Annotated in this window: 49 protein-coding genes (2 of these 49 only partly in view); 13 read left to right on the forward strand and 36 right to left on the reverse strand. The window is 71.9% G+C overall.

The genetic code is table 11. From position 1 onward, the window contains the following. The 5 genes from AC5L36_RS09590 to AC5L36_RS09610 form a co-directional block, all read right to left on the reverse strand. Positions 1–910, reverse strand: partial view of a DUF4082 domain-containing protein gene (locus tag AC5L36_RS09590; RefSeq protein ID WP_441214591.1) — the start only. 2,297 nt of this gene lie to the left of the window's left edge; only the first 910 of its 3,207 coding nucleotides appear in the window; it begins with the start codon at positions 908–910; its stop codon lies beyond the left edge, outside the window. 322 nt (positions 911–1,232) lie between these two features. Further along, positions 1,233–2,588 (reverse strand): GH1 family beta-glucosidase, encoded by a 1,356-nt coding sequence (locus tag AC5L36_RS09595; protein WP_441214592.1) that lies wholly within the window; start codon positions 2,586–2,588, stop codon positions 1,233–1,235. A gap of 16 nt (positions 2,589–2,604) precedes the next feature. Next, positions 2,605–3,444 carry a carbohydrate ABC transporter permease gene (locus AC5L36_RS09600; protein ID WP_441214593.1) on the reverse strand — a complete coding sequence of 280 codons (840 nt, stop codon included), beginning with the start codon at positions 3,442–3,444 and terminating at the stop codon, positions 2,605–2,607. A gap of 9 nt (positions 3,445–3,453) precedes the next feature. After that, positions 3,454–4,428 (reverse strand): carbohydrate ABC transporter permease, encoded by a 975-nt coding sequence (locus AC5L36_RS09605; protein WP_441214594.1) that lies wholly within the window; start codon positions 4,426–4,428, stop codon positions 3,454–3,456. A 66-nt stretch (positions 4,429–4,494) separates the two neighbouring features. Then, entirely contained in the window at positions 4,495–5,778 is a 1,284-nt protein-coding gene (locus AC5L36_RS09610) for an ABC transporter substrate-binding protein (RefSeq protein ID WP_441214595.1), read from the reverse strand. 181 nt (positions 5,779–5,959) lie between these two features. Here AC5L36_RS09610 and AC5L36_RS09615 point away from each other — a divergent pair, with 181 nt between their 5' ends. Next, on the forward strand, positions 5,960–7,180 hold the full coding sequence (locus AC5L36_RS09615; RefSeq protein ID WP_441214596.1) for an ROK family transcriptional regulator: 1,221 nt from the start codon (positions 5,960–5,962) through the stop codon (positions 7,178–7,180). Between the two features lie 156 nt (positions 7,181–7,336). Beyond that, positions 7,337–9,964 (forward strand): pectate lyase-like domain-containing protein, encoded by a 2,628-nt coding sequence (locus tag AC5L36_RS09620; protein ID WP_441214597.1) that lies wholly within the window; start codon positions 7,337–7,339, stop codon positions 9,962–9,964. A gap of 84 nt (positions 9,965–10,048) precedes the next feature. Here AC5L36_RS09620 and AC5L36_RS09625 read toward each other — a convergent pair whose 3' ends face one another. The 3 genes from AC5L36_RS09625 to AC5L36_RS09635 all read right to left on the reverse strand — a co-directional run bounded on the left by AC5L36_RS09625 (position 10,049) and on the right by AC5L36_RS09635 (position 12,141). Further along, positions 10,049–10,912 carry an SDR family oxidoreductase gene (locus AC5L36_RS09625; RefSeq protein WP_441214598.1) on the reverse strand — a complete coding sequence of 288 codons (864 nt, stop codon included), beginning with the start codon at positions 10,910–10,912 and terminating at the stop codon, positions 10,049–10,051. Positions 10,913–10,948: 36 nt separating this feature from the next. After that, on the reverse strand, positions 10,949–11,353 hold the full coding sequence (locus tag AC5L36_RS09630) for a YunG family protein (protein ID WP_441214599.1): 405 nt from the start codon (positions 11,351–11,353) through the stop codon (positions 10,949–10,951). A gap of 107 nt (positions 11,354–11,460) precedes the next feature. Continuing rightward, positions 11,461–12,141, reverse strand: coding sequence for a M50 family metallopeptidase (locus AC5L36_RS09635; protein ID WP_441214948.1), 681 nt, complete (start codon positions 12,139–12,141; stop codon positions 11,461–11,463). Between the two features lie 198 nt (positions 12,142–12,339). Between AC5L36_RS09635 and AC5L36_RS09640 the strand changes: the two genes are divergently transcribed. Genes AC5L36_RS09640 through AC5L36_RS09655 form a run of 4 tightly spaced genes read left to right on the forward strand, consistent with a single transcriptional unit; the run spans position 12,340 to position 16,093 of the window. After that, positions 12,340–14,292: a GTP-binding protein gene (locus AC5L36_RS09640; RefSeq protein ID WP_441214600.1), complete on the forward strand. Its 1,953-nt coding sequence runs from the start codon at positions 12,340–12,342 to the stop codon at positions 14,290–14,292. A 12-nt stretch (positions 14,293–14,304) separates the two neighbouring features. Further along, positions 14,305–15,129: a TIGR03619 family F420-dependent LLM class oxidoreductase gene (locus tag AC5L36_RS09645; protein ID WP_441214601.1), complete on the forward strand. Its 825-nt coding sequence runs from the start codon at positions 14,305–14,307 to the stop codon at positions 15,127–15,129. Between the two features lie 5 nt (positions 15,130–15,134). After that, positions 15,135–15,530 carry a VOC family protein gene (locus tag AC5L36_RS09650; protein WP_441214602.1) on the forward strand — a complete coding sequence of 132 codons (396 nt, stop codon included), beginning with the start codon at positions 15,135–15,137 and terminating at the stop codon, positions 15,528–15,530. 29 nt (positions 15,531–15,559) lie between these two features. After that, the gene (locus AC5L36_RS09655) at positions 15,560–16,093 is read left to right on the forward strand and encodes a hypothetical protein (protein WP_441214603.1); all 534 of its coding nucleotides are present in this window, start codon (positions 15,560–15,562) and stop codon (positions 16,091–16,093) included. A 127-nt stretch (positions 16,094–16,220) separates the two neighbouring features. On the opposite strand, the gene AC5L36_RS09660 is transcribed toward AC5L36_RS09655, so the two are convergent. From AC5L36_RS09660 to AC5L36_RS09715, 12 genes are all read right to left on the reverse strand, one after another. Beyond that, a complete protein-coding gene (locus AC5L36_RS09660; RefSeq protein WP_441214604.1) occupies positions 16,221–19,436 on the reverse strand; it encodes a hypothetical protein in 3,216 nt (1,071 codons plus the stop codon). A 117-nt stretch (positions 19,437–19,553) separates the two neighbouring features. Next, the gene (locus AC5L36_RS09665; RefSeq protein WP_441214605.1) at positions 19,554–21,254 is read right to left on the reverse strand and encodes a cholesterol oxidase substrate-binding domain-containing protein; all 1,701 of its coding nucleotides are present in this window, start codon (positions 21,252–21,254) and stop codon (positions 19,554–19,556) included. A gap of 965 nt (positions 21,255–22,219) precedes the next feature. After that, positions 22,220–23,248, reverse strand: a complete 1,029-nt coding sequence (locus AC5L36_RS09670) for an alpha/beta hydrolase (RefSeq protein WP_441214606.1) — start codon at positions 23,246–23,248, stop codon at positions 22,220–22,222. A gap of 8 nt (positions 23,249–23,256) precedes the next feature. Continuing rightward, positions 23,257–23,934, reverse strand: a complete 678-nt coding sequence (locus AC5L36_RS09675) for an FKBP-type peptidyl-prolyl cis-trans isomerase (protein WP_441214607.1) — start codon at positions 23,932–23,934, stop codon at positions 23,257–23,259. A 68-nt stretch (positions 23,935–24,002) separates the two neighbouring features. Further along, on the reverse strand, positions 24,003–24,974 hold the full coding sequence (locus tag AC5L36_RS09680) for a glycosyltransferase family 4 protein (RefSeq protein ID WP_441214608.1): 972 nt from the start codon (positions 24,972–24,974) through the stop codon (positions 24,003–24,005). A 17-nt stretch (positions 24,975–24,991) separates the two neighbouring features. Then, positions 24,992–26,110 carry a DegT/DnrJ/EryC1/StrS family aminotransferase gene (locus AC5L36_RS09685; protein ID WP_441214609.1) on the reverse strand — a complete coding sequence of 373 codons (1,119 nt, stop codon included), beginning with the start codon at positions 26,108–26,110 and terminating at the stop codon, positions 24,992–24,994. 2 nt (positions 26,111–26,112) lie between these two features. Continuing rightward, entirely contained in the window at positions 26,113–26,754 is a 642-nt protein-coding gene (locus AC5L36_RS09690; protein ID WP_441214610.1) for an acyltransferase, read from the reverse strand. Next, entirely contained in the window at positions 26,744–27,766 is a 1,023-nt protein-coding gene (locus AC5L36_RS09695; protein ID WP_441214611.1) for a Gfo/Idh/MocA family protein, read from the reverse strand. Before AC5L36_RS09695 ends, AC5L36_RS09690 begins: the two co-directional genes overlap by 11 nt. Further along, positions 27,759–29,288, reverse strand: coding sequence for an O-antigen ligase family protein (locus AC5L36_RS09700; protein ID WP_441214612.1), 1,530 nt, complete (start codon positions 29,286–29,288; stop codon positions 27,759–27,761). Before AC5L36_RS09700 ends, AC5L36_RS09695 begins: the two co-directional genes overlap by 8 nt. 44 nt (positions 29,289–29,332) lie before the next feature. Beyond that, positions 29,333–30,754, reverse strand: coding sequence for a lipopolysaccharide biosynthesis protein (locus tag AC5L36_RS09705; protein WP_441214613.1), 1,422 nt, complete (start codon positions 30,752–30,754; stop codon positions 29,333–29,335). A 49-nt stretch (positions 30,755–30,803) separates the two neighbouring features. Next, complete coding sequence (locus AC5L36_RS09710) at positions 30,804–32,024, reverse strand: glycosyltransferase family 4 protein (protein ID WP_441214614.1); 1,221 nt, start codon at positions 32,022–32,024, stop codon at positions 30,804–30,806. Between the two features lie 74 nt (positions 32,025–32,098). Then, positions 32,099–33,646, reverse strand: coding sequence for a DHA2 family efflux MFS transporter permease subunit (locus tag AC5L36_RS09715; RefSeq protein ID WP_441214615.1), 1,548 nt, complete (start codon positions 33,644–33,646; stop codon positions 32,099–32,101). Between the two features lie 52 nt (positions 33,647–33,698). On the opposite strand from AC5L36_RS09715, the gene AC5L36_RS09720 reads away from it, so the two are divergent. Together AC5L36_RS09720 and AC5L36_RS09725 are read left to right on the forward strand one after the other, a co-directional pair. Beyond that, complete coding sequence (locus tag AC5L36_RS09720; RefSeq protein WP_441214616.1) at positions 33,699–34,157, forward strand: MarR family winged helix-turn-helix transcriptional regulator; 459 nt, start codon at positions 33,699–33,701, stop codon at positions 34,155–34,157. Positions 34,158–34,170: 13 nt separating this feature from the next. Continuing rightward, positions 34,171–35,088 (forward strand): 5'-3' exonuclease, encoded by a 918-nt coding sequence (locus tag AC5L36_RS09725; RefSeq protein WP_441214617.1) that lies wholly within the window; start codon positions 34,171–34,173, stop codon positions 35,086–35,088. Positions 35,089–35,244: 156 nt separating this feature from the next. Here AC5L36_RS09725 and AC5L36_RS09730 read toward each other — a convergent pair whose 3' ends face one another. Together AC5L36_RS09730 and AC5L36_RS09735 are read right to left on the reverse strand one after the other, a co-directional pair. Continuing rightward, positions 35,245–36,102 carry an MHYT domain-containing protein gene (locus AC5L36_RS09730; RefSeq protein ID WP_441214618.1) on the reverse strand — a complete coding sequence of 286 codons (858 nt, stop codon included), beginning with the start codon at positions 36,100–36,102 and terminating at the stop codon, positions 35,245–35,247. 131 nt (positions 36,103–36,233) lie between these two features. After that, the gene (locus AC5L36_RS09735) at positions 36,234–38,990 is read right to left on the reverse strand and encodes a DEAD/DEAH box helicase (protein ID WP_441214619.1); all 2,757 of its coding nucleotides are present in this window, start codon (positions 38,988–38,990) and stop codon (positions 36,234–36,236) included. Positions 38,991–39,134: 144 nt separating this feature from the next. On the opposite strand from AC5L36_RS09735, the gene AC5L36_RS09740 reads away from it, so the two are divergent. After that, positions 39,135–39,818, forward strand: a complete 684-nt coding sequence (locus tag AC5L36_RS09740; RefSeq protein ID WP_441214949.1) for an HAD family hydrolase — start codon at positions 39,135–39,137, stop codon at positions 39,816–39,818. 1,369 nt (positions 39,819–41,187) lie between these two features. Here AC5L36_RS09740 and AC5L36_RS09745 read toward each other — a convergent pair. The 6 genes from AC5L36_RS09745 to AC5L36_RS09770 form a co-directional block, all read right to left on the reverse strand. Further along, complete coding sequence (locus AC5L36_RS09745; protein ID WP_441214620.1) at positions 41,188–42,081, reverse strand: diacylglycerol kinase family protein; 894 nt, start codon at positions 42,079–42,081, stop codon at positions 41,188–41,190. Further along, positions 42,081–43,016: a twin-arginine translocase subunit TatC gene (gene tatC, locus AC5L36_RS09750; protein ID WP_441214621.1), complete on the reverse strand. Its 936-nt coding sequence runs from the start codon at positions 43,014–43,016 to the stop codon at positions 42,081–42,083. The genes AC5L36_RS09745 and tatC overlap by 1 nt, the downstream gene beginning before the upstream one ends. Before the next feature lie 15 nt (positions 43,017–43,031). Beyond that, on the reverse strand, positions 43,032–43,304 hold the full coding sequence (gene tatA, locus AC5L36_RS09755; RefSeq protein ID WP_441214622.1) for a Sec-independent protein translocase subunit TatA: 273 nt from the start codon (positions 43,302–43,304) through the stop codon (positions 43,032–43,034). Positions 43,305–43,374: 70 nt separating this feature from the next. After that, the gene (locus AC5L36_RS09760) at positions 43,375–43,632 is read right to left on the reverse strand and encodes a hypothetical protein (RefSeq protein ID WP_441214623.1); all 258 of its coding nucleotides are present in this window, start codon (positions 43,630–43,632) and stop codon (positions 43,375–43,377) included. Between the two features lie 79 nt (positions 43,633–43,711). Continuing rightward, entirely contained in the window at positions 43,712–44,662 is a 951-nt protein-coding gene (locus AC5L36_RS09765; protein WP_441214624.1) for a helix-turn-helix transcriptional regulator, read from the reverse strand. Beyond that, positions 44,659–45,651 (reverse strand): helix-turn-helix transcriptional regulator, encoded by a 993-nt coding sequence (locus tag AC5L36_RS09770; protein ID WP_441214625.1) that lies wholly within the window; start codon positions 45,649–45,651, stop codon positions 44,659–44,661. The genes AC5L36_RS09765 and AC5L36_RS09770 overlap by 4 nt, the downstream gene beginning before the upstream one ends. Positions 45,652–45,766: 115 nt before the next feature. On the opposite strand from AC5L36_RS09770, the gene AC5L36_RS09775 reads away from it, so the two are divergent. Together AC5L36_RS09775 and AC5L36_RS09780 are read left to right on the forward strand one after the other, a co-directional pair. After that, on the forward strand, positions 45,767–46,720 hold the full coding sequence (locus AC5L36_RS09775; RefSeq protein WP_441214950.1) for a cation diffusion facilitator family transporter: 954 nt from the start codon (positions 45,767–45,769) through the stop codon (positions 46,718–46,720). A gap of 9 nt (positions 46,721–46,729) precedes the next feature. Next, on the forward strand, positions 46,730–47,785 hold the full coding sequence (locus AC5L36_RS09780; RefSeq protein ID WP_441214626.1) for a DUF3866 family protein: 1,056 nt from the start codon (positions 46,730–46,732) through the stop codon (positions 47,783–47,785). A gap of 1 nt (position 47,786) precedes the next feature. On the opposite strand, the gene AC5L36_RS09785 is transcribed toward AC5L36_RS09780, so the two are convergent. From AC5L36_RS09785 to rfbA, 8 genes are read right to left on the reverse strand one after another with little or no spacing between them, the layout of a single operon-like run. Further along, positions 47,787–48,395: an SLATT domain-containing protein gene (locus AC5L36_RS09785; protein WP_441214627.1), complete on the reverse strand. Its 609-nt coding sequence runs from the start codon at positions 48,393–48,395 to the stop codon at positions 47,787–47,789. After that, entirely contained in the window at positions 48,392–51,529 is a 3,138-nt protein-coding gene (locus tag AC5L36_RS09790; protein WP_441214628.1) for an HD domain-containing protein, read from the reverse strand. Before AC5L36_RS09790 ends, AC5L36_RS09785 begins: the two co-directional genes overlap by 4 nt. Positions 51,530–51,580: 51 nt before the next feature. Then, positions 51,581–51,754 (reverse strand): hypothetical protein, encoded by a 174-nt coding sequence (locus AC5L36_RS09795; protein ID WP_441214629.1) that lies wholly within the window; start codon positions 51,752–51,754, stop codon positions 51,581–51,583. 11 nt (positions 51,755–51,765) lie between these two features. Next, entirely contained in the window at positions 51,766–53,124 is a 1,359-nt protein-coding gene (gene pafA, locus AC5L36_RS09800; protein WP_441214630.1) for a Pup--protein ligase, read from the reverse strand. Between the two features lie 33 nt (positions 53,125–53,157). Continuing rightward, on the reverse strand, positions 53,158–53,757 hold the full coding sequence (locus tag AC5L36_RS09805) for a dTDP-4-dehydrorhamnose 3,5-epimerase family protein (RefSeq protein ID WP_441214631.1): 600 nt from the start codon (positions 53,755–53,757) through the stop codon (positions 53,158–53,160). Continuing rightward, positions 53,754–54,353 (reverse strand): class I SAM-dependent methyltransferase, encoded by a 600-nt coding sequence (locus tag AC5L36_RS09810; RefSeq protein WP_441214632.1) that lies wholly within the window; start codon positions 54,351–54,353, stop codon positions 53,754–53,756. Before AC5L36_RS09810 ends, AC5L36_RS09805 begins: the two co-directional genes overlap by 4 nt. A 47-nt stretch (positions 54,354–54,400) precedes the next feature. After that, a complete protein-coding gene (locus tag AC5L36_RS09815; RefSeq protein ID WP_441214633.1) occupies positions 54,401–55,423 on the reverse strand; it encodes an FAD-dependent oxidoreductase in 1,023 nt (340 codons plus the stop codon). After that, a complete protein-coding gene (gene rfbA, locus AC5L36_RS09820; RefSeq protein ID WP_441214634.1) occupies positions 55,423–56,292 on the reverse strand; it encodes a glucose-1-phosphate thymidylyltransferase RfbA in 870 nt (289 codons plus the stop codon). The genes AC5L36_RS09815 and rfbA overlap by 1 nt, the downstream gene beginning before the upstream one ends. An 85-nt stretch (positions 56,293–56,377) precedes the next feature. Here rfbA and rfbB point away from each other — a divergent pair, with 85 nt between their 5' ends. Beyond that, positions 56,378–57,349, forward strand: a complete 972-nt coding sequence (gene rfbB, locus AC5L36_RS09825) for a dTDP-glucose 4,6-dehydratase (RefSeq protein ID WP_441214635.1) — start codon at positions 56,378–56,380, stop codon at positions 57,347–57,349. Further along, positions 57,346–57,671 carry the start of a dTDP-4-dehydrorhamnose reductase gene (gene rfbD, locus AC5L36_RS09830; protein WP_441214636.1) on the forward strand. It continues 538 nt past the right edge of the window, so the window shows 326 of its 864 coding nt (coding positions 1–326); it begins with the start codon at positions 57,346–57,348; its stop codon lies off the right edge, out of view. The genes rfbB and rfbD overlap by 4 nt, the downstream gene beginning before the upstream one ends.

The following is a 57,671-nucleotide window of genomic DNA, read 5'->3' on the forward strand; positions in this document are numbered from 1 at the left end:
AGAACGCGAGGTTGACGCCGGCGTCGCGGGCCGCCTCGACGTTCGCCCGCTGGGCGCCCGACCAGTACTCGTCGTGACCCACCGACAGGAACACCTTGTGGTTGCGCAGCAGCGGGCCGCGGCGGTCGGTGTCGACGCCGGCGATGTAGCTGACGTCGTAGCCGTTGGACTCCAGGAAGCGCACCATCGGGTACTCAGCGTTGAAGACGAAGTCCTCCGCGGCGTTGCCCCGGGTGCCGAACGGCCGGTTGTAGCTCACCTTGTACGCCCGCCCGACCGGCGCGCCGGCGTAGAGGCTGTTGCCGCCGTACTGGTTGTACGCCTGCCAGGTGGTGTCGGAGGTCTGGAACACCATGTCCGAGTGGCTGGCGTCGTCGCGCACCACGAAGAAGACGTGGCTGGCGCCGCTGGTGCCGTCGGTGCGCACCAGCCGCGCGAAGTAGATGCCGGACACCGCCGTGCCGGGGACCGGCCAGGAGGCGGAGACCGCCCAGTTGCCGCAGTCGACGAGGCCGGTGCTCGGCTCGGAGAGGCAGTTGGGCTGGCTCTGCGCGCCGCTGCGGGTGGCCGACCCGACCAGCCGGGCGCCGTTGCCGCCGTAAAAGCCCATCCGGTAGATGTCGAGCCGGTACGAGGTGGCGACCGTCTTCACCTTGAAGCTGACCGTCTCGCCGGCGTTGACGCTCATCTGGGTGGCGAAGCCCTGGATGGTGGCGCTGCCCGCGCCGGACACGTCCCACGTGCTCTTCGGCGTGCCGGGCTTGCTGTTCTCGCAGGCGATCGGGTTGAGCAGCGGCGCGCACGGATCGGCCGCGGCGGCCGGCTCGGCACCGAACGTCACGGCCGCGGCGGCGAGCAGCGTGGCAACGGCGACCACGGCGCGCCGCGTAGCGGATCTGCCTGTCTTCATGGCGCACTGCCTCCCGGCCGCGGGTCTCCCGGCGGCGTCGCGAGTCAATCGGGTGCCCGATTCACGGTGTCGACATAATGGGTCCACCGTTCCGGCTCCTCTGTCGGGAAGCCGACGCACGCGGCTGAGTGATCCGTTCCGCCTGGTTGATCGTGGCTGTCCGTACGGCACGGCTCGGCGTATCGGCCGGTTTCCCGTGATCCGGCCCCGTCCGCGGCGCCGTCCGGGTAGGTACGCACGCGCGCGGGGCCGGTCACCGCCGCCCAGGTGCCAACGGCGGGCGGCGGGCCGGCCCCGCGCTGTCTCCCCCGACGGGGAGGTCTCAGTTGACCGCGGTCACCTGCCGGTGCTGGGCGATCAGGTTGGCGTACGCGTGGCCGCTGGCCTTGATGGTGCGGCGCTGGCTGTCGTAGTCGACGTGCACCAGCCCGAAGCGCTTGTCGTACCCGTACGACCACTCGAAGTTGTCCAGCAGGGACCACACGTAGTAGCCGTCAATCGGCACGCCCCGACCGGCCGCCGAGGCGCAGGCGTCGATGTGCTGCTCCAGGTAGTCGGTGCGCTCCTTGTCCTGGATCTCGCCGTCCGTGGTGAGCTCGTCACGCCACGCCGAGCCGCTCTCGGTGACGACGACGCGCGCCGGCCGGTACGTCTCCGACACGCCGACCAGCAGCTGCTCGAGGCCGGACGGGTACATCTCCCAGCCCATCGCGGTCTCCATCGAGCCGGGCACCGGGATCTGCCGGGCGTACGGCGCGGGCCCCTCGGGGTCGTCGACCACGAGCTGCCGGAAGTAGTAGTTGAGGCCGAGGAACTCGGTCGGCGTCGCGATCAGCTCCAGGTCGCCGGGCTGGACGGGCGGCTCGTGGCGGTACGTCTCGACCATGTCGGCCGGGTAGCCGCGCCCGTACAGCGGGTCGAGCCACCAGCGGTTGGTGTGCCCGTCGGCGCGCCGCGCGGCGGCCACGTCCTCCGGGCGTTCGCTGCCCGGCTCGCAGGGGCTCGGGTTGAGCACGATGCCCACCGACGGCGGGCGGGCCGCCGCGGCCCGGATCGCCTGGGTGGCCAGACCGTGGCCGAGCAGCGTGTGGTGGCTGGCGCGCACGGCGAGGCCGAGGTCGCGCACGCCGGGCGCCATCCGCCCCTCCAGGTGGCCGATCCAGGAGACGCACAGCGGCTCGTTGACGGTCACCCACTCCGTGACCCGGTCGCCGAGCGCGCCGGCCACGACCGTCGCGTAGTCGGCGAGCGCCTCGGCGGTGGACCGCTCGGGCCAGCCGCCCTTGTCCTGCAACGCCTGCGGCAGGTCCCAGTGGTAGAGCGTGACCATCGGCTTGATGCCCGCCTCGAGCAGCCCGTCGACGAGGCGGTCGTAGAAGGCGAGGCCGGCCGCGTTGACCTGGCCGGTGCCGTCCGGGACGACCCGCGGCCAGGCGACCGAGAAGCGGTACGCCTGGACGCCGAGCCGGCGCATCAGCGCCACGTCCTCGGGCCACCGGTGGTAGTGGTCGCAGGCGACGTCGCCGTTGTCCGCGTTGTCGATCGCACCGGGTACCCGGCTGAAGGTGTCCCAGATGGACGGTTTCCGGCCGTCCTCGTCGACGGCACCTTCGATCTGATACGCCGCGGTGGCGACGCCCCAGGTGAAGTCGGGCGGCAGCTTGGTTAGGTCCGGCACTCGTCGACAACCCTTCTCACTTGACTGCGCCGGCGGTCAGGCCGGCCACGAAATAGCGTTGGAGCATCAGGAAACCGGCGACCACGGGGATGCTCACGACCAGCGACGCGGCCATGACCTGGTTCCAGTAGACCTGGTACTGGGTCGCGTACCCCTGAAGGCCGACGGCGAGGGTGCGGCTGTTCTCGTCGGTCATCACGGAGGCGAAGAGCACCTCGCCCCACGCGGTCATGAAGGCGTAGACCGTGACCGCCACGACGCCCGGCACGGCGGTCGGCAGGATGACCTGGAAGAGTGTCCTCATCGGACCGGCGCCGTCCACCTGCGCGGCCTCGTCGAGCCCGCGCGGGATCGAGTCGAAGTAGCCGACCAGCATCCAGATGGAGAACGGCAGCGAGAACGTCAGGTACGTGATGACGAGCCCGGTGCGGCTGGCGTACAGCTCGACGCCGGTGGCGTTGCCGAGGTTGACGTAGATGAGGAAGAGCGGGAGCAGGAAGAGGATCCCGGGAAACATCTGCGTCGACAGCACGGTCACCGAGAAGACCTGCCGGCCGCGGAAGCGGTACCGGCTGACCGCGAACGCGGCGAAGACGGCGATCGCCACCGAGACGAGCGCCGCCACGCTGGAAACCAGCAGGCTGTTCACCAGGTACCGGCCCAGCGGCACGGTGCTCCACATGTCGACGAACGCCTCGACGCTCGGGCGCGAGGGAAACCACGTGAACGCGCCCTGCACGTCCTTCAGCGGTTTGAGCGCGGAGCTGAGCATCACGTACAGCGGCGTGATCGTGAACAACGTGAGCAGGGTGAGCACGACGCGCCGCGACCAGCGCTCGGCGGTGGTCTCACGCATGGTTTCTCCTCATGCAGGGTCCCTCCTCCGGTTGGTGACCAGCAGGTACCCGGCCGTCACGAGCAGCAGGAAGAGCAGCAGCGCCACCGACATCGCGGAGCCCTGGCCGAAGTTCCAGGTGATGAACGAGCTGCGGTAGATGTGGATGGAGACGAGGTCGGCCTCTTCCGGCGCGGACCCTCCGAAGAGGACGAACGGCGTGTTGAAGTCGTTGAACGTCCACAGGAACAGCACCAGGACCAGCACCTGGTTGACCGGCCGCAGCATCGGCAGCGTCACGTCCTTGAGGCGGCGCCAGAAGCCGGCGCCGTCGATCGCGGCCGCCTCGTACATCTCCGACGGCACGTTCTGGAGGCCGGCCATGATGCACAGGAACGCGAACGGCCACGACCGCCACACCGACACGACCAGCAGCGCCCAGAAGCTGTTGCCGCCGATCAGCCAGAACGGCCGGTCGTCGGCGAGCCCGGTCGAGGTGAGCAGCTCGTTGAGCAGGCCGGTGTCCCGCTGGAAGATGAACGTCCAGGTGATGACGGCCGCGTAGACCGGCAGCGCGTACGGGGTGAGGAAGAGCGTGCGCAGCACCGCCCGACCGGGGAAGGGCCGCTGGAGGAACACGCCGGCGAAGAGCCCGAAGATCCAGGACAGGCCGACCGAGAAGGTCGTGTAGAGCACGGTCACCCAGAACGAGTGCAGCAGCTCCTTGCCGACCGGCCCGTTGACGTCCAATGTGGCCTTGTAGTTGTCCAGGCCGACGAAGGGCGCCGCCGACCAGTCGCGGATCTGAAACTGGGTCAGCTCCAGCAGGCTCATCCATACGCCGACCACCATCGGTACGACGTGGACGAGCAGCTCCAGCAGGACGGCCGGGAGCAGCAGCAGGTACGGCAGCTTGGATCGGGGCAGCCGGGTCTTCTTGCCGCGGCCGGCTTTCCCGGGGGCGGACGGCCGGACCGTCGCCGGAGCCGTCGTGGTGGTCGCCATCGCGGTCCTCTCAAGGATGGGCCGTGGAGGGGTCGGCGTTCCCCTCCACGGCCACGTCTTCGTCGCTCAGCTGCCCATCTGCTGCTGGGCGTTGCTGAGCTTCTCCTTGACCGCCTGCTCGGTGACCGCCTTGCCGCTGGCCGCGTCGGCGAACAGCTCCTTCATCGCGGTACCCACGAGGGTCTCGAACTTGCTCTCCTCCGCGACCTGGGGCAGCGGGGCCGCGCTGGTGGCGAGCACCTGGGCGAGGACCTTCTGCTCCTCGGCCTGGAACGCCGCGTCACCGGCCACCGTCGTCACCGACGGCAGTGAGCCGTAGGTCTTGTTGAGCTGGATCTGCTCGGCGTCGCTGGTCATGAACTTCACGAACTGGAGCGCGGCGTCCTTGTCCTTGGTGTGCTTGAACACCGCGATGTTGATGCCGGCCACCATACTGTTGACCTTTTTGCCACCGGCCGGAGCCGTGGCCGGGAACGGCACCGGCGCCACGCCGTACGCGTCGGCGGCCATGCCCTGCGCCTTGAACGCGGAACCGGCGGCCTGCCACAGCAGCATCGCCGCCTTGCCGTTGGCGAAGTCGGACACCGACTGGTTCTGCGCGTACTCGGCGTTGCTCGGGTTGACGATCTTGTCGACCGCCATCAGGTCGATGTACCGCTTGACGGCGGCCACGTTCTGCGGGGTGTCGAAGGTGGGCTTGCCGGACGCGTCGAACCACTCGCCGCCCCACTGCTGGCCGAACGCGAACGCGTGGTGCGAGTTCTCCGAGATGTTGGCGCCCTCGACGGCCAGGCCCCACTGGCTGCCCTTGGTCAGCTTCTTGCCGGTGGTGACGAGCTCTTCCCAGGTGGTCGGCGGGGCGGTGATGCCCGCGTCCGCGAACATCTTCTTGTTGTAGTAGAGGGCGTACGCGAGGCTGTAGAGCGGCACGGCGGTCGGCGGCTGGCCGGGCGCCCCCGCGGCGGCCAGCGCGGCCGGCACGAAGCGGTCCTTGCCGCCGACGGCACCGATGGTGGCGTCGTCGAACGGGACGAACGCGCCGGTCGCCTGGAGCGAGGCCGACCAGGTGTTGCCGATGTTGACCACGTCCGGGCCCTTGCCCGAGGTGGCCGCGGCCAGCAGCCGGTTGAGCAGGTCGGACCAGGGCACGACCTCCACGTTCACCTTGATGCCGGTCTGCTGCTCGAACTTGTCCAGCTCGGGCTGGAGGGTCTGCTTGTCGAAGTCGAGGCTGGAGCCCTGGTTGCTGGCCCAGTAGGTCAGTGTCTTGGCGCCGCCGCCGGAACCACCGTCCGAGTCGTCGCCACACGCGGTAATCGAAGCGGCCAACATCAGGGCCGCGGCAGTCATAGCCAACAGTCGTCGAGACACGATCTGCCCTTCTGGCGTGGGAGTTACATCAGGGCTTAAATTACGACGTCATTAAAGTGACTTTGCGGTTCGCCGTCAAGAGATCGCTCTCATGAGCCTGGCGGCGGGCACGAGAGCCTTACAGTTATCTGCCGGCGGGTGGGTTTGATCGAGGTGGTGGATGGCGCTGGAACGCACGACGAACCGCACGGTCCGGTTGCGTAACCGGGCGGCGCTGCTGTCGAAGCTCTTCCTGGAGGGGCCGCTGACCCGCCAGGACCTCGCCCGCGGCACCGGGCTGAGCCAGCCCGCGGTGAGCAACGTCGTGGCCGACCTGATCGCGGCCGGCCTGGTGGTGGGCGCGGGCGCGCTGGAGTCCGACGGCGGCCGTCCGAGCATGAGCCTGCGGGTGGCGCCCCGCTTCGCGCTGGTGGCCGGCGTCGACGTCGGTGAGACGCGGGTGCGGGTCGAGCTCTTCGACCTGTCCATGGCGCTGCTGGCCAGCGCCGACTACCCGATCGACGCGGCCCGGCCCGACCCGGCCACCGTCGTGCGCCACATCGTCGCCGGCCTCGCCGCGGTCACCGACCAGGCCGGTGTCCCCCGCGCCGACCTGCTCGGCGTGGGCGTCGGGGTCTCCGGCGTCGTCGTGCAGGACCGCGAGGCCGTCGTGTACGCGCAGACGCTCGGCTGGGACGGCGTGCCCCTGGAGCGCATGATCCGGGCCGAGGTCGACGTGCCCCTCCACATCGACAACGGCGCCAAGACGCAGGGCCAGGCGGAGATGTGGTTCGGCGCCGGCCGGGGTGCCCGCCACGCGGTGTTCGCGCTGGTCGGCTCGGGTGTCGGCGCCACCGTGGTGAGCAACGGCGCGACCTATCGCGGGGTGGCCAGCAGCGCCGGCGAGTGGGGGCACACCACGCTGGTGTACGGCGGCCGGGCCTGCCGGTGCGGCGCCCGCGGCTGCCTCGAGGCCTACGTCGGCGCGGAGGGCATCATCGAGCGCTACCGGGAGGCGCGGCGAGGTCGCGCGGTGCCCGGCGCCGACGAGGAGTCCCAGATCAACGCGCTGCTGGCGGCCGCCGACCGCTCCGAGACGGCGCGGCGGGTGCTCGACGAGACGGCCGCCTACCTGGGCGCCGGCGTCGCCAACCTGATCAACCTCTTCAACCCCGAGCGGGTGGTGCTCGGCGGCTGGGCCGGCCTGGCCCTGGGCTCGCGCCTGCTCCCGGAGATCCGCGCGGCGGCGGCGGCCCAGGCGCTGCGCAAGCCGTTCGAGCAGGCCAGGATCGAGTTGGGCCAGCTGGGCGTCGACGCGGTGGCGCTGGGCGCGGCGACCCTCCCGGTGGCCCAGCTCCTCGCGGCCGGCGGCGTGCGCGCCGCGACGGCGGTCCCCGCCTGAGCCGCGCCTTCCGGCATTCGGGATTTATTACGTTGTGATGGATCTATGTCTTGACGCACTCGTGACCCCGGCGTAACACTCTGCCGGGGAGCGAGAGCGCTCTCAGCGTTGCCCGGTTTCGGCGTCCGGGCCCCACCACCCACGACAGGCAGGGTCATGATTTCGCGTACCCCCTTTCGCCGGATCAGACGTCGACCACTCGTCATCGCCGTCGTCGCGGCGGCCGTCCTCGCGCTGCTCCCGCTCGGCGCGATACCGTTCGCCAACGCCGCGCCCACGCTGATCTCGCAGGGCAAGCCGGTCACCGCCTCCTCCACCGAGTCCGCCGCCTACCCGGCCACCGCGGCCGTCGACGGTAACACCGGCACCCGCTGGGCCTCCGGGTTCACCGATCCACAGTGGATACAGGTCGACCTGGGCACCACCGCCACGATCAGCCAGGTCGTGCTCCGCTGGGAGGCCGCGTACGCGTCGGCGTACCAGATACAGACCTCGACCAACGGCACCACCTGGACCAACGTCTACGCCACCACCACCTCCACCGGCGGCACGCAGACGCTCAACGTGACCGGCTCCGGCCGGTACGTGCGGATGAACGGCACCGCGCGGGCCACGGCGTGGGGGTACTCGCTGTGGGAGTTCGAGGTGATCGGCGAGTTCGGCGCCCAGCCCAACGTGTGCGGCACCGCCAACGCCGCCGCCGGCCGCCCCGCCACCGCATCCTCGACCGAGGCCGCCGCCTACCCCGCCTCGGCCGCGGTGGACGGCAACACCGGCACCCGCTGGGCCTCCGCGTTCAGCGATCCACAGTGGATCCAGGTGGACCTCGGCACCAGCCAGTCGATCTGCCAGGTGGTGCTCCAGTGGGAGGCCGCGCACGCGACGGCGTACCAGATACAGACCTCGGCCAACGGGACGAGCTGGACCACCGTCTACTCCACGACCACCTCCACCGGCGGCACGCAGACGCTCGACGTGAGCGGCACCGGCCGGTACGTGCGCATGAACGGCACCGCGCGGGCGACCGGCTTCGGCTACTCGCTGTGGGAGCTCCAGGTACGCGTCGGCGGCGGCACACCGACCACCAGCCCGCCGACCGGTGACCCGGTGGAGCCGACCGACCCGCGCAACCCCAACCTCGGGCCGAACACCTTCGTCTTCGACCCGTCCACGCCCACCTCCACCATCCAAAGTCGACTGAACACCATCTTCACCCAGCAGGAGACGGCGCAGTTCGCGCCCAACCGGTACGCGGTGCTTTTCAAGCCCGGCAACTACACCGCCGACGTCAACCTCGGCTTCTTCACCCAGGTCGCCGGGCTCGGCATGTCGCCGGACGACACCAACCTCAACGGCCACGTGCGGGCCGAGGCGTTCTGGATGGGCGGCAACGCCACGCAGAACTTCTGGCGCGCGGCCGAAAACCTCTCCGTCACGCTGCCCGCCGGCACCATCGTGGAGCGCTGGGCGGTGTCCCAGGCCGCGCCGTACCGCCGCATGCACCTGCGCGGCGCCGGCAACCAGATCCAGCTGTGGAACGGCGGCGACGGGTGGTCCAGCGGCGGCTTCATGGCCGACACCAAAGTGGACGGCCAGGTGGTCTCCGGCTCGCAGCAGCAGTGGTACTCGCGCAACAGCGAGTTCGGCAGCTGGAACGGCGGCGTGTGGAACATGGTGTTCCAGGGCGTCACCGGCGCGCCCGCGGCCAACTACCCCAACCCGCCGCACACGGTGATCGGGCAGACGCCGGTGGTCCGCGAGAAGCCGTTCCTGTACGTCGACGGCACCGGCGAGTACCGGGTGTTCGTGCCCGCGCTGCGCGCAAACTCGGCCGGCACGACGTGGTTCGGCAAGACGCCGGCCGGCTCGTCCATATCGCTGAGCCAGTTCTACCTGGTCCGCCCCGGCACCACCGCGGCCACCATCAACAACGCGCTCGCTGCCGGGCGGCATCTGCTGTTCACGCCGGGCGTGTACCAGATCGACCAGACCATCCGGATCACCCGGCCGGACACGGTGGTACTCGGCCTCGGCCTCGCCACCCTCCAGGCCAACAACGGCGTGACGGCCATGTCGGTCGCGGACGTCGACGGCGTGAAGGTCGCCGGCATCATGTTCGAGGCCGGCACCACCAACTCGCCGGTGCTGATGGAGGTCGGCCCGGCCGGGTCGTCGGCGAGCCACGCCGCCAACCCGACCTCGCTGCACGACGTGTTCTTCCGCATCGGCGGGGCGATCGCCGGCAAGGCGACCAACACGCTGACCGTCAACAGCGACAACGTGATCGGCGACCACATGTGGCTGTGGCGCGGCGACCACGGCGACGGCATCGGCTGGAACGTCAACACCGCCGACACCGGCCTCACCGTCAACGGCGACAACGTCACCATGTACGGCCTGTTCGTCGAGCACTACCAGAAGTACGAGGTCATCTGGAACGGCAACGGCGGCCGCACGTACTTCTTCCAGAACGAGAAGCCGTACGACCCGCCGAACCAGGCCGCGTGGATGAACGGGAGCACGCGCGGGTACGCCGCGTACAAGGTGGCCAACGGCGTCACCAGCCACGAGGCGTGGGGCGTGGGCAGCTACTGCTACTTCAACGTCAACCCCGCGGTGGTCGCCGAGCGCTCCTTCGAGGTGCCGGACACGCCCGGCGTCCGCTTCCACAACCTGGTGACGGTGTCGCTCGGCGGCGTCGGCACGATCAACCGCATCATCAACAACACCGGGGGTACCGCCAACACGGCGACCCAGCGGCAGACGCTGAACAACTACCCGTAGTCCCCCGTAGACCGCAGCCCTCCCACCAAGAGACCGTGGCCACGGACCGCCTCCGCGACGGGCGGCCCGTGGCCACGGTCCGGGCTACCGGAAGTCGTCCGCGTGGTCGCGGGCCCACTCGGCGAAAGCGCGGGCCGGGTGACCGGTCACCTTTTCCACATCCGGCCACGGGCGGGACAGCGCCGACCAGTCCTGCTCGGCGTAGCCGCTGTCGCTTTCCGGCGCGTCGCCGCCGTACTCGACGAAGCCGAGCATCAGGTCGGCACTCGCGGCCGCGAACCCGCCCTGCGCCAGCATCAGCGCCCGCGCCTCCTCGCGCGTCACCTCCTCGTACCGGACCTCCTCGCCGAGCGCGGCGCCAATCGCCCGCACCTGCTCGCGGACGGTGACCGCCGCGGGCCCGGTGATCGTGTACGCGGCACCGTGGTGCCCCTCCCGCAGCAGCGCCTCGACCGCGACGGCGGCGATGTCGTCTTCGTGGACCAGCAGCATCGGCTCGTCCGCGAACGGGTAACGCACCACCCGTTCGGCCCGCACCGTGGGCGCCCACATCTGGAGCATGTTGGCCATGAAGCCACCCGGCCGCAGGTGCGTCCACTGTAGACCGGACCGCGCCACGTGCGACTCGACCGGGTTGGTGTGCAGCCCGGCCGTCACAGACGCCGCCGACAGGTCCACGATCCGCCGCACCCCGGCGTCACGGGCCATCGCCACGACCTCCGCCGCGGTCCGCTCCACCGGGAAGAGGTAGAGGGCGTCCACATCGGCCAGCGCGGGCGCGACGCTCGCCGGATCTTCGAGATCGCCGCGCACGACCTCGACGCCGGCCGGCAGCCCCGCGCCGCCGGGGCGCCGGGTGAGCGCCCGGACGGCCACCCCTTCGGCCAGGAGGCGCCTGACCACGTTTCGCCCGACAAACCCGGTGGCACCGGTCACAAGAACTCTCATGCCGCCGACACTAGGCGGCAAGTAGGTCAGGAGCTGTCACACTTCCCGCGGGAGCGGGCCGAGGTGCGCGGCCACCCGCTCGCGGAGCAACCGGTACTCCTCCGCCCGCCGCGGCGGCGTCCCGGGCGGCCGGCTCACCGCACGCACCGCCACCACCCGCTGCCCGTCGACGAACTGCGACCGGGTCACGTCGATCTCGACGCCGCTGGCCAACCTGTTCCACCAGTGGAAGCCCTCCTGCACCGCGCCGCGCCACACCTCACCCAGCATCAGCTCACCGCCGAGCAGGTCGTGCAGCAACAGCGCGGTGATGTCGCACTGCCCCCAGGCGGGATTGCCGGGCTGCCAGCCGGCGCGCTCGACGTCGTCCGGTGAGCAGGTGTCGGCCGCCCAACTGGCCCGCAGCGCCGCCTCGATGTCGCCCAAGGTCCAGGGAGTCATCGCACGAGTATGCGAGGCGCCTACGACGAAAGGCGCCGGCGCCGCGAGTGGATCGCACGGACCAGCTCCGCGACGCCCTCCGCCCCTCGAGGTAGAGCTCGGCGCCGTCACCCCAGGCGGAGGAGCATCGCGCCGCCGTAGGCCAGGGCGGCGACCGAGCCGGTCAGCAACAGCAGTCCCCACAGCACCGGCGGGAGCAGCGTGAGCCGGCGCAGCTCGTCGTGGTCGGAGCCCTTGGTGGCGTACGCGCCGCCGCGCATGACCACCAGGCTCTGCTCCACCGCGGCGATCAGCAGGAACCAGGCCCACACGTGCGCGAGCAGCGCCTGGGTGGGCGGCTCGGTGTAGACGGCGGCGAGGAACGCGAGCACGACCAGCGCGGGCACCACCAGCCATCCGACCGGGCCGCGCACCACGAAGAGCATGAGCACCAGGAACGCGAGGCTGGCCCAGAAGACCGCCGCGGTGTAGCCGCGCACCGCCAGCCAGGCGGCGCCGAGCCCGAACACGGACGGGCCGAGGTGGCCCATCATCGTGACCGGCACGTCGATCGCCCACGGGAGCTTGCCGCCGAAGCTGGTGGCCGCGTTGCCGCCGCGCTCCAGGCGGATGCTCACCACCTTCTGCGCCAGCAGGCGACCGAGCAGCGCATGACCGCCCTCGTGGGCGACCGTCGCCGCGTACTTGGTCACCACGAACATCGGCACCGCACCGACCCAGGCGATCACCGCGGCCAGCACGACCACACGGGCGGGGTCGGCGTCGGTCACGGCGGCGGCGAGCGGCATCACAGGCGTCACGGTAAGGGCGGGCCGGGCTTGGTCACCATCGGCGAAACGGCAGGTCCGCGCTTAATCGGTTGTCCGCACACCGGTGGTCCTGATGGAGTGGTCAGCGACCCGACGTCCTGGAGAGGAGACCCGAGATGCGTGCCGCGTACATGTCCGTCCAGAAGGGAATCGACGCCTATGTAGAGGACATGACGCGTGAGTACGTTGAACCTGGGGATCCTGGCCCATGTCGACGCCGGTAAGACGAGCCTGACCGAGCGGCTGCTCTACGACGCCGGCGTGATCGACGAGATCGGGAGCGTCGACGCGGGTAGCACGCAGACCGACTCGATGGAGCTCGAGCGGCGGCGCGGCATCACGATCAAGTCGGCCGTGGTGTCGTTCGCGATCGGCGATGTGACCGTCAACCTCATCGACACGCCCGGCCACCCCGACTTCATCGCCGAGGTGGAGCGGGTGCTGAGCGTGCTCGACGGCGCCGTGCTCGTCGTCTCCGCCGTCGAAGGGGTGCAGGCGCAAACTCGCGTGCTGATGCGCACGCTGCGCCGCCTGCGCATCCCCACCCTGCTGTTCGTCAACAAGATCGACCGCTCCGGCGCGCGCTACGCCGGCCTGCTCGCCGCCGTCTCGGACAAGCTGACCACCGCCGCGGTACCGATGGGAACGGTCACATCGCTCGGCACCCGGCAGGCGGCGTTCGTACCGGACGACGCGGCGCTCGTCGACGCGCTCACCCGGCACGACGACGCGCTCCTCGCCGCCTTTGTGGACAACGAGAGAACGGTCACACCCCGCCGGCTGCGCGCCGATCTGGCCCGCGCCACCCGCCGTTGCCTCGCGTACCCCATCTTCTTCGGCTCGGCGATCACCGGCGCCGGCGTACCCGCGCTGATGAAAGGGATCGCGGACCTGCTGCCGGCCGCGGCGGGTGACCCGCGCGGGCCGGTCTCCGGCACGGTGTTCAAAGTGGAGCGTGGCCGGGCCGGCGAGAAGGTCGCCTACGTGCGGATGTTCTCCGGCACGGTCCGCACCCGCGACCGCCTCCGCGACGACAGCAAGGTGACCGCGATCGGCGTCTTCGACCGCGGCGGCACGGTGCGCGCCGACGAGGTTCCGGCCGGCCGCATCGGCAAGCTGTGGGGCCTGGGCGGTGTCCGCGTCGGCGACCCGATCGGCCGGCCGCACGGGACCGCGGCGCACCACTTCGCGCCGCCGTCGCTGGAGACGGTCGTCGAGCCGGCCCGCCCCGCCGACAAGGGCGCGCTGCACGCCGCCCTCACCCAGCTCGCCGAGCAGGACCCGCTCATCGACCTGCGGCAGGACGCGATCCGCCAGGAGATCTCGGTGTCGCTCTACGGCGAGGTGCAGAAGGAGGTCATCCAGGCGACGCTCGCCGGCGAGTACGGCGTGGCGGCGAGCTTCCGGGAGAGCACGACGATCTGCGTCGAGCGTCCGGCCGGCACCGGCGCGGCGGTCGAGTTCATGGGCCGGGACGGCAACCCGTTCCTGGCCACCGTCGGGTTCCGGGTGGATCCGGCGCCCGCCGGCTCCGGCGTCGGCTACCGCCTGGAGGTGGAGCTGGGGTCGATGCCGTACGCGTTCGTGAAGGCGGTCGAGGACACCGTGCGCGAGACCCTGGAGCAGGGCTTGCACGGCTGGCGGGTCACCGACTGCGTCGTGACCATGACCCACTCCGGGTACGCGGCGCGGCAGAGCCACGCGCACGCCACCTTCGACAAGAGCATGTCGAGTACCGGCTTCGACTTCCGCGGCCTCACGCCGCTGGTGCTGATGACCGCCCTCTCCCGTGCGGGCACGGTGGTGCACGAGCCGCTGCACCGGTTCCGGCTGGAGTTTCCGGCGGACACGTTCGGCACGCTGCTGCCGGTGCTGGTGCGGCTCGGCGGCGTGCCCGGTCAGCCCGACCTGCGCGGACCAGTGGGTGTGCTGGAGGGCTTCGTGCCCGCGGCGCGCGTGCACGAGCTTCAGCAGCGCCTGCCCGGCCTGACCCGCGGCGAGGGCGTTGTGGAGAACATGTTCGACCACTACGCGCCCGTGCGTGGCCCGGTGCCGTCGCGGTCGCGGTGGGACGCCAACCCGCTGGACCGCAAGGAGTACCTGCTGCGGGTGCTCCGCCGGGTGCCGTGAATGATCGGAGTCATGGAATTCGGAGTTGGCATCTTCCCCACCTACGACGGCATGAAGCCCGGTGACGTCGCCCGCATGGTCGAGGAGCGCGGCCAGAACGCGCTCTACTTCGCGGAGCACACGCACATCCCGGCCACCGAGACCGACCGCGCGCCGGGCAAGCCGCTGCCGTCGAAGTACTGGAAAACGTACGACCTTTTCGTCGCGCTGACGGCCGCCGCGGCGGCGACCAGCCGGCTGCGGGTGGCGAGCGGCATCTGCCTGGTCATCGAGCGCGACCCGATCGTCACCGCCAAGGAGGTGGCCAGCGTCGACCACCTTTCCGGCGGGCGGCTGGAGTTCGGGGTGGGCGCCGGCTGGAACCGCACCGAGATGAGCAACCACGGCACCGACCCCCGCGTCCGCATGCGGGTGCTGCGCGAGCGGGTCGAGGCCATGAAGACCATCTGGACGAACGACGAGGCGAGCTACTCCGGCCGGTACGTCAACTTCGAGCGCATCTGGTCGTGGCCGAAGCCCGCACAGCGCCCCCACCCGCCGGTCCTCGTCGGTGGGTCCGGTCCCACCGTGCTCGACCGGGTGCTGGCGTTCGGCGACGCGTGGTTTCCCAACTACTTCCCCGGCGTCTACGACAAGATCGCCGAGCTGCGCGCGCGGGCCGAACGGCCGATCGAGGTGCAGCTGATGAGCGTGCCGGCCGACCCCGCCGTCTTCGAACGCCTGCGCGACGCCGGCGTGCACCGCGTCGCCCAGTGGTTGCCCTCCGGCCCCCGGTGGCGGGTCGAGCAGGCGCTGGAAAAGTGGGAGCGCGCGATCGCCGAGTACCACCCGGAGTGACGCGGATGTTCATGTCACTGGTGACGCTCGTCGTGCCCGACTACGCCCCCGCCGTCGAGTTCTTCGTGGACGTTCTGGGCTTCGAGCTGGTGGAGGACACACCGTCCACGACCAACGACGGCCGCCCGAAGCGGTGGGTGGTGGTCCGCCCGCCCGGCGCCGAGACAGGGCTGTTGCTGGCCCGCGCCGACGGCCCGCGCCAGGAGGCGGTGGTGGGCGCGCAGGCGGCCGGGCGGGTCGCCTTCTTCCTGCGGGTGGACGACTTCGACGCGGTGTACAACCGGTTGGTGGCGGCGAGCGCGGAGATCACGCCGGCGCGCGACGAGCCGTACGGCCGCGTGGCCGTCTTCGCGGACCTGGCCGGCAACAAGTGGGACCTGGTGGGCCCGGTGAAAGGTTAGTGAAAGGTCGGGCTGCTAGCTTGCGGCCCGTGATGATGCGACGCGCCGTCCTGGGTGCGGCGGGCGCGGCGGCGCTGCTGCTCGCCTCCGCCGCCCCCGCGACCGCCGACAGTGTGGTGCGGTGGCTCACCGCGCAGCCGTGTGCCACCGCCCAGCTCACCGTCTCGTCTACACCGGACACCGACACGACGGTCTCCGGCTGGATCGACCCGTGTCAGCGGCCGGCCCGCGCCGAGCGGTTCGGCTTCGTCTACTACGTCCAGGACCCGGAGGGCGGCGGTCCGCGCGGATACGTCTACCTCGAAAGACTGCGGCACTACGGCACCGCCGAGGCGACCGCGTTCGAGGGGACCGTCGACCGCGACGTGGCGTCCCGCTTCGGGTCGGTGCTCGCCCTCTGCCTGGCCACCGGGCCCGGCCGGCTGGTCACCTGCGTCCCCGGCATGTACCCGGACGCCGACGCTCCCCCGCCGCCGAGGCCGACGCTCCAGGAACTGGCGGCTCTCCCGGTCATCGAGATCCCACCATCTCCGGCCGACCCGAACTGCGCCACCTGCGTGTAGGCGCGCCCGCCTTCAAGAGGGCAGCCCTGTCACAGGTGCCCGCGGGAGCATACGGTCTTCAGCTGGCGCGGACGGGGGCAAAATCAGGGCCTTTGCACGCGGGGTGACACACAACCCGTAGCGCTTCCTAGGAAGCTGGGCTAGTGGAACGGCGACGCAGCGTGAGGAGGGCGCCCGCCGCGACCAGGCCTACCCCCGCGGCCGTCGCGGCCTTCGGGAGCCACGGCGGGATGTCCAGGAAGACGGTGATGCCGAGGATCCGGGACAGGCCCCACGGCAGCAGGGCCATCTGGTCGTTCCAGACGGTGAGCGCGCGCTCCAGGCCCATGCCCGCCGCCACCCCGCCGAAGACCGCCACCGGCGCGCCGCCCGCCACCAGCACCCGGCCGGTCGCGTGGCGGGCGCCGAGGCCGTAGCCGCCGCGCAGGGCGTGGTAGGCCGCGACGAACACCCACAGAAACGCCGCGAACGCCGCCGTCACGTACACGCCCCGGGCCGGCGGGTCGGTCCAGAAGTTGAACCAGTAGCGGCCCGGCCCGCGGGACGCGGTGCCCACCAGCAGGATCAGCGTGCGGAGGACGGCCGCGCCGCCCAGCGCCGCCCACAGCGCGTAGGGGTCGGCGCCGCCGAGCAGCACGCGCAGCGCGACCGCGAAGAGCAGCCACGAGCCGAGGGTCAGCGTGAGGTGGGCCGGGGAGGCGAACCAGCTGTACGCCGCGCGGCTCAGCACCAGCGCCAGCGCCGGGATCGCCCATACCAGCAGGCGGTCGAGTGTGGACGGTGGGGGCGGCAGGTCACCGACCCGCCACGGGCGCGTCATGCCCACCCAGAGCGCCCGCAGCGCGGACGAGCGGCGGGAGAACGCGCCCACGAGCACCGCCGCGACGAGCAGCGCCAGCAACGCCCGGGCCAGCCACGCCATGGCGGCGTCCCGCTCGGCGCGGTCGAGGCCGATGTCCGCCGCGGGGAAGCGGAAGGCGGGCAGGTCGACGTCGTCGCCGTAGCGGGCGACGTGCGCGTCGCGGGCCTCGACGTAGCTGGCGCGGGCCGCCTCCCACGCCGCCCGCGCGTCCGGGTCGCCGGTGTCCAGCCACTGGGCGTACCGCAGGAACATCGTGCGGTAGGCGCCGAGGGTTTCGAACAAGTTCAACTGGAAGTCGAGGGTGTCCACGAACCGCTGCCGGAGCGCGGGATCGCGCCAGGTGGCCGGGTCGGTGGCGGCTATCCGCTCGCGCATGCGGCCGGCGAGCGCGACCGCGTCGCCGCCCTCGCGGATCGCCTCGTCGAGGTTGTCGCGGCTGACCGAGTAGATGCTGTCGAGCACCGCGCTGTCGCCGGTGACGATGTCCCACTCGAAGATCCACATCATCGGCGGCGGGTGCACGCCGAGCGCCTTGACCGTGCGGTTGGCGTACGGTCCGATGTAGAGCCCCTTCGTCACCGCCTGGCGCGACATGGCCATCACTTCGCCGATCGCCGCCACAGTGGACGGATCCGCGGAGAAGGTCTGCCGCGCCCAGTCCGCCGTCACCTCCCCCGGGTCGGCGTCCGGATCCCAGGCGAGGCGGGCGGCGGAGTAGACGTTGAGGTCGTAGAGCTGCCAGAAGCCCTCGCGCAGGTAGAGCGTGCGCGGCCCGGCGCGCAGCGGCCCACCCCCTTGCGTCCACGTCCACACGCCCTCGACGTTCGGGTTGGCGGCCAGGAACCGGCGCAGCGCGGCCCCGTGCAACGAGCCGAGGTCGTTGGGGAGCGCGCCGAAGACCTCGAACTCGCGCCGCGCCTGGAATTCCACGATCCGCCGCTGCGTGCCCATCTCCAGCGTGTGGTTGAACGGCAGGTGGCTGTAGTAGTCGCCGAGGCAGTACTTCGTGGACACGATGAGGTGCGGGTCGTCGATGCCGCCGAGCACCTCGTCGTACGACTCCGCGTCGATGTGCATCTCGCCGACCGCGCCGACCCCGATGCTCCAGGTGCGGAAGATGATGTCCCGCTCCCCCTCGCCGGCGACGGCCAGGAGCGCGCGGAGCATGGCGCGCACGGCCGCGGGCGTCTTCACCGCGATCTCCGAGGTGTAGTCCCACCCCGGGAACTTGTAGATGTCACCGCCCTCGCCGATGCGCACCATGAGGCCCGCCGCGTACGGCAGCGAGGTGAAGAACTCGCGCAGCCCGGCCTGGTAGACGCTCCACAGGCGAGGGTCCTCGGCGTTCATGCCGCCGGGCGCGCCGCGCAGGTGCTCGCGGAGCGGCGGGGAGAGGGCCAGCATGTCGGTCATGAAGTAGACCTTCATGCCCATGTCGGCGGCGTAGCGCCAGACCGGGCCGAAGTGCTCCACCATCGCGCGGGCCCGCGCCACGTGCGGGTCGCCGTCAGGGTAGACGCCGATCCCGTCGAACGTGACGTACTCCAGGAAGCCCTGCACGACGACGCCGTTGTACCCCTGGGCGAGCGAGTGGTCGACGAGCTCGCGAAACTGCTCCGAGATGCGGTCGACCGCAACTCTGTCCACATAGGGCGGTCCACTGAGGACGGCGGGGCCGACCACGTCGGTGTTGAGCGAGTAGTCGTCGCTGCCCGCCCAGCCGGCCGGGTCGGCGTCGACGCCGACCGCGCCCGAGTCGACCAGGCGCAGGCCGAGGCGGGGCGTGACGATCCGGCCGTCGTCGGCGGGTGGCAGGACGGGTGCGCCGGACCGGATCCGGTCGGCGACCGTGTAGAGGCCGGCGGAGGCGCCCGCCGGGGTGGCCGCCTCCAGGACGAGGTCGGCGCCGGCGCGGCGGAGCCGGAACGCTTCGCCGGCGAGGCCGCCAACCGCGGAACCTTCCGCCCCCGGCGGCTCAGCGCCCGGCGGCGGGCCGCCTTCCGGCGCCGGCGGCTCGGTGCCCGGCGGCTGGTCGCCCTCTGGCGCCGGCGGCTCGGTGCCCGGCTGGTCGCCTTCTGGCGCCGGCGGCTCGGTCAGGGCGACCCGGAGCACGGGGCCGTCGCCGCCCGCTCCGGGCGCGGGTGGGGTGGCGCCACCGGGCGCGGGTGAGGCGTCGCCGGCCGTGACCGGGCCGCTCACCACCATCGGCTTGGCGCCGCCGCGCTCCGCGAGGGCACCGGCGACCGCGTCCGCGGCGAGCCCGACCCGCCGGTCCACCGGCACCTCGACCCGGGCGAGCCGCGGCGCCGGCTCCATCTCGCGCGGCGGTGCCGCCTTCAGGTCCTCGGGTGGCACGTCGGCCGGCGTGAAGCTCAGCCCGAGCGCCTTGTCGACCTGCCAGGCGATGGCCGCGCCGACGCCCAGCAGCACGAGCGCGGTCGCGCCGGCGATCCACGGGCGCGCGGCCAACCCCCGAAGCATGCCTACCCCGCTCCGCCGCTCGGCGCTCGTCCGCCGTCGGGGTCGAGGCTCGCGGCCTCGCGGCTCCCGCTCAAGGACACGCGGCCATCCTACGGCCTGATCAAGCCACCACCTGGTTCAAGCCAGCAGGCGGTCGAGGAACGGGTTGGTGAACACCCGGTGCGGGTCGAACGTGTTCAACACATCGACGGCGGCGTCCCACGTGGGGTCGGGGCCCTGGCGGTAGGAGTCGGGCACCGTGCCGGTCACGAAGGGTACGTCCGCCCAGGCCGCGTCCGTCGTGTAGCCCCAGCCCTTCGACCACTCGGCCCGCACCGCCGCGTAGCCCTGGTAGGTCGCGAGGAAGAACTGCTCCATGTCCCGGTAGAAGGCGTGCGCGCCGGGCGCGGTCGGGAAGGTCAGCACGTCGAACCACACCACCACGTCCCAGTCGGGGTGGTCGGCCCGTGGCCGCGCGGCGGACAGCGCCGGTGGCGCCGCGCCGGGTACGCCGCTGTCGGCGGGCCGGTCCACCCCGGCGACCCGGATCTCCACCTGCCCGGTCACCGGGTAGAGCCCGCGCGCCTGGTACGCCGCGACCGACTGCTCGTGGTACACGGCGAACTCGTGCACCACCCGCTGGATCGAGGCGCGGCTGGTGTGCACGGCGTACCCGTTCGCGGTCTCCCGCAGCGTGGTCGGCTTGACGTACAGCAGCAGGTTCTTCGAGCGGCCCCACAGGTCGGTCGAGACGGTGGCGGTGAGCCCGGTGGCCGCGACGGTGTACTGGAGCTGCCCGAACGTCGGCGTCAGCTCCCACTCCCCCGCCAGCAGCCGCTCCGCCAGGTCCGCGACGGCCTCGGGCACGTTGTCGGAGAACGGGTAGTTGTACGGCGCGACGACCGGCCGGGAGGTGAGCGGCCGCTGCGGGCTGACGCTCCACACCTTGACCCACGGGTGGGTGGTGTTGGTGAACCAGATCGCCTCCACCCGCCCGCCCTCGTCGACGTAGCGGGCGTACGTGCGGCCGGGCGAGCCGGGCGGGGCGAAGAGCTCGCGCGCCGGTACGTCCACATGCGACAGGCAGCGGAGGTTGCTGTCGGCGCCCACCCGCAGCACCGCCTCGGTGATGAACGCTCTGCCCACATGGGTGAGAAGCGCCGGCCCCTGGGGATCGGCGCGGTTGAACGTGTTCAACACATAGCGGCCGGCTGATGGGTCCCAGACCACGGCGGTGAGCGAGAGGACGAGGTTGCTGAGCGTGCCATAGGTGTGCCCGGGGGCCAGCGTCTCGCCCGTCGCCGCCACCGAGGTGCCGTGGCCGTTGATGGCAAGCACGCCGCCCACGCTCAGGTCACCCGGCGCGGGCGTGTTGGTGACGCCCAGGCCGTTGCCCTCCAGGAAGGCGAGCAGGTCGTCCATGGACGCGCCGGCCTGCACCCGCACGGCCGACGAACCGGGCACCGGACCGGCGACGACCGACATCGCCGTCAGGTGGCGGGTGGTGTCCACGAGCAGCACCGGGTCCGCGGGAGCGGTCTCCTCGGTCACCGTCAGCGGCGCCCACCCGTGCTTGAAGCCACGCGGCCGCACCTTCCAGCCGGCGCCGTGCGCCCAGTTGACGACGGTCACCACGTCGGCGGCGGTGCGCGGGACACAGGTCCACAGGCTGGCGACGCGGATCTCGCCGGCCCAGTTCTCGTAGACCTCCCGGTGCACGTCGATGCCGGCCGGGAAGCCCGGCGGCGGGTCCTCACCGAGCACACCGGCGGGCAGCCAGGCGACGCCGGCGGCGGCAGCCGACGCGCGGAGCAGGTCACGGCGGGTCAGTTCGGCCATGGTGGACAGTGTGGGCACGCGGTGGCGCCCACCGCTGGGCGAGCGCCCGCTAACGACCGGTTGGCGCAGTGTGGCAGATGACCAACAAACCGCGGCGAGGTGTCATTGCCGTTTCCGCGTGGCGCGGGCGACGCCGTGCCCTGTGCGGCGGCGGCCTCAGGACCATCATGTCCCGGGTCCGCGTCAGCCGCGGACCGCCGCTCCCGCCGGAGACCGCGCAGGTCGGCGGCTCGCGGAGCGAGCCGAATTCCCCGACCTGCGCTGCCAGGTCCGCGGCGCACGCCCCCGGTGGAGACCTCGGCCGCTGGTCGGCGAGGCTCCCTCGTTTGGCCCGCTCGTCACGAGCCCGATCTGAAGGACGGAGCTTGGGCTGCCGCGATGTGCGTCGTGGTCCGGACCCGGTCACCCGTCCGCTGTTGCTCGCGGTTAGTTCGGCGCCTCCGGCGGGGCCTCGGGCTTCGCACGCTGGCCGCGGCTTTTGGGGATGGCTGGCCAGGTGGGTCATGATCGCCGGCCTACTTCCCACTGGTTGGGGATGTGGCTCAGCATGTGGGCGGCGTCATGATCGTTCGCCTGAAATGGGCGTGACACGCCGAGGATTACGCCCTTATCGGGCGAACGATCATGCGCTGCGACCGCCACAGCCCCGCATCTCCCACGTGACGGGACGATCGGGTCAGCATTCGGAAGGCGTCGTGATCGTTAGCCCGGAACCTGTGTGACACGCGGACGAGAACGCGGTTCTAGGGCTAACGATCATCGAAGCGCGGTGGACACCGGGGCTCGCGGAGCCTTGCTTGGCCGAGCCCCAAGCCCGGCCAACAGCCGCGAAAGTCGAGGGGCCGACAAAAATACCAAGATCTGGTGGCGGGCCCGCGGCAACCGGGCTGGCCGCCGATCAAGGTCTAGCCCGTGGGCTTGCACCGCGGGCTCGGCGGCGGATGGCCGGACACCGACCGGTGCGGTCAGCGGGCCAGCCGCTTCGACAGCCACCCGAGTGCCATCGGATATCGGTGGTCGATGGCCATGTGGCTGCCTTCGAAGTGTTCGAAGTGGACCTTCTCGTCGGGCACGCCGATCCGGGCGAGGCCGGCGCGGAACGCCTCGGCGCCGAGGTCGAGGAACCACTCGTCGCGGGTGCCGGCGTCGATCCAGGCGGCGCGGAGGGAGCGGAGCGCGTCCGGGTACCGGTCGATCATGCGCACCGGGTCCCAGGCCAGCCACCGCTCCCACAGCTCGGGGCGGAGCTGACCCGTGTGCGGGTCGAACGGCAGCTCGGGGGTGCCGTCGTCGCGGGCGGAGTAGCAGGCGGAGCAGCCGAGCACGATCAGCAGCGTCTGGTCGGCCTCCTTGGTGAAGGCCGTCCGCGACCGGAAGTCGTCCCACCAGCGCTGGATGTCGCCGCCGTAGTCGCGTAGCGCGCGTACGGCCTTGCCGAAGTCGTTGAGGTACACGTACTCGTAGAGGCTGTCGCCGGCGTGGCTGGCGAACGCGCCGAAGAGGTCGGGCCGCAGCATCGGCGTGATCATGGCGCCGAAGCCGCCCGAGGACTTGCCGCTCACGGCGCGCGACTCGCGGTCGGCGATGGTGCGGTAGCGGGCGTCGACCCAGGGCACGATCTCGTCGCAGAGGTACGAGTGGTAGCGCCCGGTGCCCGGTGAGTCGACGAACTGGGAGCCGCCGTACGCCGTCCACGCGTCGACGTAGACCACGACGCACGGCGGTGCCTCGCCGGAGGCGAAGACCGCGTCGGCCGTCTCGATGAACGGCTGCCGGTAGGGCGTGCGGTTGGCCCACATCGCGACGTGGCCGGTGTACCCCTGTAGCACGTACACCGCCGGGTAGCGGGTGGTGGTGTCGCTGTCGTAGCCGGGCGGCGTATACACCCACAGTGGACGCTCGTGGGGATCGCCGAGCGGGTTGCCGCGCAGCAGCTCAGACTCGATCACCGCGCGGTCGAGGCGACCGGCGAGCTCACCCTCCCAGGGCAGCATGGTGGCGTTTACTGGGCCGCGAGCACGTCGACGACGAAGCGCAGCGGCCCGGCCGGCGCGCCGGCCTGCTGCGGGTTGTCGCCGTACGCGAGGTCGGCCGGGATGTCCAGCTGCACGCGGCTGCCCACCGTCACACCGACCAGACCCTGGTCCCACCCGGGGATCACCTGACCGACGCCGATCGGGAAGCTGGCCGGCTGCCCGGCCTTCCACGAGGCGTCGAACTCCTCGCCCTTGGCGTAGGTGACGCCGACGTAGTTGACGGTGATGGTCTGCCCGGACTTGACCGCCGCGCCCTTGCCCTTGATGAGCGGGGTGACGACAAGCTTGGACACGGTGCCGCTGCCCGCCTTGACCACCGGCTTGGTCTTGAGCGCCGGGTCGGCCCCGGCCGGAAGCGGGACCTCACCTGCCGGAGGCGGCGCCGCCGTGGTGGCCGGTGCCTCCGGCTCGGCGACGGCGGTGGGAGTGGGGCTGGCGGTCGTGGTGAGCGCGGGCGAGCCGACGTCTTCGCCGTCACCGCCGCTGCGCGCGACGAAGAAGACCGTGACGAGTATCGCGACGACGGCGACGCCGACACCGGCGCCCGCGAACGCCTGGTTGCGCTTCTTCACCTGCGCGGCCCGTGCGGCAGCCGCCTTGGCGGCAGCGCGCCGCTCCTGCTTGGGCGTCCTCTGTTCCGCCACCACGCCTCCTCAATCGGCAAGACTCCGACACCTTACCGGCACGACCTGAGCCCCACCCACGTGCGGGGTCAGCGGCCGAGGACCCCGGAGTAGACATCGACCAGCGTGCGGACCACCGCGTCCTGGGCGTAGCGGGCGATGGTCGCGCGGCCGTCGCTGCGCGCGCCGGACTCCAGCACCTCGGCGGCGGCCGCCACCAGCGCGGACACGAGCTCGGCGTCGGACGGCGGAAACGGCACCACCGCGGAGGGCGTCACGCCGGCCAGGACCTCGCGGGCGTCGCCGACGTCGGCGCTGACGACCGGCAGGCCCATCGCGGCGGCCTCCTTGACGATCAGCGGGCCGCTCTCGGTGCCCTTCCGGGAGGTGACCAGCAGCAGGTCGGCGGCGGCGAACTTGGGCACCACGTCGGCGCGCACCTGGCCGGGGCCGGGCAGGATCAGCTCGCGGACGGGCAGCCCGCGCTCGCGGAGGCCGGCGAGCACGGCCGTGAAGATGTCGTAGCGCTTGACCGCGTTGTCCGGCGCGGCGCCGAAAAGTACCACCAGGTCGTCGGGCTTGAAGCCCAGCCGGGAGCGGGCCGCCGCGCGGTCTTCCGGCGAGAGCGGGGTGAAGAGATCGAAGTCGATGCCGTTGGGCACGATCACGCCGGCGGGGTCACCCGCCGCCTCGACAAGGCGGCGGGACGGGTACACGCGCACCGCCGGCCGGCCCGCGGTGAGCCGGGTGATCCGGCGCTGCCACGGCTCGTTGACGTCGCTGCCGTACAGCGACAGCACCCGCGGCACGCCGCGGACCAAGCGGGACGAGAGCGCCGTCAGTCCATAGTGGACGTGGACCAGGTCGTAGCCGCCGCGCGCGGCGCGCCGGCGCACCCGCGGGGCGGCCAGCAGGTAGTCGGCCTTGCCCCGGGACTGCGCGACGACCTCCACGTCGACGTCGTGGCCGAGCTTGCGAAGGCCCTCCACCTGCTCGGCCACGAACACGCCGCGGAAGCTGCCCGGCGCCGGCCACAGGTTCGTGACTGCTAACACCCGCATGTCAGGCGACGCGCATCTCAGAAGAAGGACTTCACCGCGGCGACGACGCGCGCGAGCTGCTCGTCGGTCAGCTCCGGGTAGATCGGCAGCGACAGGCACTCGTCGGCCCACGCCTCGGTCAGCGGCAGGTCGCCGCGCTTGTGGCCGAGCGACGCGTAGGCCGGCTGGAGGTGCAGCGGCACCGGGTAGTGCACGCCGGCGCCCACGCCCTGCTCCTTCAAGAACGACAGAAGCGAGTCGCGGTGCGAGGTGCGCAGCAGCGCGTGGTGGAAGACGCTGCGCCGGTCCGGCGTCGCGGGCGGGAACCACAGGTCGCCGACGCCGGCCAGCTCGGCCTCGTAGCGCGCCATGAGCGCGACGCGCCGCGCGTTGTCGGCGTCGAGCGTGGTGAGCTTCGCCGACAGGACCGCCGCCTGGAGGGTGTCCATGCGGTGCGCGTACCCGATGATCTCGTGCTCGTACTTGGTGGTGCGCCCGTGGTCGCGGAGCTTGCGCACGGCGGCGGCGAAGTCGTCGTCGTTGGTGGTGATGGCGCCCGCGTCGCCGAAGGCGCCCAGGTTTTTACCCGGGTAGAACGAGAAGCAGGCGGCGATGCCCCACCCGCCGGCCCGCACCACGCTGCCGTCGGCCTTGACCACGTCGGCGCCGTGCGACTGGGCCGCGTCCTCGATCAGCGGTACGCCGGCCGAGGCGCACACCGCGGTCAGCTGCTCCAGGTCGGCCGGGCGGCCGTGGATGTCGACGGGGAGCACCGCGCGTACCCCGTCGATGGCGTCCTTGAGCGCGACCGGGTCCATCGCGCCGGTCTGCGGGTCGATCTCGACGAACCGCGGCGTCGCGCCCAGCCAGGTGATCGGCTCGGCGCTCGCGATGAACGTGTGCGCGGGCACCGCCACCACGTCGCCGGGGCCGACGCCCGCGGCGGCGAGCGCGAGGTGCAGCGCGGCGGTGCCGGAGCCGACGCCGATCGCGTGCTTCGTGCCGCAGAACGCCGCGTACTGCGCCTCGAAGGCCTTCAGCTGCGGGCCCTGGATGAACGCCGTGCTCTCCACGACCTCGCGCATGCCGGCGTCGATCGCCTCCTTGTGGCGCAGGTAGGAGGCCTTGACGTCGACGAGCGGTACTGCGGTGGTCATCGTTACTCCGAAAGCGATGCGTAGGGACGGTGGTCAAGCCCGGCGGGGCAGAGCAGGTCGTCGATGGTCTTCACTTGCCGGCCGGCGTTGCCGACCACGACGGCGCCCGGGGCGACGTCCTTGGTGACGACGGCGCCGGCGCCGACGAGGGCGCGCTCGCCGATGCGTACGCCGGGCAGGATCGTGACGTTGGCGCCGATGCGCGCGGCGCGTCCGATGTGGACACCCTTCATGCACGCGGACACGTCGGGGCAGCGCGGGAACGGCGCGTTGGTGAGCGTCACCCGCGGCCCCAGCCACGCGTCGTCCTCCAGCACGGAGAACTCCGGCACGAAGCAGTGCGAGTGCACGCGTACCCGGTGTCCGATCTGGACGGTGTGCTCCACGACGGACAGCGAGCCGACCGAGACGTCGTCGCCGATGGTGGTGTGTTCGCGAACCAGCACGTGGTGGCCGGTCTGGAACTTCGCGCCGGCGGTGACGCCCGCGTAGACGACGGTGTGGCTGCGCAGCGTGGCGCCGTCACCGAAGACCGTCTTCTCCGACGCGGGCCCGGACCGGCCGACGATGCAGAACTCCTCGACGGTGCTGCCCTCGCCGAGCACCACGCCATCCGCCACCACGGCGAGCGGGCTAACGGTCACCGGCCTCCACCTTCACCTGGGCGCCGCCGGCGCGCAGCGAGGCGTCGACCGCCTCGAGCACGGCCACGACGTCCACGCCGTTCCACCCGTCGGTGCGCGGGCGGGTGCCGGCGTCGGCGCACTCCAGGAAGTGGCGCAGCTCCACGCCGAGCGGCTCGGCCTTCTCCAGCTCGGGCACGGTCACGACGCCGTCGCGCAGGCGGTACTGCCAGGCGCCGTACTCGTCTTCGAACACCTTGTCGGCGCCCTTGTCGTAGACCCGCAGCTTGGCGTCGGCGTCCATGTCGTCGTACACGAGCATCTGCTTGCTGCCCACGACGGTGGTGCGGCGGGTCTTCGACGGGTCGAGCCAGCTCACGTGCATGTGCGCGAGCACGCCGCCCGGATAGCCGACGGTGACGAACGCCACGTCTTCGACGGTCTTGTTGAGGTAGCGGGCACCCTCGGCCGCGGCCCACTCGGGGCGCTGCCCGACCAGGAAGTTGGCGATCGACACGTCGTGCGGGCCGATCGACCAGAACGCGTTGATGTCGCTCTGGATCCGCCCGAGGTTGAGCCGCTGCGAGTGCAGGTAGAGCAGGTCGCCGAAGTCGTCGCCGTCGACGAGCTCCTTCATCTTCCGCACCGCCGGCACGTACTCGAAGGTGTGCCCGACCATCAGCACCCGCTCGCGCTGGTCGGCGAGCCGGGCCAGCGCGACCGCGTCCGCGCTGGAGAGCGCGAGCGGCTTTTCGACCAGGACGTGCTTGCCGGCCTCCAGCAGCCGCCGCGTCAGCGACACGTGCGTCGCCGCCGGGGTGGCGACCACGGCCATGCCCACCGCGGGGTCGTCGAGCACGGCGGACAGGTCGTCGGTGACGGTCACCTTCGGGTACAGCCCCGCCGCCTTCGCGCGCCGCTCGGGCGAGAGCTCGACCAGGTAGCGCCACCGGTCGCCGGCGTGGGTCTGAAGGTTGCGGGCGAGGTTGGGGGCCCAGTAGCCGAAGCCGACCAGTGCGACGGCATCACTCACGTTCTTCGGTCCTCTCGGATTCAACCGCTGATCCCGAAGACACTAGCGTGCCGCGCTTCCACCAGACCCAGGCCAGGCCCAGGATGGTGAAGAGCTGCGCCGGGAACAGCGGATCCTCCAGCGAGGGCGCCAGGCAGGCGACCAGGACCGCGAACGTCATCGCGGCCGCCGCCCACCAGGCGAACGGGTGCACCGCGGCCCCGCGCCGCCACACCGCACGCACCAGCGGCGCGATGAGCAGGAAGAGCCAGGCCAGGTACGCGAGCGCGCCGAGCGCGCCGGTCTCCACGAGCAGGTGCAGCCAGAAGGAGTCGACCTGCTTCTCGTTGGAACCGTAGAGGCGGAAGCCCTCCGGGCCGAAGCGCGAGTCCTGGTACCAGAGCGGGTCGTGCTCGTACGCCACGATGCCGCCGAACTGGCCCACGCCGTAGCCGAGCAGCGGCCGCTTGAGCCACAGCTCGACGCCCTGCTGGGCGTAGAGGACGCGCACCTCGCGCTCGGGGATCTTCTCCCGGTCGTCGCCGCAGTCGGTGCGGGTCTCGACGCAGGCGTCGTCGCCCTCGGCCCCACTGGGCAGGTCGAACGCGCTCGCCACGCCGGCCAGGCGGCGGGCCAGCTCGGCCCGGTTTTCCGGGCTGACCGCGAGCTGGGCGCCGGCGAAGCCGAGCACGATCACGACGGCGATCGAGGCGGCGGCCCACTTGGCGCGGCGCAGGAAGCAGATCACCGCGACACCCGCGACGAAGCCGAGCGTCGACTCGCGCGACTGGGTCGCCGACAGCGCGATCGCCAGCAGCACGAACGCGACCCACCACCGCCAGTGCGTCTTCGCGCGCGACGCCATGTACGCGAAGATGCCGAGCATCGTGAGCGCGAGCAGGTGGCCGAGGTGGTTGGGGTGGTCGAGCAGCGCGTGCGCCCGGTTGATCCGGGCCCACGTCATGTTGATCCAGCCCAGGTCCTGGTAGGTGGCCGGGCCGGCGAGCGTCTGCCAGATCGCGATCGCCGCGTTGACGCCGACGACCGCGCCCACGACGACGAGCACGGTGCGCACGTGCTTGCGACTGGGGTCGGCGGCCCGCCACCCGTAGAAGACGATCACGCCGCGCAGGTAGACCCAGCCGGCCTCGCCGATCAGCTTGACCGGCGAGTCGCCGAAGATGCCGGCGAGCACGAGCACCACGCCGAGCACGACGAGCGCGATGTCGGCCGGGGTAAGGAAGTCGCGCCACCGCCGGTCCACTGTGATCTTGACGAGCGTGACGGCGAGCAGCAGGAAGTACAGCCCGTTCTTCACCGACTTCGGCCAGTCGGGGCCGTCGGCGAGCAGGTTGCCCTCGGCGTCTTCCACAGGGGTGGAGAGCAGCACCTGGATCCAGGTCTCGAAGAGCACCCACACCAGCAGGGTGCCGAGCAGCACCACCAGGGCGAGACCGAGCCACCGGCTCAGGCGGCCCGTCAGGTCCGTGCGGGGCGCTGTGTCCTCCGCGAGCGATTCCGTCCGCGGTTGTGCAGAAAGCATCTGTGCCCCGTCATCCGTCCCGGTCCCTACCGCGCCGCGCGCCACTACACCCTCCGTCCCCAACGAGATGGTGAACCCCCGGCCACCTTAAGCCGTCCGCCAATGGAAGCGTCGCGCAGTATGCGGATCTGACCACGCAGCAGGAAAATGCCCATGATCAGGGCGAACGCGGCCGCCGCGATCCGCGTGCCGGGATTCAGCCATTGGTCGGCGATCGAGGCGGCGACGAGCGCGGCGGCCACCAGGCCGACCGCTAACCCCGCGGGGGCGAGCCACGACATGCGATGCAGTCGCCAGGCCGTGACGATCGGGCCACCCGCGGTCACCGCCGTGCCGCACAGGTAGCCGAGCCCGACGCCGGTCGCGCCGAGCGGCCCGCCCAGCGCGGCGACCACGGCCAGGCCGGTGACCAGGCCGGCCACGGCCGAGAGGACCGGCACGCGCACGTGGGCGCCGCTGGAGAGGGCGTTGACGGCCGGTACCGCCACCACGGCCAGGTAGGTGGCGGCGAGCATGAGCCGCAGCACCGGCGCGCCGTCCGCGTAGTCCGTTCCGCCGAAGACGGTCAGGATCTCGGGCGCGAGCAGCAGCGCGGCGGCGAAGAGCGGCGCCAGCACGACGAGCAGCGCGCGGGTGGAGATGTCGGCCTGGCGGCGCACGTCGTCCATGTCGCCGGCGCCGTGCGCGCGGGCCATCGACGGGAAGAGCACGATGCCGAGCGCGCGGGGCAGGAAGTACGTCGGCGCGATGAGCGTGACCGCCGCCGCGAAGTAGGCCACCTCGTGCGGCGCCGCGAAGTGGTTGGCCAGCAGCTGGGTGCCCTGGAGGAAGCCCTGCGAGCAGAGCGTGCCGATACACGCCAATGCCACGAAGACGGCGATCTCGCGGGTGGCGGCGTGCCGGGTTTTCGGCCCTTTCGTGAGTGGCCGCACGCGCCACCACGCGCCGATGGTGAAGAGCGTGTAACCGGCCGCCAGGGGCAGCAGATAGACGGACCAGCCGGCGGCCACCACCAGCACCGTCGCCGCCAGCGACACACCGGAGCAGGCCAGCTCCAGCCTCGTGTACGCGGGGACGAGCCCGAACCCGTACAACACCGACTTCTGCACGGAGTAGGCGGAGAACGCGCAGCAGAGCGCCGCGACCTGGACCGTGTCGACCCACCCCAGGTCGAGCACGGCGGCGGCGCCCACGGCCGCGCCGAGGCTGATCGGCACGGTGCCCGACCAGCCCACCCGCACCAGTAGGCGGTGTACGCCCCGGGCCGCGGCGTCGTCGCCCCGCCCGTGCTCGAAGGGGATGAACTTGGACGCCGCGCTCGCCACCCCGGCCGGCAGCAGCAGGCTGCCGATGGTGGTGACCGCGATGAGCGTGCCGACCAGGCCGAACGTCTCCTGGTCGGTGGCGCGGCTGACCATCGCACCGTGCAGGAGCCGGGTCAGGCCGAGGGCGACGAGCCCCGCCATGGACAGCAGCCCCGCGCGGACGATACCGGGGCGCGGCGGGGAGGTGGTCTCAACCACGCCTTGCGGCGAGGCGGTCGACGACCGCGAAGTAGTGCTTCTTCTGCTCGCTCCACCGCAGGCCGGCCATGACCTCGCTGGCCCGGGCCGCCTGCGCGAGCGCCTTGTCGGGGTCGCCGGCCAGCTCCCGCATCGCCTCGTGCAGCGTGTCGGGGTTGGCCGGGTCGACGTAGCGGACGGTGTCGTCCGGGAAGTAGCGCGAGATCACCGGGTTGCGGAACGTGATGACCGGGACGCCCAGCATCGCGTACTCCATCAGCTTCGTCGGGAGCACGCCGTCGGTCCACGGGTCGAGCTTGCTCGGCACGAGTCCGATGTGGACCTTCTCCAGCTCCTTGACGATCTCGGGCAGCGGGTAGAGCTTGGTGGGCAGGTCGACCGCGTCCGCGACGCCGAGCGCCGCGGCGCGGGCGCCGAGCTCCTCCAGGCCGTCGCCGCTCCCCCGCACCTGGAGCCGCGCGCCCGGGAAGTCGCCGCGCAGCCGGGCCAGCGCCTCGGTGGCCTCGACCAGGCCGTGGCGGGGCGCGACGAGGCCGTGGTAGCTGAACACGATCTCGCCGGCCGGATCCCAGCGCAGCGGCTCGGGGCGGGGCACGAAGAGGCGCTCGTCGGGGCAGTTCATCACCACGGAGACGGGGCGCTTGGTGCAGGCGCGGATCTCGTCCGCGTACGGCTCGTGGACGGTGAGCACCTCGCGCGCGAACCGGAACGACGCCTTCTCCGACGCGGTGATCGCGCCGAGCACCTTGCTCTTGCCGGCGAACTTCGACGCGAACAGCTTCGACGTCAGGTCGTGCACGTCGAGCAGCACCGGGGTGCCGAAGAGCCGGGGCACGACCGCGGCGAACACCAGCGCCTCGGGCATCGAGTGCGCCTGCACCAGGTCGAACGCGCGGGGGCGGGTGCTCAGCCAGCGGGCGGCGCGGGCGCCGAAGCCGCCGTACAGGGACAGGTAGGCCTTCGCCGAGCTGCCCCGGTACTTGCGGGTGGGCAGGTGCACGACGTTCACGCCGTCGACCACGTCGATCTCGGGGCGGCCGGGCGCGGCGAGCGCGACGACGGTCACCTCGTCACCGCGCGCGACGAGCGCCTCGGCCTGCCGGCGCACGCGGGGGTCCGATTCGTACTCGCTCACCACGATCATGCCGATCCGCAGCGGACGGCCCGGATCGCGCGTCGGTGGGGTGGCCTTCTCCGGCGCCGACAACGTCACGCGCCCGAGGATAGGTGCGGGGCGCTCACCTATCCTCGGGCGGGGGGCTCGGGCACCGATTATTAACCTTTCGTTTACCTGACGGCCACCTTGGTCACCGTCGGTGACGGTTCGAGTGCGGGTTTCCTCCGCGCCCGGAAGGCGACGGCCACCGCGACCGCCCCCGCGAGCACCACCGCGCCGGCCCAGCTCGCCGTCACGTGCATCGCGTCGACGAACGCCCGGTTGGCCGCCTCGACGAGGTCGGGACGCCCGAGTACCCCGGCGGCGTGGCGGGTCGCCTCGGCGGACGGGCTGGCGTCCTCCTGTACCCCAGGCGGAAGGCCGGCCAGCGCGGGGCCGACGCCGTCGCGATAGTTGGAGGTCAGGATCGTGCCCAGGACCGCGATGCCCAGCACGCTGCCGACCTGGCGGATGGTGCTGGTGACGGCGGAGCCGGCGCCCATGCGTTCCGGCGGGAGGGCGGCGACGACCGCGGCGGTGACCGGCGCGACGGCCGCGCCGATCCCGAGGCCGCTGAGCGCACCCGCGACGCACCACCAGAAGAGGGAGGTGTGCAGGCCGAACGCGAGGTTCGCGGCGAAGGCGGCCGTGACCGCGACGAGGCCGGCGCCGGCGACGGGGGCGACGCCGAGGCGCCGGGTGAGCCGCGCGCCGAGCGGGGCGCCCGCGATCACGCCGAGCGCGCCGGGCAGCGCGACGAGGCCGGCGTCCCACGCGGACATGCCGCGCGCGCCCTGGAGGTAGAAGGTGCCGAAGAACATCTGCCCGGTGACGCCGAAGAAGAGCGCGCCGAGGGCGAGGTTGCCGGCCGCGAAGCGCGCGTTGCGGAACAGCCGCGGGTCGAAGCTCGGCTGGGCCGCGCGCAGCTCCGCCACCACGAACGCGGCGAGCAGCGCGACGCCGGCCACGATCGGCAGCCACACCCGCGCGCGTCCCCAGTCGACGCTCTGGCCGCCCTCGATGAGCCCGTACGCGAGCCCGACCAGACCGGCGGTGGACAGGACGAGCCCGGCGGTGTCGACCTTCCGCCGGCTCGCGGCCCTGGGATTCGGGACCGTCCGGAGCACGCCGGCGAGGGCGAACGCGACCACCGGCACGTTCACGAGGAAGATCGAGCCCCACCAGAAGTGGTCGATGAGCAGGCCGCCGATGAGCGGTCCGCCGGCCACGCCGACGCCGCTGGAGGCGGACCAGGCGGCGATCGCGGCGGCCCGCCGCGCGGGCGGGAACGTGACGCCGATGATCGCCATCGACGACGGCATGATCATGGCGCCACCCGCGCCCATCAGCCCGCGGGCGACGATGAGCTGCGCCGGGTCGCCGGCCCAGGCCGCCCACACGGAGGCCACGCCGAATGCGACGAGGCCGAGGAGGAGGACGGTGCGGTGGCCGTACCGGTCGCCGAGCGCGCCGGCCACGAAGAGCCCGGTGGCGAAGATCAGCGAGTACGAGCCGACGGCCCACTGGAGCTCTCCCGGGCTGGCGCCGAGCCCGGTGGACGGGTCGGCGAGGCGCTCCAGAGCGGTGCTCAGGATCGTGGCGTCGAGCCAGATGAGCACGGCGGCGGTGACGAGGATCGCGAGGATCCGGGTATCCTTTGACAGGTTCCTGACGGTCACTCGTTGAGGGTGGCAGGTCGTCAGGGTCCTGTCAATCTTCAGAATGGCTGGTGTGAGCGACGATCCCGGCACCGAGTGGTGCCTCAGCTTCCTGGTCCGGCATGCGTGGCTGAGCATGCGCGGGGTGGTGGCCGAGGCGCTGGCCGAGCACGGGCTCTCGGTGGCGCAGTTCGGGTCGCTGATGCTGATCGAGGAAGAGCCCGGCCTGACCGTCGCGGAGCTGGCGCGCAAGGTCTCCAGCACCCGCCAGTCGGCCAACGAGATGCTCGCCGGCATGGAGCGCGCCGGCCTCGTCGAGCGCCGCCCGCATCCCACCGACCGACGCGCCCAGCAGGTGTTCATCACGCCGGCGGGCCGTTCCCGGCTGCTGGCCGCCACGCCCGACGTGATCACGGTCGAGGCGGACCTGGAGGCGGACTTCAGTGCCGCCGAACGGGCCGTCGTGCGGCGCTGGCTCACCACGATGGCGGCGGCCGGCACGCCCCACGGTGAGGAATTCTCCACCGCGTGACAGGCTGTCCGGCATGACCCTGCTCCTCGTGGACGCGCCAAGCCTGTACTTCCGGGCGTACTTCGGTATCCCCGAGTCGGCCGCCAAGGCTTCCGATGGCACGCCGGTCAACGCCGTGCGCGGGTTCATCGACTTCATCGCCACGCTGGTCCGCGGCCGCCACCCCGACCGCCTGGTGTGCGCGATGGACGCGGACTGGCGGCCCGCGTGGCGGGTGAAGCTGCTGCCGTCGTACAAGGCGCACCGCCTCGACGCCGGCGGCGCGCCCGGCGCCGAGATCGTGCCGGACACGCTCGTCCCCCAGATCCCGCTGATCCTCGAGGTGCTCGAGGCCGTGGGCATCCCGGCGGTCGAGGCGGCCGGCTACGAAGCCGACGACGTGCTGGGCACGCTCGCCACCACCCAGCCCGGTCCGGTCGAGGTGGCCTCCGGCGACCGCGACCTGTTCCAGCTGATCGACGACGCCAAGCCGGTGCGCCTGCTGTACTGCGGGCGCGGCGTGGCCAAGCTCGAGGACTGCGACGACGCGGCGGTGCGCGCGAAGTACGGCGTGCCGGCCGCGGCCTACGCCGACTTCGCCGCCCTGCGCGGCGACCCGAGCGACGGCCTGCCCGGCGTCCCCGGCGTCGGCGAGAAGACGGCCGCCCGGCTGGTCACCCGCTACGGCGACCTGGACGGGATCCTGGCCGCGCTCGACGACCCGAAGGCCGGCTTCGCGGCCGGGCTGCGGGGCAAGCTGGCCGCGGCGCGCGACTACCTCGCGGTGGCGCCGCAGGTGGTGCGGGTGGCGCGGGACATCCCGATCCCGGACTTCGACACCCGCCTGCCGACCGCGCCGGTGGACGGCGACCGGCTGCTGGCACTGGCCGAGAAGTGGAACCTGGCCGGCTCCTGCAAGCGCCTCGTGGACGCCCTCGCCCTCCCCCGCTGACGGACGGCGGCGCGTCCGGGGGTTGGGCTTGGCGCGCGGACCCGGCAGCGGAGGCCGGGGATCTCGGCTCGCTCCGCGAGCCGCCGGCCGCCGCGGTCTCCGGCGGGAGCGGCGGTCCGCCGCTGACGCGGACCCGGGAAATTCTCGGAAGAAAAGCTAGTGGCGGCGCGTCGACGAGGGGAAGTTGGTGCGGCGGGCGGCCAGGCCGTGTGGGGACGGGGGTGGCTCGGGGGCCGAGGCGTTGGCCCGGTCGGCCATCCGGGCGTCCAGGTAGGCTGCGCCGGCGCGGTCCTCCTCGTTGGGGGCGGCCAGCACGGCGTAGATGAGCGCGATCACCACGAGGATCACGGCGAGGATGATCGGCACCAGCAGGTTGGACGCGGTGGCGCCGGAGGGGTCGCCGGCGGTGGGGTGTTCGTGTGCGGACATGGAGGACATGCCGGTGAAGTGCATGCCGTTCACCGCGATGCCCATGACCAGGGCGGACGCGACGATGGCGAGCGCGCCCTTGACGTTCACGACCAGCCACAGCGCGACCGTCGCGGCGACCACGGCGATCGCGAACGACAGGGCCACGCGGGTCGTGTCGTAGTCGATGCGGGCGTCGACCCGCATGGCGGCCATGCCGGTGTAGTGCATGGCGCCGACGCCGACGCCGGCGAAGATGCCGCCGAGCACGATCTTCGGGATCGACGGGCGGCCCAGCGCGGCGATGAACAGGCCGATGCCGACCACCGCCACGGCGATCAGCGCGCTCGCGGCGGTCATCGCCACGTCGTACCGGATCTGCTGGCCGACCACCGAGAAGCCGAGCATGGCCATGAAGTGCATGCTCCAGATGGCGGTGCCGCCGATCGCCCAGGCGGCGAGCATCAGCCACCAGGCGCGCTGTGCCCGGGTCTTTCCCTCGCGCACGCGAACGGCACAGGTGAGCCCCAGCAGCGAGCCGAGCACCGAGATGCCATAGCTGAGTGTCGGCGTGATCCAGCCGTACTCGAAGTGATGAATCTCCACGATCGCCCGTCCCCCAGTGAAGAGCCTCCACCCCGGCCAGAACGGAGGCACATTCGCGTTAGCGATCTTTAAGAGACGATCGGCGTTCTACAACTGGACGGTCGGGTATACGTCAGAACGTATCCAAAAAACTACGAAACGGCGTTGTATGCGAGCACTCCGCGATTGACCGCGCCCATTGCCGAGCGGGCGATCTCGCGGAGCTTGGGGGTGGCGGAGGCGGCCTCGGCGACCTGGCCGAGCAGGTCGACCACCTGGCGGGCCCAGCGCACGAAGTCGCCGGCCGGCATCTCGCCGTCGAGGTTGTGGCCGCTGGCCAGCACCTTCGCGAGGTCTTCGCCGCGCGCCCAGCGGAAGATCGGCCACACGAAGCCGAGGTCGGGCTCGCGGGTCAGGTCGAGGCCCCGGGACGCCTCGTCGGCCTCCAGCTCGGCCCAGATCTTCACGGTCTCGTCGACGGCGTCGGACACCGGGCCGCGGGGCACCGAGGCGCGCTCGTCGCCTTCGCGGCGCGCCTCGTAGAGCACCACGGAGACGGCCGCCGCCAGCTCGGCCGCGGACAGGCCGTCCCACACGCCACGGCGCAGGCACTCGGCGACCAGCAGGTCGGCCTCGGTCCAGATGCGGGCGAGCATGCGGCCGGCGTCGGTGACCTCGCCCTGCGGCGTCAGGTAGCCCCGGTTGGTCAGCAGGGCACACACGTTGTCGAACGTACGTGCGAGCGAGCCGGTCCGCCCGGCCACCTTGTCGCGCAGCTGCTCGGTGTCGCGCCGCAGCCGGTGGCGCCGCTCGGCCCAGCGGGCGTGCTCCTCGCGTTCCGGGCAGGCGTGGCAGGGGTGCTGCCGCAGCTCCACGCGGAGCAGCGCCAGCTCGTGGTCCTCGCCGTTGCCGCCCTTGGACCGCGACCGCCGCCCGGCGTGCCGGTCGAGGCCCGTGGCGGTCACCTGCGCGGCCAGGTCGCGGCGCGCGGCCGGCGAACGGTGGTTGAAGTGCTTGGGCACCCGCACGCGGGCCAGCACCTCGGCCGGCGCGGTGAAATCGGCCGGGGTGACCCGCCCGGCCCACCGGTCCTGGGTGAGCACCAGCGGGCGGGGCTCGCCGAAGCCGCCCACGCCCGGGTCGAGCACGACCGCCAGGCCGGAGCGGCGGCCGGACGGCACGCGCACCACGTCGCCCACCCGCAGGCGCTCCAGCGAGCGCACCGCCTCGGCGCGGCGCTGGCTGCTGCCCTGCTTGGCCAGCGAGCGCTCGCGGTCGGCGATCGCCACCCGCAGCCCGAAGTACTCGTCGAAATCGCCGTGGTGGCAGCGCACCTCGTTGCCGTACGCCTCGATGGTCTCCTGGTTGCGCTGCACCTGCCGGGCCAGGCCGACCACCGAGCGGTCCGCCTGGAACTGGGCGAACGAGCTCTCCAGCAGCTCGCGCGCCGGCGCCGCGCCCACCGTGGCGACGAGGTTGGCGGCCATGTTGTACGACGGCCGGAAGCTGGACCGCAGCGGGTAGGTGCGGGTGGAGGCGAGCCCGGCGACGTGCCGCGGGTCGACCTCGGGCGCCCACACCACGACCGCGTGCCCCTCCACGTCGATGCCCCGGCGGCCGGCGCGGCCGGTGAGCTGGGTGTACTCCCCCGGCGTCAGGTCGACGTGCGCCTCGCCGTTGAACTTGACCAGCCGCTCCAGCACCACGCACCGGGCCGGCATGTTGATGCCCAGGGCGAGGGTCTCGGTGGCGAAGACGGCCTTGACCAGCCCGCGCACGAACAGCTCCTCGACCACCTCCTTGAACGCCGGCAGCAGGCCCGCGTGGTGGGCGGCCAGCCCGCGCTCCAGGCCGTCGAGCCACTCCCAGTAGCCGAGCACCTGGAGGTCGCCGCCGGGGATGGCGGCCATCCGCGCCTCGGCCACGCGGCGGATCTCGGCCCGCTCGTCGGGCGTGGTGAGCCGCAGCCCCGCGTGCAGGCACTGCTGCACGGCCGCGTCGCAGCCGGCGCGGCTGAAGATGAACAGGATCGCCGGCAGCAGCCCCTCGCGGTCGAGCCGCTCGACGATGTCGGCGCGCAGCGGACCCCGCCACCGCCGCCCGCCGCGGCCGCCGCGCCCGGGGGTGTAGCCGTCGGTCATCTCCAGCCGGCGCAGCTGCTCCCGCGAGTAGCGCAGCAGCTCGGGGTGCACGTCGTGCTTGCGGGCCGCGTCGGCGTCGTGGAACAGGTCGAACATCCGCCGCCCCACCAGCATGTGCTGCCACAGGGGCACCGGCCGGTGCTCGCTCACCACGACGGCCGTCTCACCCCGCACGGTGACCAGCCAGTCGGCGAACTCCTCCGCGTTGGAGACGGTCGCCGACAGGGACACGAGCGTCACCGAGGCGGGCAGGTGGATGATCACCTCCTCCCAGACCGCGCCGCGGAAGCGGTCGGCGAGGTAGTGCACCTCGTCCATCACCACGTACGCCAGTCCCTCCAAAGTGGACGACCCGGCGTAGAGCATGTTGCGCAGCACCTCGGTGGTCATCACCACCACGGGCGCGTCGCCGTTGATGGCGTTGTCGCCGGTCAGCAGCCCGACCCGCTCGGCGCCGTAGCGCTGCACCAGGTCGTGGTACTTCTGGTTGGACAGCGCCTTGATCGGCGTGGTGTAGAAGCACTTGCGCTTGAGGCCGGGGGTGGCGAGCGCCAGGTGCACGGCGAACTCGCCGACCACGGTCTTTCCCGCCCCGGTGGGGGCGCAGACGAGCACGCCGCTACCCCGCTCGAGCGCCTCGCACGCCTCCCGCTGGAAGTCGTCGAGATCGAACCCGAGGTCGAGGGCGAAGTCCTCGAGTGCTGGGAAACCTGCGGCCTCATCGGCCCGGCGGCGCGCCTGGGCGTACCGCTCGGCGGGGCTGCTCATGCCCTTAATTTATCTTGCCCGTACAGCCCGATACCCAACGCGCCACCAGCGGGTCGGCTTACGGGACCAACCGGGCGACTCGGTAGGGTCACGGACGTGCCGGACCAGACCGCCCTCCCCGACCCCAGACCCACCCGATCGCCGCTGGAGGCGGTGCTCTTCGACTTCCACGGCACGCTCGCACAGGTGGAAGACCCGATCGAATGGGTCATCGCGGCCGCCGGGGAGTGCGGCGTCACGCTCGACCGCGGCCGGGCCACCGTGCTGGCCGACCGGCTGGTCACCGCCGGGCGCGCGGGCGGGCCGGTGCCGCGCCGGGTGCCGCCGCACCTGGCCGAGCTGTTCGCCGACCGCGACCTGTACGAGCACGCCCACCGCGCCGCCTACATCGGGCTGGCGGAGACCGTGGGAGCGGGCGTGGAGGGGTTCGAGGAGGCCCTCTACGAGCGGCTGCTGCGCCCGGACGGCTGGGTGCTCTACGCGGACACCGCCGGCACGCTGATGGCGCTCAAGGAGGCGGGCGTGCCGGTCGCGGTGGTGAGCAACATCGGCTTCGACATCCGGCCGCTCTTCGCGGCCTGGGGCTTCGCCGGCCTGGTCGACGCCTACGTGCTGTCCTACGAGGTGGGCCGCACCAAGCCCGACCCGGCGATCTTCCTGCGGGCGTGCGGCGCGCTGGGCGTGGAGCCGGAGCGCGCGCTCATGGTCGGCGACACCCCCGCCGACGCCGGCGCCGTGCGGGCCGGCCTGGCCGCGCTGGTGCTCCCGGCGGCCGACCCCGGCAAGTCGAACGGCCTGGCCGCGGTGCTCAACCTCACCGCACCGTAATCCCATTTGCCCGGGTTCGCGTCACCTGCGGACCGCCGCTCCCGCCGGAGACCGCGCAGGTCGGCGGCTCGCGGGGCTCGCCGAGATCCCCGACCTCCGCTGCCACCTCCGCGCGGCAAGACCGACCGGTGACCGGAGGCGACGGTCTAGCCGGAAGGCTCACGGACCAATCGCCGCTGGGTGCACACCCGCGAGACGACCGAGGACTTCTCGGCCGTCCGCGAACTACGGCTGGCAGCCGCGGCAGCCCCGGGTCTGACGCCGGCGCGGCCCGCGGCGACAGCGGCCCCGGGGCGAACGAAGCAACGCGGCGTCGCCCTCGACCCGGCGAGATATCCAAGATCAAGGCCCCTTGAAGAGCGCGACCGTCTACCGGCCGCCGTGCCGCGGCTCTGGGGTCGCGGCGTAGCTCGCCGCAACACCGGCCCGACACGATGGAAAGGGCGACGGCGGACCACGCATTCGGTCGAACCTATGGACGGGGCGCGCGATGACCGGCCGTGCCTTTTCCGGCCACCTTAGCGAGACGTCCCGCTGATGAATCGCACGTCTCGGCGCGACGCCAATCCTCTTGTCGAACGGCGCGTGGATTGGTCGCGGCAGACGCGGTCTTGGATGCGCCCCAAATGTGCGGGCAAAGGAGCGTCGGCCTGCCGTGGACGATGGCGGCTGAAGCGGCGACCTCACCGGCGCGGGTTTGTCCAGCGCGGATATGGGTCTCTTTGGTGGCTCGCCGTGGTCGTGGCCGGCGTGGACCGGTCGGTCCGTCCGGACCGGTGCGGCGGCATCGGCGCCGTCCCCGCCGCGACCTGCGGTCTGCTGGCTGGTCGGCGGGCAGTGCTCGGGTGAGCCTGCCGACCGAGAAGCACAAGAGCTGCCGCGCTGGCGGTGCAGGCGCTCGCGCTGACGCTGGATCAGCCCCCAGGCGCGATGGCATTGATGCTCGCGGCGAAACTCCTCACCCGCGGGAGAATAGTTACGCGAAGCGGTCCGGTCACGCATTTTGGCGAGCTCAGCCGAGGCGAACAACTGAAGCTGCCGCATACACAAATTATCCCGCAGCCGCCGCGAACCCGCTGCCCCGAACGACGATTAATCGTACCGAATTGGCGTGGGTTACCTACGGGAATACAGGTGGTCCGGCTGAGAGCGACCTGCCCAATTGACGCGGCGGGTGGTGGGGCGGGTGTCCCAGCGGTAGTGGGTGCGGGCTTGGCGGATGAGGGCGCGGATCGTGACCAAGGTGGCGGCGAGGTGGAGGTAGCCGCGGAAGGGGGGACCGCGACCAACAGCGGACGGGTGAGGCCGCGGGAGCGGCGGTCCGGACCACCGCGGGCGTCGCGGTAGCTCAGATCGTGAATTTGATCTGTCAGCCGAGCAGGCGCACCGCTCCCGGGACCGCGGTGATCGTGACGGGGAGGGGGAAGGCGCGCTCGCCGTCCACGTAGGTGGTGATGCCCTCGGCCTCGATCTCGACGGTGCGGGCCCGGTAGGTGTGCACCTGGGGGTGCTCGACGTGGGTGCCCTTGTAGGTCTTGCCCTTGAGCCGCACCAGCGTGGCCCGGCTGACGTCGCCGAGCACCACGTCGAGCAGGCCGTCGGTGGGCACGGCCGAGGGCACGATGCGGATGCCGCCGCCGTAGCTGGCGCAGTTGCCGACCGCGAGCAGCACGGCGTTACGCACCTGCTCCTCGCCGTCGAGGCGCAGCGTGTAACGGCGGGCCTTGAGCCGCAGCAGCTCGACGAAGATGGCCAGGTCGTAGCGGCGGGGGCCGCGTGGCCAACGCATCCTGTTGGCCCGCTCGTTGACCACCGCGTCGAAGCCGGCGGCGAGCACCGCGCCGTACCACATCGGGGCGCGGCCGGGACCGGTCAGCCGCGCGAGGTCGATCGGGCGCGTACGGCCGGCCTTAACCGCGCCGGCGATCGCGGCGGCCGCGGCGATCGGCTCGGTGGGGACGCCGGTCTCGACGGCGAAGTCGTTGCCGGTGCCGGCGGGCACCGCGCCGAAGGGCAGATCGGTGCCGGCCACGGCCTGTAGCGCCAGGTGGACGGTGCCGTCGCCGCCCACGGCCACCAGCGCGGCGGCGCCGCCGGCGACCGCGTCGTGGCAGGCCGCCTGGGCCTCCTCCCGGGTACGGGCGTCGAGCAGCCGCACCGGCAGGTCGGCCTCGGCGAGCCGGTCGAGCACGGGTGGGAGCAGGTCGCGATGGCGCCCGCGTCCCGCTTCCGGGTTGACGAGCACTACGAGGTCGCCGGACATCAGGTGGTCTCGTCGTAGCGGCGCTCGATCGGCAGCGGCGCGGCCACGGGTGCCACGCTCTCGAGCGGCTCACCGGCCTCCACCGACTCCGCGTCGTACTCCAGCGGGGACGCCTCGTCGTCGTCGAGCCCGGCGTAGGTCTCCTGCCGGCGGCGCTTGCGCCGGTCGTTGATGAACGCCACACCGACGGCCGCGAAGTAGAGCACGCAGAGGCACAGCGCGAGCGCGGTCATGCCGAACGGGTCGGGCGTGGGCGTGGCGATCGCGGAGAACGCGAAGAACGCGAAGATCGCGATGCGCCACCAGCCGAGCAGGCGTTTCGCGCTGGCCAGCCCGACGAAGTTGAGCATCAAGATGATCAACGGGAACTCGAACGCCACCCCGAAGATCAAAATCAAGTTGGTGACGAACGAGAAATATCGGCCGACCTCGAGCGTGGTCTGGATGTTGTCCGGGCTGATGGTCAGCAGGAACTCGAGGCCGGTGTGCACCACGAAGAACGCCAGGAACCCGCCGGCGGCGAAGAGCGGCGCGGCGATCGCGGCGAACGCGTACGCGTACCGGCGCTCGTGCCGGTGCAGACCGGGCGCGATGAACGCCCAGAGCTGGTAGAGCCAGATCGGCCCGGCGATGATCAGGCCGAGCCAGAGCGACATCCGCAGCTGGAGCAGCAGGTAGTCGGCCGGTCCGAGCTGGAGCAGCAGGCACTTGCCGGTCTCCGGATCCTTCGCCGCCTCCAGCTGGCAGTACGGGTTGTCCATGACGTCCATCACGCGCTTCGAGATCGCGAAGCCGATGATGAAGCCGATGAGAAGGCCGAGCGACGCCCGGAACAACCGCGTGCGCAGCTCGCGCAGGTGCTCGATGAGGGTCATCGAGCCGTCAGCGGCACGCTCGAAGTTGCTCGGACCGCGCCGCAGGAGGGAGAACGCCACGGGGAGCGCCGCGGATCAGGAAACGTCGCGGGTGCGCTGCACCGGGTCCTGGACCGGCGCGGCCGGGCGCTGCTCCGTGGCCGGCGGCAGCGGCTGGCGACCGTTTTGAGCGTCCGCCTTTTCGGCGAGGTCGCGCTCGTCGTCGTCGGTCAGGTGCTTGGTCTCGGCCTTGATGATCCGCAACGAGCGGCCCAAGGACCGGGCCGCGTCGGGCAACCGCTTCGCGCCGAAGAGAAGGACCAGCACGACCACGAGTACGGCGATGTGCCACGGCTTGAGGGCGCCCATGGAAAGCTCCAACTGCTGATCGTCGTGAGGACTGTCGAGCCCTATCGTACGTGCGTCTGGCGGCGAACAGTCAACGGCCGCGTGATGGTTGTTTGACCTTGATAAGAGCGATCCGCTCCTGCGTGATCTCGGCCTTGAGCCGCAGCGTCTCCGCCTCCTGGGCCAGCGTCAACGCGGCCGCCTGCAACTTTTCCGCCTCGGCCTGCCGGCGCAGCAGGGCCATCGCCGCGCGCCGCAGCGGCCGCAGGCGCCCCACCAGCGATCCGGCGGCCAACACCAGCACCAGCAGCCCCACCAGCACCACAGCGATCACGACCCACAGGACCATGCCTACCCCGCTCCGCCGATCGGCGCTCGTCCGCCGTCGTGGGCAAGGCCCGTAGCCTCACGGCTCCCGCTCATGGGCGCTAACTGTACTGGTCGAGCGCGGCCGCCGCCTGCTGACGCACCCGCTCGACGAGGTCGGCGGGCGCGACCACCGTGGCGTCCGGGCCGAGCCCGAGCACGAAGCGCTGCGCCCAGGCCAGGTCGGCCACCCGCAGCGAGACGAGCCACTCCTCGCCGTCGGGCCGCACGTCCTCACACGGGTAGTACTCCGTGATCCACCGGCCGCCGCGCCCCACCCGGAGCGTGACCAGGGGCAGCTCGGGGCCGGGCTGGTAGACGCCGCCGCTCACGTCGTGGAGCCGCACCTCGCCGGGCAGGCGGGCCGGCTCGTCGAGCTCGGTGAGCGCGTCGATGCGGTCGGCCCGGAACATGCGCACCGCCTCGGCCCGCCGGCACCACGCCTCCAGGTAGGCGCGACCGGCGACCACCAGCACCCGGATCGGGTCGACCACGCGCTCGGTCAGCTCGTCGCGGGTCGCCGTGTAGTAGGTGATCCGCAGCGCCCGCCGCCGCTCCACCGCGCCGCGCAGCGTGTCGAGGCGGTCGGCGTTGCCGGGCAGGCGTACCTCCACCGGCGCGCTGGTCAGGTCGCCGGCGGCGCTCTCCAGCTTGGCGAGGGTGCGCTCGATGGCGTCGCGGTTGGCCATGCCGGGGGTCTCGGCCAGCATGCGCAGCGCCACCACCAGGGCGAGCGCCTCGTCGGGGGTGAGCCGGAGCGGCCGGTCGATGCCCGCGTCGTAGGTGATCGTGACCCGGTCGCCGTCGAACGCCATGTCGATCAGGTCGCCCGGCCCGTATCCGGGCAGGCCGCAGACCCACAGCAGCTCCAGGTCCTCGCGCAGCTGCTTGTCGCTCACGCCCAGCTCGGCGGCCGCCTCGGCGAGCTCGATGCCGGGGCGGGCGAGCAGGTAGGGCACGAGGTTGAGCAGTCGGCCGAGCCGGTCGGCGGACGCCCGGGACGGCGCGGTCATCCGGCCGCCACCGACGCCTCCTCGTGGCGGGTGGCGATCTCCTTGAGCCGCTGGATGACCGCCTCGCGCACCTCCGGCGGGTCGAGCACGCGCACGTCGGCGCCGTAGCCCACCACGGACGAGGCGAGCCCGTCGGGGTCGGCGAACGGCAGCACGAGCTTGTCGCCCTCGGGTGTCGCCTCCGCCTCGGCGGCCCACCGGCGCAGCCCGGCCGCCCGCCCGGGGCGCACCAGCACGGTCGCCCGCCCGTTGCGCTCGACCGGCCCGGACCAGCGGGCCACGTGGCTGATCAGGTCGACGCCGGCCGGCGGCTCGTAGGCCTCCGGCTTGCCGGTAAGCCGCACCTGCCCCACGATCCGGGAGAGCCGGAAGCAGCGGGTGGCCTCGCGGTCGAGGTCGTGCCCCACCACGTACCACCTGCCGCGCCAGCAGACCACGCCCCACGGCTGGAGCCGCCGGCTGGTCGGGCCGTCTCCCTCGGGCACCCGGTAGTCGAAGGCCACCGTGCGCCGCTCGCGGGCCGCGGTGGTGAGCGGCGCGAAGGCCGGGTCGACGGTGACCACCGGCTCGACGCCGAGCGTCGCCGAGGGGTCGATGTCGATGCCGGCCGCGCGCAGCTTGGCCAGGCCGGACGAGGCGGCGGCGGCGAGCCCCGCGTGGCGCCACAGCCGCGCGGCGATGCCCACGGCCGCGGCCTCGTCGGGCTCGAGCTGGATGTCGGGCAGCGCGTACTCCCGGGCGGCGATCCGGTAGCCGGGCTCGGCGTCGAACACGCTCGCCGTGCCCGTCTCCAGCGGCACGCCCAGCTCGCGCAGCTCCGCCTTGTCGCGTTCGAACTTACGTTGGAACGCCTCGTGGTCGCGCGGGTCGTCGGGGTTGTGCTCGTAGCCGGGAACCGTCGCGGCGATCTGCGCGGCGGTGAGGAACCGCCGCGTGGAGAGCAGGCAGATCACCAGGTTGACCAGGCGCTCCGTCCGTGACCTCGACACGACCAAGACTCTAGCCCCATTCGCACGCCCGTACGTCTCCCCCACGCCGCGTCGCCCGGCCGGTTCACTCATCCTGGGAGACAATCTGCACGTGTCGGACAGCCGCCCCGCTCCCCTGCCGCCGGACCTCAACGCGCGCCTCGGCGAGGGCGCCGGCGCCTCGGAGAGCGTCGGCACCGTGATCGTGGCCGGCCTCGCCAACCTCGCCATCGCCGCGGCGAAGCTGGTCGCCGGCCTCATTTCCGGGTCCGCGGCCATGATGTCGGAGGCGGCACACTCGCTCGCCGACACCACCACGGAGGTGCTGCTGTTCACCGCGCTGCGGCGCGGCGCCCACCCGGCCGACGAGCGGCACCCCTTCGGGTACGGCAAGGAAAGCTACGTCTGGGCCTTCATCGCGGCGCTGTTCACGTTCGTGGCGGGTGCCGGCTTCTCGGTCACGCACGGGGTGAACACGATCATCTCCGGCGAGCACAGCGGCGAGTACCTGGTGTCGTACGTGGTGCTGGCCATCTCGTTCGTCATCGAGTCGATCTCCCTCTCCCGGGCGGTGCGCCAGGTCCGCGCCTCGGCGCGCGGGTGGCGGGTCACCCCGGCCCGGTTCCTGCGGGTGACGCCCGACACCACGATCAAGGCGGTCTTCCTGGAGGACAGCGCCGCGCTCGTCGGCCTGCTGCTGGCCGGCACCGGCCTCGGCCTGGCCCAGGCGACCGGCGACGAGCTGTGGGACGGCCTCGCCTCCATCGCCATCGGCCTGCTCCTGCTCGTCGTGGCGGCCGCCCTGGCCCGCACCAACATCTCGCTGCTGGTCGGCCGCGCGGCCACCCCGCGCCTCCGCCGCATGATCACCGAGGAGATCTCCGCCATCCCCACCGTGGAACGCGTCGACACCCTCCTCACCATGCAGCTCGGCCCCGCCGAGGTGCTCGTCGCCGCCAAGGTCGACTTCGCCGACGACGCCACCGGCGCTGACATCGAGGCCGCCGCCGACGAGGCCGAGCGCCGCCTGCGCGCCCGCTACGGCGGCATCCGGTACGTCTTCCTCGACCCGACGCGGCGGCGTGGTTAGGTGTCCGGCATGGTTCGCTGGCGCTCGGGTGTGGTTTCGTCGGTCGGTCGTCGCTGGAAGGGCGTCGTCACGCTCGAGGTCGACGTGTCGGCCTCGGTTGTTCGGGCCCTCGCCTACCCCGCGCTGACCGGTGAGCCCGCGGTGGGCGACCGGGTCCTCCTGAACGTGGGCGCGCTGGACCTCGGCCTCGGCACCGGCGGTTACGCGCTCGTCGTCGCGCTGCCGGATCGGCTGCCTCCGGACTCGGGTGACCTCTCGCGTTCCACCGGCCACCTGGTGAAGGCCCGGTACACGCCGCTCCAGGCCATCGTGCTCGGCGTGGACGAGGAGGCCTCCCCGCACCGCGCCGTCATGGAGTCGGTCGACTCCGTCGACGGCATGCCGGTGGTGGTGGCCGACCTGCACTCGGCGCTTCCCGCCATCCTGGCCGGCGTGGGTTCCGACCTCTCGGTCGCGTACGTGATGACCGACGGCGGCGCGCTCCCGGCCTGGTTCTCCCGCACGCTCGACGGCCTACAGGGCCACCTGGCCGGCGTGGTCACGGTCGGCCAGTCGTTCGGCGGCGATCTGGAGGCCACCACCGTCCACAGCGGACTCCTGGCCGCGCGGCACGTCCTCCGCGCGGACGTCACCGTGGTCACCCAGGGCCCCGGCAACTTGGGAACCGGCACCGCGTGGGGCTTCAGCGGCGTCTCGGCCGGCGAGGCGGTCAACGCGGCCGCGGCCGTCGGCGGCCGCCCGGTGGCCTCGCTGCGCCTGTCCGACGCCGACCCCCGCCCCCGCCACCGCGGCGTCTCCCACCACAGCCTGACCGCGTACGCCCGGGTCGCGCTGACCCCGGCGGACGTGGTGGTCCCGTCGCCCCTGCCCTTCGACGTCGAAGACGCGCTGGCGGCCTTGTCGGCACGCCACCGGATCGTCCACGTGCCGGTGGACGGGCTGGAGGCGGCCCTGAAGGCATCGCCGGTGCCGCTGTCCACGATGGGCCGCGGCCTGGACGCCGACCCGTGGTACTTCCTGGCCGCCGCGGCCGCCGGCCGCCACGCCGCGGCCCTGCTCGCGTAGGTCAGCCGCCACCCATCGTGGGGCGGCCCTGGACGCCCACCTCCAGCTCACCCATGCGGTTGTCGAACTCGCTGCGCCACGCGTCCGTCTCCACCCGCACCGCCTCGTTGACCCGCCCGACGAACTCCCGCGCCCGGCCGATCAGCGCGCGCACCTCCTCCGCGGTGGGCTCCCGGTCGCCGATCGCCGCCATCTCCGCCGCCCACCCGACCCGGAAGTCGGTCAGGTCGGCCTGGATCAGCGTGGCGGTGGCGACGTACCGAAGCCAGGCCGACGAGTAGCCGAAGAACCGGTCGTAGGCGACGCTGCCGGCGGCGAGGGCGAGCAGCAGGTAGCCCCAGTTGCCGTACTCCGGATGCCGGGACGCGAGCGCGACCACGGGCACGGCGCCGCCGAGGGTGGCGAGGATGATCGCGAGCGCGCGGAGGCGGCGCGACCAGCGCGCCTTGTAGCGCTTCTCGGCCAGGTACCAGCCGACCGCCTCGTTGGCCACGCCCTCGGCCCAGGCACGGAGGGCGGCGAGGTCCGCGCGCAGTGCGCCGGGCGCCCAGGTGAGGGCCGGCAGGTCCGGCAGGTCGAGGTCGTCGGGCCGGCGCGTGGGCGCGGTCATCGCGTCCACCACTCCCATTTCGATTTTTCCTCCCACAGATACGCGTTGGAGGGTGGTCGCAGGTCCGGCCGCGCGATCGCGACCCGGTCCAGAAGGGCGTTGAACGACGGGGCGTCGTTGGACCCCGAGGGAGGTCTGGTGAGGGCCTCACCAAGGTGCCGGAACAGCACCGGCAGCCCGGCGGCGAGCGCGTCGGCGCGTTCGATCAGCCAAGCCGCGAGCGGGTTGTCGCGATTCACCGGTCCCAATCGATGGCGAAGCAGTTCGACCGGCGCCTCGTATGGCACGAAGAAGAGCGGCGGAAACCGGGCGAGCCCTCGTGCCAGCTCAGGCCGCCGGTTCGATCGCACGGAATACCTCGCCTGGCTGTCGGGACCAGCTGGGCGCCAGGTCATGTCCAGCCCCAACTGGATCACGGACGCACCGACCAGGCGCTCGAATCCGTGTCCGCCGTACCGCCTTGGACGAGGCCAATCGGACGAATCCCAGCCCTTGAAGGTGGCGAGGGACGCCGTCCCGCCCGCCCGCACGTCGGCGAGGCTGCGCCGACCGCCGTCCATCTCGATGACGGCCTCGCCCTCCCAGTCGCCGCCGGAGAGCAACGGGTCTTCGAGCACGCCGGCCAGCACGACGGGTTCGACCGGACGAAACTCGAGGAACCTGGTGCCCATGGTGGCTCGCGCCAGCCAGTCGAAGGCGCCGCCGAGATATGGCCGGGCCGCTCGGCGCACCGACAGCCACATGGCCGAGTGGATCGCGACGGAGAGGCCGGACGTCCGCTGCCGCGACATCGTGACGTCCGGCCGAAGGCCGTCCGCCAACGCGACGACGCCGACCGGGATCACCGCGCCGCTGTCGATCCAGCCCCGAACGAATTCGTCTGGCTCGGGAAGTGCGATGCCGTTGTGCGACCACCGCGGCTTCCCAAAGCCGGCGACTTCGAGGTGACGCAGAGGTTCGCTGTCCAGCGCGATCTCACCGCGCGAGGAAAGTCCGAGGAAAAGGGGGAGATGCGGGACCGCGCCGCGGATCGCGGCGATCAGACGGGCCGCCAGGCCCTCGCGGGCTGAAAAGTCGGCGACCGCGCGAAGTACGTCGATGTCCCGGACTTCTCGCCGCACGACCACCTGCCACCTACGCTCGCTTGTCCTGTCGATGCTGACGTGGTAGCCCGCGACAGCCTCGGCGAGGGCGTCGCGAAGGCGGTCGGGAAAAACCTGGCGCTCCTCCTCGGGCCAGCCGGTCAGCAGGTCGGTGTATTGGACCGTGCCCGGCGCCGCCACGACCCGAGCACCGACGGCGACGAGCTGGCCACGCAGCCTCGGGGTTGGCGACGCCGCGGTGAGGTCCAACGGCAACGCACCCAGTTCCAGATCACCAAGGAACGGGGATGACGTGGTCGCCTCGGCCCGTAGGCGCGGAGACGAGACGGGCTCGGGCAGCCAGGGCCGATCGGTGCGGGCGGCCGACTCCGCTCCCACCGGCTCACCGTTGTAGGTAACCGCGATGGGCGGACAGTGGATGTAGCCGCCGACCCGAGTCGCGAGCTCCGAGGTCGTGATGTCGACGTTGGTCGGATCGATCCGGACGGCTATGCGGGTGCCCGCCTCCTCCTGATAGCCGACCTCCCCGCCGCCTCGAACCGGCAAGGGTGTGGCAGGCATGTGCGGCTCGCGGAGAACAAAATACTCCTCGCGCCGGTCGAGGGAGAGTCGCAGTGGCTTGGCGAGCGTCCCGTCCGGCAGCAGCCTGCGGGTGGACAGCTCCACCCTGTCGCCGGCGAGGAAGCAGGACAGCACGCCGATCCCGAACCGACTGATGGCCACGAAGTCGTGCTCGCCACGACCGCGGCGCAGCAGGTCGGCGCGGAGCTCCGCGGTCCGGTAGTAGGACCGGCCGACGCGAAGGAAGTAGTCGCGGAGCCGGTCCTCGTCCATGCCGACGCCGTCGTCGTCCACCCTGACCCAGACGAACCCGTCGCGATCCTCCCAGCACGAGACAGCCACGCCCCGCGGGTGATCCTCCGGATATAGCACCGCACGGAGCCGCACCGCGTCGATGGCGTTCTGGAGCAGCTCGCGGACGAAGACGTAAGGGTCTTCGTACAGCCGCTCACCCGTGAACAGCTCCAAGACGGCCGAGCGGTCCAGCTCGAACCTGAATTCGCCGTATTTGTACCCATCGCTGATGATGTTGCGACGGTCCACCTCGCCCGGGAGTATCAGACCCCGCCAGCGCGGGTGGCATGTGTCGAGCACCGCCCGGGAGCGGCGGACCTCGTCGTCGACCACGTCGAGAAAACGCCGGATGTCGTGCTCGACGGCCGGACTCTCGGGGCCCGCCACAAAGTGCAGCGGATACCCGGCCTCGCGAGAGGCGGGAAACGTGAAGCCGTCCGTGGCGAGGTGTTTTCGCCATTCGGCGTCACTCGTCGCGGTGCGATGATCGGCCCGGGCGGCGAGCCCGAGGTGTTCGTAGATCGACCTCGGCGTGCGTGAGCCGTCGAAGTCGAGAATGTCCGCGAGCCGCAGGAGGATGGCGCACAGCCGCAGGTCGCAGGCGCCAAGGAAATGCGGATCGAATCCGTCCCCTTTGAGATCGGCCGCGGGCCCGTTGTGGCTCCGGCAGAGCATCCCAAGCGCGTCGCGAAGCGAGACGGCGCCCCATTTGAGGCGCTCCTTCTGGATGTGGTTCAGGTGCGCGTACACCCGGTCGGCGTGGCGGAAACGGCAGTAGTTTTCCAGCACCGACAACGGTGGCTCGCCGTCGTTGTGCCGTACCGCCAAGTACTCCTCGGGCCGGCCCGCGAGGTAGGCCTCGAACTCCGGCTGCTCCTTGGTCTGGCCCAGCTCTTCCGGCGTGTAGACCATGCCGATGTCGTGGTAGTAGGCGGCCAGGATGAGCATGGCCGCCTCAAGGCCGCTCAGGTCGGTGACGCGCTCCCCCAGCAGGTCGCCCATGATGCGCAGCACGTTCGCCGAGTGCAGCTCGTCGTGGAGGGTGTACGTGGGGAACGTGTCGCGGACGAGCCGCAGCTTGCCGGCGGCCTCCTCCGCGAGGTCTTTGACCAGGGGCGCGCGATCCCGCGCCTTCTCCCGGAGCACCGCCCAGATCGGGCCTTCTTCGATGTCCACACTCGACCTTCGTCCGACGGGTAACGCCGCACTGTAGCGAGTGGACGCAAGCTACGAGAAGACGATCAGGCCGATCCAGGCCGCCAGGAAGACGCCGAGGGCCACCGCGAGCACCCAGGTGGGCACCCGGTACTCGCCGCGGCGGTTGCGGGCGATCTCGTCGGCGATCTTTTGCCGGCGGCGCTGCACCAGGCCTGGCTTGCGCTGGTCGTCGGGGGAATCCACGGCACCAAGTCTCACATGCTGGCGATCAGCCGCTCCACCCGCTCGTCGTACGCGCGGAACGGATCCTTGCAGAGCACCGTGCGCTGGGCCTGGTCGTTGAGCTTGAGGTGCACCCAGTCGACGGTGAAGTCGCGGCGCTTTTCCTGTGCGTGGCGGATGAACTCGCCGCGCAGGCGGGCCCGCGTGGTCTGCGGCGGGGTCTCCTTCGCCTCGAAGATCTCGAGGTCGGTGGCCACGCGGTCGACCTGGCCGCGCCGCTCGAGCAGCCCGTACAGGCCACGGCCGCGGCGCAGGTCGTGGTAGGCGAGGTCCATCTGGGCGACCCGGGGGTGGGAGAGCGGCAGGTCGTGCTTTTCCTGGTAGCGCTCGATCAGCTTGAGCTTGCTCACCCAGTCGATCTCGCGGGACACGGGCTCGAGGTCGCCGGTCTCGACGGCCCGCAGGACCCTCCCCCACAGCTCGACGACCCGCTTGGCGGTCTGGTCGCCGCCGCGCCGCTCGACGAACTCGGTGGCCTTCGCCAGGTACTCCTGCTGGATCTCCAGGGCGCTGACCTCCTTGTTGGAGGCGAGGCGGACCTTGCGGCGGCCGGTGATGTCGTGCGAGACCTCGCGGATCGCCCGGATGGGGTTTTCCAGCGACAGGTCGCGCATCACCACGCCGGCCTCGATCATGCGGAGCACGATGTCGGCGCTGCCGACCTTGAGGAGGGTGGTGACCTCGTTCATGTTGGAGTCGCCGACGATCACGTGGAGGCGCCGGTAGCGCTCGGCGTCGGCGTGCGGCTCGTCGCGGGTGTTGATGATCGGGCGGCTGCGGGTGGTGGCCGAGGAGACGCCCTCCCAGATGTGCTCGGCGCGCTGGGACAGGCAGTAGACCGCGCCGCGCGGGGTCTGGAGCACCTTGCCGGCGCCGCAGATCAGCTGCCGGGTGACCAGGAACGGGATCAGCACGTCGGCGAGCCGCCCGAACTCGCCGTGCCGGGAGACGAGGTAGTTTTCGTGGCAGCCGTACGAGTTGCCTGCCGAGTCGGTGTTGTTCTTGAACAGGTAGATCTCGCCGGCGATGCCCTCGTCGTGCAGCCGCTTCTCCGCGTCTACCAGCAGGCCTTCCAGGATCCGCTCGCCGGCCCGGTCGTGCGCGACGAGGTCGGAGACGGAGTCACACTCCGGTGTGGCGTACTCGGGGTGGGAGCCGACGTCGAGGTAGAGCCGGGCACCGTTGCGCAGGAAGACGTTGCTGGAGCGCCCCCACGACACCACCCGGCGAAACAGGTAGCGGGCCACCTCGTCGGGAGAGAGTCGTCGCTGTCCTCGGTAGGTGCAGGTGACGCCGTATTCGGTCTCGAGCCCGAAGATTCGCCGTTCCATGAAGAGACACTATCCGTCCGAGGGCCCGGATCGTCACTCCTGACGCAAGGTTTCGGTGTACTCGCGGCATGTGTCGTACGACGGCAGGGTGCCGGCCGCGCGCGCCGCGTCGAGCGACGGCGCCGCGTCGTCGCGGGCGGAGAGCGTCGGAGCGGCCGCCGGCCACTCGATGCCGAGCGTCGGGTCGAGCGGGTGCACGGTGTGCTCGGCCGCCGGGTTGTACGTGGTCGAGCAGAGGTAGGTGAGCGTCGCGTCGTCGGTGAGCGCGCAGAAGCCGTGGCCCAGCCCTTCGGCGATGTAGACCGCGCGGCGGTCGACGTCGTCGAGCCGCACCGCCTCCCACCGGCCGAACGTCGGCGAGCCGACCCGGATGTCGACGATCACGTCGACCACCGCGCCGCGCGGGCAGGTGACGTACTTCGCCTGGCCGGGCGGCACGTCGGCGAAGTGGATGCCGCGCACCACACCGGCCGCGGAGACCGACATGTTGGCCTGGGCGAGGTCGAGCGGGTGCCCGACCACCTCGGCGAGGCGATCGAAGCGGTACCACTCGAGGAACAGCCCGCGCGGGTCGCCGTGCTGCTGGGGCGTGACCTCCCACGCCCCCTCGATGCCGAGTGGGCGGATCTTCACGACGGGAACCGCGCCACGGTCACGAACTCGTTGTAGGTGAAGAGCTTGCCCATGAAGCGCGGGAACGGGAACGAGTACTGCTTTTCCACCGTCAGCCCCAGGTCACGGCAGATCGCGGCGGCCTCGGCGAAGCCCACGAAGCGCACGTGGGTGGCGTCGCTCGCGTACCCCCGCTCCTGCGGGGTGATGAAGACGGCCTTGCCGCCCGGCTTGACGCAGGGCAGGTAGGACTCGACGACCTTGCGGGCCTGCTCCTCGGGCATGTGCTCCAGCAGGTGGGCGGCGAGCATCGAGTCGAACGTCGCCGCCCGGTCGGTCTCGAAGAACTCGTTGATCGTGTACGCCTCGAAGCCCTGCGACCGCGCGAACTCGACCGACGTGGGGTTGTGGTCGACGCCAACGCCGTTGCCGCCCAGGTGGGCGAGGTTGCGACCGAGGCCGCAGCCCACGTCGAGGGTGCGCCCGAGCTTGAGGCGGCGGATGTTCCACCGGTAGGGGCGCTGGACGTCGAGGACCTGCTTCCACCGGGCGCCGGTCACCCGCTGGAGGCGGTCGGTGTAGTCGGCACCCTGGGTGCTCGGCTTCTCCTGCTGCACGGCGCGAAGCCTGTCAGACCCGGCCGGCGGACCGCAACCGGGCACGCCTACACATAGTCAACCTTCTCCTCCGTACCCTCGGTCACCGCCCGCGCCAGCAGGTCGCCGAGCAGCGGGGCGAACTTGAACAGATTGTCACCGTAGACCGCCGTGAACGGGCCGCGCCGCCGGAGGTGGAAGCCGTCGCCGAGCCCGGCCATGGTGGTGCAGTAGACCTCGTCGAGCACCTCCGGCACCACCCCGTCGAGGTGAACGCGGACGTAGTCGAGCACCGCCTCCCGTGCGGCCCGGGTCGCCTCGGCCCGCCCCGCCTCCCAGGCGGTCGCCGCGTGGTCGAGCAGGCCGCCGACCGCCCACCGTCCCGGCCGCGCCATGTGCTGGTAGGTGGCCATCCGGCCGGAGCTCTGGTCGATCCAGGCGGACAACGGGCCGGTGCGCGTGGTGGCGAACGTGAACCGCACATGGTGCGCCAGCACGGTCGGCGTGTAGAGACCGACCTGCGCGGCCAACGACGAGGTGCCCGCACCGGCCGCGATCAGCACGGCGTCGGCGTCGACCGCCCCTTCGGGCGTGTGCACGCGCGCGCCCGAGCCGCGCTCTTCCAGCAGGTACACGACGCGGGTCTGGAAAGCCGCGCCGACGCGGCGGGTGAGGTGGGCGCCGGTGCCCTCGGCGTCGATCACGCCGCCCGTGGTGTCGAGGAGCGCGACGTCCGGGCCGCGCCGCGCCGGGATCCGCGCGTCGGCGCCGACCGTCTCGTAGGGTGCGCCGGCCTTGCGCATGGCGGCGGTCCAGGCCAGCGTGTCGGCGCCGCTCACCAGGCAGCCCACGTCGTGGACCAGCGGCCGGCCGGCGGCCTCGCTCCAGCGCCTCCAGCCGGCCCGCGCCTCCCGGGCCAGCGCGACGAGGTCGGCGCTGCCGTGGGCGAGCCGGAAGATCCGCGACGAGCCGGTGGAGCGCTCGGCCATCGGGCCGGTGCGGTCGAGGCACAGGACGTCGTGGTCGGCATCGAGCAGCGCGGCCGCCGCGGCCAGCCCGACCACGCCCGCACCGACGACAGCGACCCGCATCAGAGCTCTTCGAGCAGGCCCAGCAGGTAGTCGCCGTAGCCGCTCTTGGTCAGCGGGTCGGCCAGCTCGCGCACCTGGGCGGTGGTCAGGAAGCCGGCCCGCCAGGCCACCTCCTCCACGCAGCCGATCTTGAGGCCCTGCCGCTCCTCGATCACGCGCACGAACTCGGCCGCCTGCATCAGTGACGTGAACGTGCCGGTGTCGAGCCACGCGGTGCCGCGGTCGAGGACGGTCACCGACAGCTCACCCTTTTCGCGGTATGCCTCGTTGACCGCGGTGATCTCCAGCTCGCCCCGGTCGGACGGCTTGAGGCCGCGGGCGATCTCGACCACGCGGTTGTCGTAGAAGTACAGGCCGGGCACCACGTAGCGGGACTTGGGGCGGGCCGGCTTCTCCTCGATCGACAGCACGCGCCCCTCGCCGTCGAACTCGACCACCCCGTACGCCTCCGGGTTGGCCACCGGGTAGGCGAACACCCGCCCGCCGACCAGGTCGTCGTTGTGGCTGGCCAGCTGGTGGCCGAGGCCGACACCGTGGAAGATGTTGTCGCCGAGGATGAGGGCCACCGGCTGGTCGCCGATGAAGTCGGCCCCGATGACGAACGCCTGGGCGATCCCCTCCGGCCGCGGCTGGGCCGCGTAGCGCAGGTCGAGACCCCACTGCGAACCGTCGCCGAGCAGGCGCCGGAACTGCGACTGGTCCTCCGGCGTGGTGATGATCAGGATCTCGCGGATCCCGGCCATGACCAGCGTCGACAGCGGGTAGTAGATCATCGGCTTGTCGAAGACCGGCATGAGCTGCTTCGATACCGCCCGGGTGATCGGCCACAGCCGGGAGCCGGTGCCGCCGGCGAGAAGGATTCCACGCACCCCGGTACCTTATCGGGAGCGCGCGACACGGCAGTCGTGCTGCCGACAGGCCCGGCGAGACCGGCTCGCGTAGACTCCCGACCCTGTGAGAGTCCTCGTCACCGGCGGAGCCGGGTTCATCGGGTCGGAGTACGTGCGTGAGCTGCTGCGCGGCACGCTGCCGGCCGCCGCGCCCGCCGCGGTCACCGTGCTCGACAAGCTCACCTACTCGGGCAATCTGGCCAATCTCGACCCGGTGCGCGAGGACGCCCGCCTCCGGTTCGTCGAGGGTGACATCTGCGACGCCGCGCTCGTCGACGACGTGGTGCCCGGCCACGACGTGATCGTGCACTTCGCGGCCGAGTCGCACGTCGACCGCTCGATCGAGGGCGCCGCGCCGTTCGTGACCACCAACGTGTTGGGCACCCAGACGCTGCTCGACGCGGCGCTCAAGCACGGCACCGGACGGTTCGTGCACGTGAGCACCGACGAGGTGTACGGCTCGATCGCGCACGGCTCGTGGACCGAAGACTGGCCGCTCGCGCCCAACTCGCCGTACTCGGCCTCCAAGGCCGGCTCCGACCTGCTCGCGCTCGCCTACTTCCGCACCCACGGGCTCGACGTGGTGGTCACCCGCTGCTCCAACAACTACGGGCACTACCAGTACCCGGAGAAGGTGATCCCGCTCTTCGTCACCAACCTGCTCGACGGCGGCACGGTGCCGCTCTACGGCGACGGCGGCAACGTGCGCGACTGGCTGCACGTGCACGACCACTGCCGGGGCATCGCGCTGGTGCAGGACAAGGGGCGGCCGGGCGAGGTCTACCACATCGGCGGCGGCACCGAGCTCACCAACCGCGAGCTCACCGAGCGCCTGATCGCCGCGTGCGGCGCGACCTGGGAGTCGGTGCGGCCGGTCCCCGACCGCAAGGGCCACGACCGCCGCTACAGCCTCGACATCACCAAGATCAGTCAGGAGCTGGGGTACGCGCCGACGGTCGACCTCGCGCGCGGCCTGGCCGAGACGGTCACCTGGTACCGGGAGAACCGCGCCTGGTGGGAGCCCCTCAAGGGATGACACGCATCCTCGTCACCGGTGCGGGCGGGATGCTCGGGCAGGACCTGCTCGACGTCCTCAAGGGTCAGCCCAGCCTCAAGGGCCGGCCCGACCTCGACGTGACCGCGCTCGCCCGCGCGGACCTCGACGTGACGGACGAGGCCGCGGTCCGCGCCGCCGTCGCCGGCCACGACGTGGTACTCAACGCGGCGGCCTGGACCGACGTCGACGGCGCCGAGGAGCGCGAGGCCGAGGCCACCGCTGTCAACGGCGCCGGCGTGGCCCACCTGGCCCGCGCGGCGCGCGCGACCGGCGCCCGCCTGGTGCACGTCTCCACCGACTA

It is taken from the genome of Phytohabitans sp. LZ39, from assembly GCF_059359075.1.

What these genes read in the sequence shown, in the direction of transcription:
- AC5L36_RS09630 (WP_441214599.1), bottom strand. Translation starts at nt 11,353, where the DNA reads ATGACTCCCTGGACCTTGGGCGACATCGAGGCGGCGCTGCGGGCCAGT.
- AC5L36_RS09745 (WP_441214620.1), bottom strand. Translation starts at nt 42,081, where the DNA reads ATGTCCGGCGACCTCGTAGTGCTCGTCAACCCGGAAGCGGGACGCGGG.
- tatA (WP_441214622.1), bottom strand. Translation starts at nt 43,304, where the DNA reads ATGGGCGCCCTCAAGCCGTGGCACATCGCCGTACTCGTGGTCGTGCTG.
- AC5L36_RS09765 (WP_441214624.1), bottom strand. Translation starts at nt 44,662, where the DNA reads ATGACCGCGCCGTCCCGGGCGTCCGCCGACCGGCTCGGCCGACTGCTC.
- AC5L36_RS09780 (WP_441214626.1), top strand. Translation starts at nt 46,730, where the DNA reads ATGGTTCGCTGGCGCTCGGGTGTGGTTTCGTCGGTCGGTCGTCGCTGG.
- AC5L36_RS09625 (WP_441214598.1), bottom strand. Translation starts at nt 10,912, where the DNA reads ATGAGAGTTCTTGTGACCGGTGCCACCGGGTTTGTCGGGCGAAACGTG.
- AC5L36_RS09620 (WP_441214597.1), top strand. Translation starts at nt 7,337, where the DNA reads ATGATTTCGCGTACCCCCTTTCGCCGGATCAGACGTCGACCACTCGTC.
- AC5L36_RS09735 (WP_441214619.1), bottom strand. Translation starts at nt 38,990, where the DNA reads ATGAGCAGCCCCGCCGAGCGGTACGCCCAGGCGCGCCGCCGGGCCGAT.
- AC5L36_RS09650 (WP_441214602.1), top strand. Translation starts at nt 15,135, where the DNA reads ATGTTCATGTCACTGGTGACGCTCGTCGTGCCCGACTACGCCCCCGCC.
- AC5L36_RS09635 (WP_441214948.1), bottom strand. Translation starts at nt 12,141, where the DNA reads ATGCCGCTCGCCGCCGCCGTGACCGACGCCGACCCCGCCCGTGTGGTC.
- AC5L36_RS09725 (WP_441214617.1), top strand. Translation starts at nt 34,171, where the DNA reads ATGACCCTGCTCCTCGTGGACGCGCCAAGCCTGTACTTCCGGGCGTAC.
- AC5L36_RS09610 (WP_441214595.1), bottom strand. Translation starts at nt 5,778, where the DNA reads ATGACTGCCGCGGCCCTGATGTTGGCCGCTTCGATTACCGCGTGTGGC.
- pafA (WP_441214630.1), bottom strand. Translation starts at nt 53,124, where the DNA reads ATGGAACGGCGAATCTTCGGGCTCGAGACCGAATACGGCGTCACCTGC.
- AC5L36_RS09645 (WP_441214601.1), top strand. Translation starts at nt 14,305, where the DNA reads ATGGAATTCGGAGTTGGCATCTTCCCCACCTACGACGGCATGAAGCCC.
- AC5L36_RS09600 (WP_441214593.1), bottom strand. Translation starts at nt 3,444, where the DNA reads ATGCGTGAGACCACCGCCGAGCGCTGGTCGCGGCGCGTCGTGCTCACC.
- AC5L36_RS09785 (WP_441214627.1), bottom strand. Translation starts at nt 48,395, where the DNA reads ATGACCGCGCCCACGCGCCGGCCCGACGACCTCGACCTGCCGGACCTG.
- AC5L36_RS09605 (WP_441214594.1), bottom strand. Translation starts at nt 4,428, where the DNA reads ATGGCGACCACCACGACGGCTCCGGCGACGGTCCGGCCGTCCGCCCCC.
- AC5L36_RS09660 (WP_441214604.1), bottom strand. Translation starts at nt 19,436, where the DNA reads ATGCTTCGGGGGTTGGCCGCGCGCCCGTGGATCGCCGGCGCGACCGCG.
- AC5L36_RS09815 (WP_441214633.1), bottom strand. Translation starts at nt 55,423, where the DNA reads ATGCGGGTCGCTGTCGTCGGTGCGGGCGTGGTCGGGCTGGCCGCGGCG.
- AC5L36_RS09685 (WP_441214609.1), bottom strand. Translation starts at nt 26,110, where the DNA reads ATGACCACCGCAGTACCGCTCGTCGACGTCAAGGCCTCCTACCTGCGC.
- AC5L36_RS09700 (WP_441214612.1), bottom strand. Translation starts at nt 29,288, where the DNA reads ATGCTTTCTGCACAACCGCGGACGGAATCGCTCGCGGAGGACACAGCG.
- AC5L36_RS09670 (WP_441214606.1), bottom strand. Translation starts at nt 23,248, where the DNA reads ATGCTGCCCTGGGAGGGTGAGCTCGCCGGTCGCCTCGACCGCGCGGTG.
- AC5L36_RS09615 (WP_441214596.1), top strand. Translation starts at nt 5,960, where the DNA reads ATGGCGCTGGAACGCACGACGAACCGCACGGTCCGGTTGCGTAACCGG.
- AC5L36_RS09665 (WP_441214605.1), bottom strand. Translation starts at nt 21,254, where the DNA reads ATGGCCGAACTGACCCGCCGTGACCTGCTCCGCGCGTCGGCTGCCGCC.
- AC5L36_RS09760 (WP_441214623.1), bottom strand. Translation starts at nt 43,632, where the DNA reads ATGGTCCTGTGGGTCGTGATCGCTGTGGTGCTGGTGGGGCTGCTGGTG.
- AC5L36_RS09680 (WP_441214608.1), bottom strand. Translation starts at nt 24,974, where the DNA reads ATGCGGGTGTTAGCAGTCACGAACCTGTGGCCGGCGCCGGGCAGCTTC.
- AC5L36_RS09705 (WP_441214613.1), bottom strand. Translation starts at nt 30,754, where the DNA reads ATGGCGGGGCTCGTCGCCCTCGGCCTGACCCGGCTCCTGCACGGTGCG.